The sequence below is a fragment of the Halorubrum laminariae genome (assembly GCF_024494655.1).
Taxonomy (GTDB): domain Archaea; phylum Halobacteriota; class Halobacteria; order Halobacteriales; family Haloferacaceae; genus Halorubrum; species Halorubrum laminariae.
On the sequence record NZ_JANHDL010000002.1, the window covers coordinates 281549 to 336111 of the forward strand.

The window sequence follows — 54563 nt, forward strand, 5'->3', positions numbered from 1 at the left end:
ATCCTGTTCGTCTCGCTCGTGACATCCGTCTTCATGCTGCTTCTCTGGGGTCGGCTCCACGAAGCGGGGCCGACTACGCTTGAGCAGGTAGGCCGGGTGGCGGTCGTCTGGGCGGCGGCAGCCTTCGGCGCTGGACTCGGCGACATCCTCCCGGGCGAATCGCAGGGCGAGGACATCTACGACATCGACATCGACTTCGATCGGAACGACGACAGGTGAGGGGACTGACCGACGCGATCGCGCCAACACTCAGCGTGACCGCGCTGTCGACGCAACGTGACCGCTAGCGCCGCGCAGCCGCACCGTCAATGCTGCGGGATCGATCCGACTTTTCCACACCTTTTTCGCCGCGGCGACCCTATAACGGTTCATGTCAGCGTTACGCGACGCGCTCCGGGACCTCCCGGACGCGGTGTTTGCGGACCTGCTCGAATCCGACGACGGGTACGTGCTCGTCGTGGATCTCCCGGGCGCGACCGCGGAGACGACTGAGGTCCTTGCGGAGGACGGACGACTCGTCATCGAAGGGCGGCGAGAGAAGGGCGTCCCGGACGGCTTCCAATACGTGCGCGAGGACCGCCCGCTGTTTCTCGACGCCGAACTCCCCTTACCCCCGGACGCCGACGAGAGCGGGGCAGACGCCGAGATGGACCGCGGCGTGCTCGAAGTCACCATTCCAAAGCGGACCGACGACGCCGCTCGCACCATCCCGATCGACGAGGGAGACGAAGACGGTGTCGACCGCGACGCCTGACGGGTGGTGACGCTGGTCAACCTCCGCTCCTACTGGCGATTCGTCGTGGTCGCGCGGCAATTCTCGCCGCTGATCATCGCCTACTGGCGGGACCGGAAGCGATACCTCCTGTTCGGCGGCGGCCGCGAGGTCGACGCGGAGACCCAGCGGGAACGCGCGGCGGTCCTCCTCGACACCCTACTCACCCTCGGTCCGACGTTCATCAAGCTCGGGCAACTGCTCTCGACGCGGCCGGACATCTTGCCGCCCGCGTACATCGAGGTGTTGGAGGGCCTCCAAGACGACGTGCCGCCCGCCCCGTGGGAAGAGTCACGAACCGTCCTCGAAGACGAACTCGGCCCGGTCGACGATGTCTTCGACGATTTCGACCGGGAGTCAATAAGCGGAGCGAGCCTTGGACAGGTGTATACGGCCCGGTACAACGGCGACCCCGTCGCAGTGAAGGTCCGTCGCCCCGGGATCGAGTCACTCGTCGAGGCGGACCTCCGGACCATCCGCTGGTCGATCCCGCTTATCAAGCAATTCATCGGAAGTGGACGGGCGTTCTCGCTCGAGAACCTCGCCGACGAGTTCTCGAAGACGATCCGCGAGGAGATGGACTACGAACGAGAGCGAGCCGTCCTCGAAGAGATCCGCGCCAACTTCGCGGACGAAGATCGGATCCGAATCCCGACCGCCTACGAGGCGGTCTCGGGGCCGCGCGTGCTCACCATGGAGTATGTTCCCGGGACGAAGATCAGCGATATCGACGCGCTCGACGAGTCGGGGTTCGACCGGAACGCTATCGCGGAGACGCTTCAGGAGGTGTACCTCCAGATGATCATCGAAGACGGGGTGTTCCACGCCGACCCCCACCCCGGAAACCTCGCGGTCGACGACGACGGCACGGTGATATTCTACGACTTCGGGATGGCGGGACGCGTCGACCCGTTCGTCCAAGAGAAGATCGTCGACTTCTACGTCGCGGTCGCCCGACAGGACATCGACGCGATCTTGGACACGCTGATCGCGATGGGGACGCTGTCGCCCGAGGCCGACCGCGAGGTGATGGGCAACGTGATGGAGCTCGCCATCGCGGACGCCAGCGGCGAGGACATCGAGCAGTACCAGGTGAATCAGATCATCGAGCAGGTGGAGTCGACCATCTACGAGTTCCCGCTGCGGCTCCCGCCGAACCTCGCGCTCGTGTTGCGGGTCGCGACGGTCGTCGAGGGGGTCTGTGTCACGCTCGACCCCGAGTTCGATTTCATCTCGACGGCGACGGAGTACCTCAGAGACGAGGGGTACTACGAGGAGACGGCTCGAAACCTCGCACAACAGGCCGGCCAACAGGCCCAGCGGACCGCCGAAGCGCTGTTCACCGTCCCGCCGAAGGCCGACAACTTCCTCGACCGGGCGAATCGCGGCGACCTCCACGTCGACGTCACGATCGAGGACGACTCGAACGTCCTCGACAAGCTTGCGATGCGGATCGCCTACTCCGTGCTGCTCGCGGTCGGCGTGCTCTCTGCGACGATCCTCTACTCGTTCGCAAACGAGTGGCGGCTCGCGGCGGTCGTCCTCGTGTTGGCCGCGCCGCTCGCCGTCGCGCTCTACCGCTCGTTCCGGAAGAAGCGCGGGATTCGCGCGCGGCCACAGTTCACTCGACAGGGCATGAAGAAGCGACGCGAGGAGTAGGCGAACGACCGTTTCTGCGTCCTGGTCCAGAGCCAGTCGACGAGGCCGTTCTCTCAGGCCGTCACGACCTGAATCGGGACAAGGAGGAAACAGAGTGACCCGAGTGCGAACGTCGCGATTCCGACGGCGAGCCGCGGCCATTCGAGCCGCGTTTCGTCCGCGGGATTCGCCGGACCGTTGTACGCGATCACGAGCGAGAACACGCCCCAGAACGCCCACAGCCCGACCGACTGATCGAGTCCCAAGCCGCGCCAGAAGAAGAGGTACGCGGCGACCGTGAACAGCGCGGCGGGCACGAGCGACGCGATCGTCTCCTGCCGCGGTCCGACCATCGCACGAACCATGTGGCCGCCGTCGAGCTGCCCGACTGGGAGGAGATTGAGCAGCGTGAAGAACATCCCGACCCAGCCGCCGATGACAACCGGATGCGCCGTCAGACCTGGGTCCTCGTACGACGTGGGCTGGCCGAGGAGATCCGCGATGATCGACAGCAGCGGTGGATTGTTGAACTGGATGACGGTGCCGGAAGCGTCGGCGACCGCCGCCGGAACCCGGATCGGGTCGAGCGAGAGGCCGATCGCGGTGACGACGACCGTGGCGACGAGCCCCGCGATGGGACCGGCGACACCGATGTCGAAAAGCGCCTTCCGCGAGGGCATCCGCCCCCGCATCCGGATGACCGCACCTAGCGTGCCGAACGGGAACATGAACGGGATAACGTACGGCAGCGAAACGTTGACCCCGTGGTAGCGGCCGGCGACGTAGTGGCCCAGTTCGTGGGTCAGCAGGACGCCGAGCACCGCGACGGTGAAGGGCCATCCCTGAAGGACGGCCACCGGATTCGCCGTTATCTCCTCCCAGCCGACGTAGAACCAGCCGTACGCACCGACGAACAGCGTCGAGAGGACGGTCGCGACGAACATAGCGAGGTTGATCCACGGGATTCCGTCGCTACCGTGGCTAAACGGGGTCGCGACGACGACGTGCCGACCGTTCACCACGTCGACTTCCACCTCGTATCCGGCCTCGCGAAACGACGGGACCAGCTTTCGCACCAGCGTCCGTTCCGGGACGTACGACTCGCCGACGTACCGAACGCGCCCGTCGTCCCGGTGGACCTCGTCGACTCGGAAGAACGTCCCCAGCGGCTCCGGACGCGGCGCGTCGGTGGTCGCCGACGTCCCCCCGTCCTCGTGTTCTGGCATCGTCCGTCGTAACTGGTCGTCCAGTATAAACCCCGCGTCGACAACAGTCTGCTGCGGACGCGAGAGCAATCGGAACGATACTCGGACGGGACGGCGGGAGGAAGAGATGCGGGGACGCGCGTGAGCGCGCTGTGATTGGGCGATCCGTCTATTCAGTCGTTGGTTGTCGCTCGCGCTCGAATCAGGCCGGTTCGATGCGCCACGTCGTCGCGCCCGTGTACGACCACTTCTCGACGGTGAGCTCCGTAGCCGAATCGCGGAGCTTCACCATCAGCGCGCCGATCTCCTTCGGGGAGAGGTCGACATCGTCGGCGATGAACTTCCCCTTGAAGTACATCTCGCCCTCTTCGGCGCGGTCGAGCAGGTACTGTTTCAGCCGCTCTTCTTTGCTACGGTCGTCTGTCGTTGCGTTCGCGGAGGGGTTTGCAGTCGCGCTCATAGTACATCTCACCCCTGTCGCCGAAGGGGGTTATAAAGGGGAGACCGTTAGACGGTGTTCAGTAGCTTTCATGGCGTTTTATCGAGAGTGAGAAATCTAAAACGTGTCTGACGAACCGTTCACAACGCGATTAAAACGCTGTAGAAATTTTATACAGTGATTAGAACGCTTTTTTGGACGTGTCTACACGACCAAATTCCGTCTGTTCGATAGCAACACAATTCCCAGTTGTCGGTGAATATCTCCGCAATCTGCCCGGGCAAGTTCTCGCTCGCGCTCGCCGACTGATTTTCTTGCAAACATTTTGGAAGAAGATAATTGGTGCCGATCGAGATCGGATCCCCGATCACTCGCGCTGATGGACCCAGAACTCCTCGGCTTCGGTGGTTTCTTTCTTGAATATCGGGACCTCGTCTTTGAGGCGGTCGATCCCGTCTTCGACGGCGCGGAACGCCTCCCGGCGGTGTCCCGCGAGCACGACGACGAACACGATGTCCTCGCCCGCCTCGATCACGCCCGTCCGATGGTGCATTCGAACATCGAAGACGCCGTCGCGCTCGGTTAGTTCCGCAGCGATGGCGTCCATGCGATCCGCCGCGACGCCCTCGTACTTCTCGAACGCGAGGTGGGTCGTGCGGTCGTCGTCTGCCGCGTCCCGCTGGCGTACCCGACCAGTGAACGTCGCGATCGCGCCGGAGCGGTCGGCGTCGGCGGACGCCTCCACCCTGCGAACCAGCGTCTCTCGGGTGATCCACGGCCCCGCGTCGGCGAGATCGGCGGCGAGTTTGTCGAGATCGACATCGTCCGCGGATCGGGCGGTCGCGAGGACCGGTCCCGGCACGTCGTCGGCGTCGAAGTGCTCGCTGAGCAGGACGACGGGCACGCGCAGCCGCGACTCGCCGAGCACGATGAGATAGTCGTGAGTCGGTGCGAGGTCGTCGAGTACGTCGTCGATGCCGTCGACGCGTCCGGATCCGGTCCACGACCCGTCCGCGTCGAGTGCGATCTCGGTGACGTAGGCGGAGTCGGCTCCCGTCACCGATGTGCGGCGAGCGTCGACGACTCCACCGTCGGCTCGCTCGCGGCGGTCGACGACGGCCACCTGGCCGTCGAGCCGATCGGGGAGGAGCGCGGCGAGGTCCGCGGCGTCGGAACCGAGGATCGATATCGGCTGCATACCCGATAGCCGGGTGCGAGCGGCTTAGGCGTTTCCCGACGGTCTCCCGCGTCCGGGCTTGATAATCCTTAAGACCGCGACAGGGATATTCGACGGTAATGAGAGTCGTCGTTTCTGTCGGCGGGAGCGTGCTCGCGCCCGATCTCGACCCCGACCGGGTGGCCGCGTACGCCGATGCGATCGAGCAACTGGTCGCCACCGGCCACGAGATCGGCGTCGTCGTCGGCGGCGGCGGCGTCGCGCGCGAGTACATTGAGACGGCACGCGATCTCGGCGCGAACGAGGTCGAACTCGACCAGCTCGGCATCGGGACCACCCGGCTCAACGCCCGGCTGTTGATCGCCGCACTCGGAGAGAGAGCGACCGTCTCGCCGGCAACCGAGTACGACGAGGCAGCGGCCGGCCTCCGCCGCGGCGAGGTGTCAGTGATGGGCGGAATGACGCCCGGCCAAACCACCGACGCCGTCGCCGCCGCGTTCGCCGAGTCCGTCGACGCCGACCTGCTCGTGTACGCCACGAGCGCCGACGGGGTGTACGACACCGACCCCAACGCCGACCCGGACGCGACGCAGTTCGCCGAGCTGTCACCGGCCGAGCTCGTCGAGGTCGTCCTCCCGATGAGCCGCGACGCCGGTGCTTCGGCCCCCGTCGATCTGCTCGCCGCGAAACTCATCGACCGGGCGGGGATGCGCGCGATCGTTCTCGACGGAACCGACCCGAGAGACGTCGTCGACGCCGTCGTGTCCGACGACCACTCCGGGACCGACGTGATCCCGGCCGACGCGGAGGAGCTGACCGATCGAGCGAACGCCACGGAGCAGTCATGACCGGCGAGGACGCCGTGGACCGGGGGGACTCCCCGCACATCCTCTCTGACCGCCCGACGAACGGCGGCGCAGAGACGGTCGAAGACGACGAGGGGGGAAAAAACGGCGGCTTCCACGCGTTCTGGGCCGACACTGTCGCCGACGAAATCGAGGCACGCGGCGTCGACGATCCGATCGTGATCAAAGGCGGCGTCTCCCCCTCGGGCGTGGCCCACCTCGGGAACTTCAACGAGATCATGCGCGGCTACTTCGTCGCCGCGGTGCTCCGCGACCGCGGCCACGAGGTCAGACAGGTGTTCACCTCCGACGACAAAGATCCCCTCCGGAAGATCCCGCGAAAGCTGGCGAACGCCGACGGCGAGATCGTCGGACTGGGCGACGTCGACGCCGGCGCGCTCGGGCGGAACCTCGGCAAGCCGTACACCGCGATCCCGGACCCGTTCGGCGAGCGCGAGTCGTACGCCGCACACTTCGCGGCCCTGCTCGAAGCCGACGCCGCCCGTCTCGACATCCCCGTTGAGATGGTGTCGAACACCGAGCTGTACGCCGACGGGACGTTCGACTCGGTCACCCGAACCGTCCTCTCCGATCTCGATCGAGTGCGCGACGTGCTCTCGGCGTATCAGGACAAGGTCGACGAGGAGTACGTCCCGTTCAACCCCGTCTGTGCGGAGTGCGGCACGATCACGGAGACGGTTATCGCGGTCGACGTGGAGAGCGAGACGGTCGAGTACGTCTGTACCGACATGGAGGTCGGCGACGAGACGATCGAGGGCTGCGGCCACGAGGGGACCGCGACCTTCCGCGAGGGGAAGCTCCCGTGGCGACTGGAGTGGCCCGGCCAGTGGGAGGTCCTCGATGTCGACTTCGAGCCGTTCGGGAAGGACCACGCCGAGGGCTCGTGGCCCTCGGGCGTCGACGTCGCCCGCAACGTCTTGGGGATAGAACCGCCGGTACCGATGGTGTACGAGTGGTTCACGCTCAACGGCGAGCCGCTCTCGTCGTCCGCGGGCAACATCGTCACCGTCCCCGAGCTGCTGGAACTGCTCGAATCCGACGTGTTGCGGTATTTCTTCGCGCTCCACCCGAAGAAGGCCCGCGACCTCGACATCGCGCGGCTCGATCAGCTCGTCGACCGGTTCGACCGGTTCGAGCGCGCGTACTTCGGCGAGGTCGACGACCCCGACCTGACCGCCTTCGCCGAGCGCGCGTACCCTTTCGTCGTCGGGCGGTTGGAGGATCCGCCGACCCAGAAGCCGATCCGGCTCCCCTACACGTTCGCGGCCGTCCTCGGGATGGTCGACGACCCGGCGTTTCGCGAACGGCTTGCCCGCGACGAGGGGCACATCCCCGACGACGCGAGCGACGAGGCGGTCGACGCCGCCCTCGCTCGCGTCGAGAAGGCGCGAAACTGGGCGGAGCGGACGGAAAACGAGTACGACTACCGGCTTCAGACGGACCTCCCTGACGTCGAGTTCGACGACGACGTGGCCGCCGCACTCGACGACCTCGCCGACTTCGTCGCCGCCGGACACGACGGGGAGGCGATACAAAGCGAGATGTACGAGACGGCCCGCGATCACGACATCGAGGTCAGCGACTTCTTTTCGGCCGGCTACCGGCTCTTCTTCGACGATACGCAGGGGCCGCGACTCGGTGAGTTCCTCGGCGAACTGGAGCGCGAGTACGTGGTTCGGCGGCTCCGCCGGGAGGCGTAGATGGGCGAAGACCGATCGCTCGACGACTTTGCTCAAAACGCCGACGCCGATCGGAACGACGCGGACGCGAGATCGGGAGGCGAGAATCCGAGGGACGATACGGGGAGCGAGGCGAGTGAGTCGGTGGCCGAGGCGAGTGAAACGGTCACCGCGACGGCGACGTGGACGACCGACGGTGCCGACTGCGAGCAGTGCGGGGAATCGGTCGCCCGTCGCTGGCGCGACGGCGACGCCCTCGTCTGTGCCGACTGCAAGGACTGGTCGGGATAGTCGAGCGAGATCGAGAAAGACGCGATAGCCGGTCGTCGACGCGACCGATTTGTCGCGGTTCGATTGTCGGCTCGATCGCCGCAGATCAGTCGTCGTCGACGATCACTTCGACGGGCCCGTCGTCCGATTCGGGCGGAGCGTCGTCGTCGCTGCCGCCGGCCGCGCTCTGCGTCTGCTGGTAGTAGAGGCCGCCGGCGACCGCGAGGACGATCCACGACCGCCAGTTCGCGAGGTTCAGCGTGTAGCCGATACCGAACGGCTTCTCGACCAGCATTCCCTTGCCGGGCTGCCAGTACGACGAGAGGAGGCGACCGAGGCTCGGTCGCTCGAAGTTGTACGGGATACCGAGGATCTCACCCGAAGACGGTTTGTCTGCCATACCGGCGAATCGGCCGCCGGCCATATAAATCGTGGCGCAAGCCGCCGATCGGTCACCGATATCGACCGCGCCCCTCGACCTCGCGAAGCCGGTCGAGAACCGTCCGGTCGCCGACGGCGGCGTACCCCGCCTCGAACGCGTCGATCAGCGCGTCCGGGTCGGTCGCCGTCGCCCGGACCGACCCCTCGAAGACGTGGAGGTCCATCGCGTGGTCCTCCACGTGACCGGTGTGATAGCCGAGCCCGAAGTCGATGAGCGCCGTCCGCGCGGCCGCCTCCGACAGACCAGTCCCGTCGCGTTCCGCCTCGGACCCGTCGCGGTCCGATCCGAACTCACCGCGTCCGGATCCAGTCTCGCCACTGCTCGCGTCGCCCGCGATCCGGACGTTCCGAGTCGTCGGGTCCCCGTGAACGATCCCGGCGTCGTGGAGGGTCGCGAGGTGGCGACCCGTCGAGCGGACCCACGCCTCGCCGCCGTCGATGGCGGTCGCGAGGTCGCGGTCGCCGACGTACTGGAGCGTGAGGGTCGAGTTCGCCACGTCGACGTCGTACACGAGCGGGGTCGGGACGCCGGCGCGGCGCGCCTCGCTCGCGAGTCGCGCCTCTGCGACGGTCCGGTCGCGCCGAATCGATCGGTCCAGTTTCGGGTGTCGGTACCGCTTCGGGATCCGCCGCTTGATCACCCGCGGCTCCTCGGCGTCCGGCTCGACGGCGACGACCGCCTCTGCGCCCCGGAGATCCGCCGCGGGGTCGCCGGGTTCAGGTCTCACTGCGCCCGACTCAGTGCCGGCGGATCGAGCCCCCACCGCGACCGATTCAGCGTCGTTTCGCCACGTCACGGGTACCTGATCCGGGCGGAAGTTCGGATCGACGGCCGACTCGGCGATTGCGACGGTGTCGCCCGCCCGCGCCATCTTCGCGCCGAGGACGGCGATCATCCCGGCGTTGTCGCGGAGAAATCGCGGTTCCGGCGCGTAGAAATCGGCACCCCGGTCGGCACACATCGTCGCGAGCATCTCTCGCAGCCGGTCGTTCTGGGCGACGCCGCCGCCGAGGACGAGTTCGGTCGCGCCGGTCAACGATAACGCCCGCTCTGCGACCTCGGCGAGCATCGCGAACACGTGCTCCTGAAGGGCGAAACAGATCTCCCCGACTGGAACCCCGTCGTTGTGGGCGTCGTTGGCCGCGGAGCTGATTCCGGAAAACGAGAAGTCCATTCCCTTGACGACGTAGGGGAGATCGAGGAGATCGTCGGGGGCGTCTCCCCCGTGATCCGCCGCGAACTCCGTGGCCGCGGCCTCGACCTTCGGCCCGCCGGGGTGGCTCCATCCGATGTGACGCGTGAACTTGTCGATCGCGTTGCCGACGCCGGCGTCCATCGTCTCGCCGAGGACGCGGTAGCGCCCGTCGTGGTAGCCGAGCAGGTGCGCGTTCGCCCCGGAGGCGTTCAGACATACCGGGCTGTCGAACCCCGAGCGGTGTCGCCCGATCTCCAAGTGCGCCACCATGTGGTTCACTCCGACGAGCGGCACGTCGAGCGCGCCGGCGAGCGCCCGCGCCGCGGTGCCGACCGTCCGGAGACAGGGGCCGAGACCGGGACCGCGGGAGAAGGCGACGGCGTCGATCGCGTCCGGGCCGTACCCGTCTTCAGCCGCAGTCAGTACCGCGTCGACGACGGCGGGGATCGCCTCGGACATGTGTTCGGCGGCCTCGCGCGGGTGAATGCCGCCGCTGTCCGGCTCGTAGGGGTTCGATTCGATGAGAACGGAGTCGGCCTCGGCGTCATACAGCGCGGCGCTGGCACACCACGCGGTTCCCTCGATGCCGAGAACGCGCATCCGGCGCGTTAGGCTTCCTCGGCTTCTGCGTCGCCCTTGTCGCCGATCTTGTTCCGTTCGAGCATGTACTCCTGTTCGACATCGAGCGCGTCTTCCGCGGAGTCGTACACCTTCGCGTAGCCGACCGTCTTGCGCATGCCGAATTTGGTGTCCAGTTCGTGGACGACGACCTCCTCGGAGTCTTTGTCCAACTTGGCTGCGAGCGAATCTCGGACCGAGAGGCGCGAGGGCGTCGCCTCCTCGTGGGTCGTCTCGAAGCGGATATCGGTGCGGTGCAACATGGGGTTCTCCTCTTCGGAGATAATGTCGACGTCCATGGTCAGTTACGCGTATATCCCCCCGAAAGCTGTAAAAGGATTTCGAAGCGGGGGTGTCGCGGCGGATCAGCGGCGGAGTGTCCGGTGGGTCGGCGAGATCTATCGATCGGACGGATCGACGCCGAGCGCGTCGTATGCCGCGCCGATATCGCCGTCGAGCGCCTCGAACAGCTCACGGGCCTCGGCCCGCGTCTCCGGCGTAACCGGAACACGAACCATCCCCTCGCCCGGCTGACCGTAGACCACGCTTGCGCCGTCGGGCGCGGCGAGGATCGCCGGCAGCGTCGCGAGGTCCTCCTCGCCCGTCACCTCGATCCACGTCGGCTCCTCGGCGGCCAACGCCGCCGCGAGCGCCGAGAGCAGATCGGCAGACATCGACGCCGCAGAATTCGTGGCCGAGATCCGTCGAACGTCGGCGGCCGAAAGTACCGTCTCGATCTCTTTGCGGACCGCCTCGCGCTCCGTCTGCCCGTCGATCACGGCCACGTCGGGGACGCGTCCCGCCTCCCGGAGGTGGTAGGTGACCACGTCGCCGACGGCGATAATCGGGGCGTCGTTCGCGACGATCGCATCGTTCACGTCAATCGCGTCCTCGACCGGGTCGGCGTGCGCCGCGGCCGTCTCAGCGGCGGCAGCGAGGAGCGCGTCGGCGTCGGTCGTTACCGACCCGAGGGGGTCTTTGAACGCGTCTCTGAGCGAGTCCGGGAGCGTGAGCATGTAATATTCTCGGTTCGTGTTACCGGGTGCTCGGTTCGCGTGCCTCGCCGATCGGTGCTAGCGGACCTTCAGGGCGTACGACCCCGCCTTCGTCACGTTCATCTCAGCGGCGATTTCGCTGTCCTCGGGCTGGGTGATGATGACGTAGCCCGCCCAGTCCTCCGTCAGCGACGACGACCCGCAGTGCTCGCAGGTCTGTGCGTCGGGGTCGTTGACGTGGTGACACTCCCGACACGCGAGGCGGTCCTCGGCCATCAGTCGGCCTCCTCACCAGTCTGTTCGCGGTGCTTCCGCTGTCCCTCTAGCCACTCGTGTTTCCCGAGCCCGGGCTGTTTCGCCGTGAGCCCGATCTTCGAGTCGCGGGGGTTGCGCTCGTCGATGCTCTTCGTCACGACGCGGACGCGCACGGCGTCGTCGACGCCGAGCGTCTTGTCGGAGTCCGAGGAGGCGAGCTGCTGGTTGACCCCGTCGAACGTGAGATACTCGTCCGTGATCTGCGAGACGTGGAGCAGTCCGTCCACCGGACCGATCCCGACGAACGCGCCGAACTCGACCGTCTCCACGACGGTCCCGTCTGCGACCTCCTGCATATCGGGGTCGTAGGTGAGCGCGTCGAACTCGGCCTCGTAGTAGACACCGGGGCGGTTGTGTAACACCGCTCCCTCGCCGATGTCGTGCACGCCGACGACGCTCACGACGCTACCGACATCTTCGTCCATCCGTCCTTCCAGCTTGTCCTGTAGCAGGGCTTTCACCCGCTCGTCGGTGACGTCCGCCAAGTGTTTCGGCGGTACCTCGACCGTATCCTTGAGTCGAACTCGTTTGTACATAGTGTTGGTTGTCCGCGTCCGCTAGGGTTCCGTTATCGCCAGTGTGTTCCGACCCCTTAAACCGATTACTGGTGCGTCCGCCTCCAGCACCCGATTCGCCAGCGGTCGATCGTTCGTGACGACGCCGTCGACCCGGCCCGTGGTGACCAGCTCGACGAGCGCGTCGTCCGCGTACGTCGCCGTCGTCTCTACCGTCTCCGCCCGCGCCGCGAGGTCCGCGCCCACGCTCGCCGCGGTCGCCTCCGCGCCGTTTCCGGCCTGAAGCCCGTCGAGTTCGTCAACGACGGCCGCGGGAACGACCGCCTCGTAGGCCCCGAGGAGCCGATCGAGCTCCTCGAACAGCCGGACGTTCGCCTCGACCGGAGCCATCAGCGCGCTCGCGTCGAGCGCGACGACCGGCGCGAGAGCGTCAGTCGCGCCATCTTCCGTGAGGGCGCTTCCGCGCGGGGGTTCGGTCACGTTACGAGAGCGTCCCGACGCCGATGAGCCGCCACCGCGCGCCGACGCGTCGGTTGATCGCGATCTGTGCGCCCTCCTCCGCGCAGACGGGGCGCTTGAGGCTCACTTCGCACTCCCCGTCGCGCGCGCTCGTCACCGCGCCGACCGTGGTGGCGGTGCCGACGGTGAGCATCAGGGGCTCACCCGTGCTGATCTCTTCGATGTCGCTCTCGCCGCTCTCGTCGTCTTCTTTGCCGACCACGCGGTCGAGCAGATCGACCTGCATCTCGAACTCGTTGCGAGTCGGGGGGAGCGTGCCGGGCTCGCCCGCGACTTGGCCCGCGAGCGCGTCGCCCTTCGTCAGGCTGGGGTCGAGTCCGGTACCGACACCGAGCAGGCCGCCCGGACGGGCGCTCTCGACGTCGTTGCTGCCGGCCTGCAGCGACCGGACCGTCGTTTCGAGCGGCCGCCACTCCGTCTGTCCCTCCTCGTCGACCTCGCGGCCCGGTCTGATTTCCAGCCCGTCGCCGACTGACAGCTCGCCCGCGACGAGCGAGCCGCCGACGACGCCGCCCTTCAGATCTGCCGCGGTCGCGCCCGGGCGGTTGATGTCGAACGAGCGCGCCGCGTACATCCGCGCGTGCTCGCTCGGGTCGCGGTCGGGCGTCGGGATCTCCGTCTCGATCGCGTCGATGAGGAGATCGAGGTTGACCTCCTGTTGCGCGGAGACGGGGACGATCGGCGCGTCCTCCGCGACGGTGCCCTCGACGAACTCTTGGATCTGTCGATAGTTGTCGACGGCGCGGTCGCGGTCGACCAAGTCGACCTTGTTCTGCGCGATCACGATGTTCTCGATCCCGATGAGATCGAGCGCCATCAGGTGCTCTTCGGTCTGTGCCTGCGGGACATCCTCCGTGGCGCTCACGACGAGTACGGCCCCGTCCATGATCGAGGCACCCGAGAGCATCGTCGCCATCAGCGTCTCGTGGCCGGGGGCGTCGACGAACGAGACGGTTCGAAGGGGCTCGCTCTCGGAGCCGTCCTCGCACTCTTCGTCGACGGTGTAACACTCGGGCGCGTCGACGCCGGGACAGCGCCGGAACGTCGCGTCCGCGTACCCCAGCCGGATCGAGATTCCGCGTTTCATTTCCTCGCTGTGCTGGTCGGTCCACGAGCCGGACAACGCCTGCACGAGCGTCGTCTTCCCGTGGTCGACGTGACCGACGAGACCGATGTTCACCTCCGGTTGTGTGTTGACTTCAGTCACTGTTGGACCTCCTAACGGAGTAGTCTTACCGGAAATTCGCCCCGTGCGAGTGATAAAGTTGCTGTTATCGATACAAGACGGCGACGACTCGATTTATAAATCATCTGCGGCGGCGCGTGCCTGCGAGCGGCCGCCAGTGGCGGCCGCGAGACAGCGCCGCGAGAGGGAGTCAGTCGGTCGAAGCGAAGCGGAGACCAACTGACGAGGCTGGGGAGGTGTGAGGTGCTGTGCGGAGCGGTGCAGGGTGGGACTGGACTTCGTCGGTATCGGTCACGGCTGTCGTCGTACCGGTGTCGACCACACTGCTCCGATCATCTAGCACATCACGTCCGTCCGAGGCCGACGCGACTTTACGGCTCACCGACGAACCCACGCCCGACATGGGATACGCGTGCCCCGTCTGTGAGACCCCGCAGCGCGACGGCGAGCACCTCGCACACCACCTCGCGTTCACCGCAATGCTCCACGGCGACGACCACGCCGACTGGCTCGACGAGCATGCCCCGGACTGGAGCGACCGCGAGCCGGCGGGTCTCGCGGCCGAAGTGACGCCGCACGCCGCCGACGCCGAGTACCACGAGGTGTTCGAGGACACCGTCGATCGCGGTCGACCGAACGTCGACGTGGGCGCGCACGCAGGTCACGATCACGGCGGCCACGCACACGACGATCGCACGAATCCGTCCCCACGAGGGGCCGTCGACGCGAGCGGTGCGACCGATCCCGAGACCGCGGAGGCACTCCGAGAGGCGAGAGAGATGACGCGAGAGATGCTCGACGCCGAGTCTGAAAGCGCCGGTGGCGGCGGAGGCGACGGCGGGGACGGAGACACCGACCGCGACACCACCGCCACTGACGGCGACCGCGACACCACCGCCGACGACGACCCGTCCGCGTAACGGAACGCCCTTTCCCGTCGACATCGAACCGGTGGTATGCACACGAAAGGGACGTTCGCGCCGGAGACGCGCGCCGACGCGCTCGAACGCTACGAGGAGATCGGGCCGGTCGCGCAGGTCGTCGTCCGCGAGGCGACGAAGGCTATGGAGTTCGACGCCGACGAGTACGACGAGCGCGTCACTCCGGAAGTGGTCAAGACCGCCCGCGACGCCACCTTCGCCGAGTTGCTCGCGGTCCACGTCGGCGAGCGATCGGAGTTCGACGCGTGGCTCGCGGACAGCGGGTTCGACGAGGATGACGTGGTACAGATCGGCTCCGAGAACGTCGACAACGTGGTGTGGCACCCGATACCGTTCGCCGAGACCGTGATCGCCGCGACGTACCAGGACGAACCCGACGCGGCCGCGAGCACCCTCCGCCGGAACGCGTTCGGGCGCGTGTACCGCGAGGAGTTCTACGCGTCCGGTCGGTAGCGCAGTATAGAGGAGTCCACGATCTGTCGATTCGGCGGTCGCGTGACTCCGATGTGTCGTGAGCGCGCAATCGAAAAATACTGTCGAGTGTGTCGAGACGACCGCTTACGCGAGTTCGTCGATCTTCTCGACGACGGCGTCGGCAAACTCGCTCGTCGCGAGCTTCTCGCCGCCGTCGATCTGGCGGTGGAGGTCGTAGGTGACCTTCCCGGAGGCGATGGTCTCTTCGACGGCGTCGCGCACGAGGTCGGCCGCGTCGGACCAGCCGAGGTAGTCGAGCATCTCGCGGCCGGAGAGGATCATCGCGGTGGGGTTCACCTTGTCCTCGCCCGCGTACTTGGGCGCGGAGCCGTGGACCGGCTCGGCGAGACAGCGGCCGTGGCCGAAGTTGGCACCGGGAGCGATTCCCAGTCCGCCGATCTGCGCGCCGGCGGCGTCGGACATGTAGTCGCCGTTGAGGTTCATCGTCGCGATGACGGAGTACTCGTCGGTCCGAGTCAGGAGCTGCTGGAGCATGTTGTCGGCGATGCGGTCGTTCACGACGACCGTGTCCTCGGGCTGTTCGCCGTCGTGTTCGTCCCACAGCTCGTCTTCGGTGATCACGTCGTCGCCGTACTCCTCTTCTGCGACCTCGTAGCCCCAGTCGCGGAACGCGCCCTCGGTGAACTTCATGATGTTCCCCTTGTGGACGAGGGTGACCGTGTCTCGGTCGTTTTCGACCGCGTAGTCGATCGCCTCGCGGATGAGGCGCTTCGATCCGAACTCCGAGATCGGTTTGACGCCGATCCCGACGGGGCCGTCGTGGATGACGTCCGCGACTTCCATGTCGTCCTCTAAGAACGAGCGTACCTCCTCTACCTCGTCGGTGCCGGCCTCCCACTCGACGCCGGCGTAGACGTCCTCCGTGTTCTCACGGAAGGTGATCATGTCCATCGCCTCGGGGTTTTTGACGGGCGACGGGACGCCCTCCAAGTGATAGGTCGGGCGGACGTTCGCGTACATGTCGAGCGTCTGCCGGAGCGCGACGTTCAGTGACCGGAAGCCCGCGCCGACAGGCGTCGTCAGCGGGCCCTTGATCGCGACGCGGTGGCTGCGGATGGCCGAAACCGTATCTTCGGGGAGATTCTCGTCGTACTTCTCGCGGGCACTCTCGCCAGCGTAGACGCGCATCCACGCGATGGAGCGGCCGGTCGCCTCCGCGGCGGCGTCGAGTACCTGCTGTGCTGCCGGTCCGACGTCGGTGCCGATCCCGTCGCCGTGGATGATCGGGATGATGGGATTCGACGGGACGTTCAGCTCGCCGGTCTCCTCGTCGGCGAGCGTGATCGCCTCGCCGTCTTCGGGGACGTCGACCTTATCGTAGCTCATGAACGTTCGTGGATTCTTGGGGCCTCCTAAAGTGCCTGCCGCTTTGCCGCTGGGCGTCGTATTCGTCGGCACCGAAAGCGCAGTCGGCAGCGATCACGCCGCCGGCGGTCACTGCTGACCGCGGCGGTCACCGCCGACCGCGACAGCGACTCCGACACGCTCGGAATCGCGACGGCGGTTTCGAATCGATCATCGGTTCCGAATCGATCACCGATCGCCACAGCGCCGCTCGCCGAGCGATCTGAGCTGCGGCTGATCGTCGCCGGCGACAGCTATCGAGGCGATAGAGACACTGACCCGATCTATCTCGGCATCCGTCTGTCCGCTCGCGCGGTCACAGAGGTGTCCGAGGAGGTGACCGGTTCGCGTCGGTTCCGGCGACTCGGCGAGCGAGGTGAGGAACTTCCGCCATCGCGCGGTCGGGTACGCCCGTGCGTCCGAGGGAGGTCTGTCGGCCGCGACCGGATCGCCGTACAGCGCGTCGATCCGATCGCCGTTCGCGGCCGCGGCCGTCGCGAGTACGCGCGTGTCGGTCGTGGGCGGATCGGGCGCGAACATGTCCCACCCACTCTCGGTCGGGTCGCTCACCGCAGCGACCGGCTCCGGCGTCGAGACGACGCCGACCGCCATCGCATTCCAGCAGAGGAGCCCCGCGATCAGGACCGCGGCGACGCTCGGTGCGAGCCGACGACCGGCCGCTACGACGCAGTCGGGGATCCAGCCGGACGGTTCTCGAGTCGTCCGCGGCGACCCGAGGGTCTGCCCGAACCGCGCCGCGACCGGTGCGACGCGCCGCTCCGCGCGGTCCCACACGGTGAGCGGAACGAACGGCAGAAGGCCGGCGACCGACACGAGCGGGAACACCCCGATCTGGAGCACGAGCGGCATCGCGAGGTGGCCGGCGGCGAAGATCACAGCGAGCGCCGCCCGGAGCCGCCCCGCGGCAAGGACGAGGAGCGGCGCGGCGACGAGGAGCGCGAGCCAGCCGTAGGTGGCCGCCGCGAACAGCCGCGGAACCTCCGGGACGAGTCCGCCGAGCGGTCCGTGGAGGTACGTGAGCCGGAACACTCGCCCGACGGCCTCGCCGCTGGTCCAAGCCCCGCCGCGAAGCTTCACGACCGCGTTTGACACGTAGACCACGATCGGAACGGCCAAAAGCAGCGCCGACGCGGGCCCGAAGAACCGGTCTCTGGCGGCGACATCGGCACCCGCGCCGCCGGCGCGGCCACCAACCGCTCTCGCGCGGACGGCGTCGACCGACCAGCGCGCGCCGAGCGGACACAGCACTCCGATGCCGAGCAGGTGCGAAAGGAGGAGGTCGCCACCGTTGAGCACGAAGGGGTTCCGCGCCTGCAACGATATTAGGAGCGCGAGCGACGCCGCGGCCGCGATCCGCGTTCGATAGCCGACGGCGAGCGCTGCGGCGGCGACGCCGGCCAGCACGAACAGGAGCGCGAGCGCCCATTCTTCGCCGGAGACCGCGTGCAACGAGACGCGAGCCGCGAGCGGGTACGCCTCGGCCAGCGCCGAGCGTGGGAGCACGCCCGCGTCGGTGTAAAACGCTGTCAGGTTCCGGGCCCGGAGCCCGAGATCGACGAGGAGAAGCGTTCCGAGCGCGAATCGGAACGCAGCGAGCGCGCGCCGGTCGACGCCGAGACGCTCGGCCGTCGCGGCGCGTAGGCGATCGATCGTCGAGGCGTCGCCACCATCGCTCACAGTGATGCCGTCTCTCCGAGGCGCGGAAATAGGTCTTGCGGGGAACAGCGAGGAGTTTCTGGAAACGGAGCCGAGGATACAAATCCGGTCGACGCGTGCGTCGGGTATGGTCACGTTCCTCGCCGGCGGCACGGGGACCCCGAAGCTGCTCGACGGGGCGACGCGCGTGTGGAGCCCCTCAGAGATCTCGGTCGTCGCCAACACGGGCGACGATATCGAACTGGGCGGCCACCTCGTCTGCCCGGACATCGACACCGTGCTGTTCGCCGGCGGCGGCATTCTCGACCGCGACCGGTGGTGGGGGATCGACGGCGACACGACGGCGACGCACGAGGAACTCCGGCAACTCGGGAGCGAGATGGGGATCGATCCGGAGCCGCGGTATCTCGACGCGGACGCGCAGACCGCGGGCCGCCCGATCGCCCGGTGGCGGCGGTTCTCGGCCGTCGGCGAGTTCATGGAGATCGGCGACCGCGACCGCGCGGTACACCTCACGCGCACGGGTCTGATCGACGAGGGCGACACGCTCACCGAGGCCACCCGGTCCCTCGCCGACGCGTTCGGACTCGATATCGACCTCCTCCCGATGTCGGACGATCCGGTCGCGACGCTCGTCCACACCGCGGACGGCGAGACGATCCACTTTCAGGAGTTCTGGGTCGCCCGGCGCGGCGATCCGACCGTCGCCGCCGTGGAGTTCCGCGGTGCCGACACCGCGAAACCGACAGATGCGGTCAGCGAGTCGCTCGCGGACCCGGTCGTCATCGGTCCCTCGAACCCCGTCACGAGCATCGGGCCGATGCTCGCGCTCCCCGGGTTCGAGCGCGCGCTCCGGGAGACGCCCGTCGTCGCCGTCTCGCCGTTCGTCGGCGACGAGGTCTTCTCGGGACCCGCCGCGGACCTGATGGCCGGGACCGGCAGGGATCCCTCGACCGCCGGCGTCGCCGAGGCGTACCCGTTCGCGGACGCGTTCGTGCTCGACGACGACGACCCGACCGACCTCGACCGACACGTCGAGCGCACCGACACCCGGATCGACGACGGCGACGACGCAGAGCGAGTCGCTCGCGCGTGCGAGCGTACATTGGCTGCGGTCGATCTCACTGCCGCCGACATCGCTGACGGCGGGGAGGGACCGCGATGACCGCGGCCCGGGTCCCCGACCCGCCGTTCCTCGTCGCCGCGAGCCTCAGCGGCGCGGCCGACGCCGACTGGGCTCGACTGGCGGCGCGCCACGTCGACGCGGCGGTGATGGGCGGGATCGCCCTCGACCCGCCGAGCCGAGCGGCGGCGCGAGCCCTCGTCGCCCGCGACCGCTCGGAATTCCTCCCCGACGACCCGATCGCGTGGATCGGCCGCCAGCTCGACGCGATCGCCGACGCCCCCGCCGTTCCCGGCGTCAACGTCAGGAGCGCGACCCCGGACCCGGTTCGGGAGGCGGCCGCGGTCTGTGCCGACCGCGACGCAATCTGCGAGATCAACGCGCACTGCCGCCAGCCCGAACTCCGCGAGGTCGGGTGCGGTGAGTCGCTGCTCCGCGACACCGAGCGGCTCTCCGAGTACGTCGCGACCGCCGCGAAGACGGGCGCGACGACGAGCGTGAAAGTGCGTGCCGAGGTTTCGGGCGTCGACCTCGTCGCCGTCGCTGACGCGGTCGCGAGCGCGGGCGCGGACTGGATTCACGTCGACGCGATGGACTCGGAGGCGGTCGTCTGCGACGTTGCCGACGCGGACGCGACGAGCCCTCGTGCCGACCTCACCGTGATCGCGAACAACGGCGTTCGGGGGGAACGGACGGTCGCCGAGTACGCCGCGTACGGTGCCGACGCCGTGAGCGTCGGCCGGCCGAGCGACCGCCCGACCGCGCTCGCCCGCGTCGCCGACGCGGTGAGGGCCTGGCGGGAGGGGTCGCTCCCGATATCTGACCCGGGCGAGCGGTCGGAGGCGTCGCCGTGACTTCAGACGACCACCGGGGGCCGGTACCGGACGACACGGTGTCTGCTGGCGATCGGTCGCCGGCCGACGACGCCGTCCTCGCGATGCTCCTCGAAGTCGCCGGGACGCCGAAGCCCGGAAACGTCGACCGGCGTCGCGACCTCGCGGATCTCCGGTTCGAGTCGTTTCTCGGCGGCGCGGTCGGGGCTCGATCGGGCCTCGAACTGGCCGCGAGCGGCGACGAAAGCGGCGAGACGCCCGTCGGAGCCGCCTTCGAGCGCGCCGTCGCGGGGATGGCCGACCGGGCGGGGACGAACACGCAGTTCGGCTGCCTGTTGCTCCTCATCCCGCTCGTGCGAGCGACCGCCGCCGGCGACCTCTCGCCCGTGGGTGTCGACTGGGTAACACGAAACACGACCGTCGACGACGCGGTCGCGTTCTACCGGTCGTTCGAGCGCGTCGACGTCGCGGTCGGCGATCCCCCAGCGGACGCGGACGCTCTCGACGTGCATCGCGGCGGCGACGCCGAGCCGGCGCTCAGAGAGCGCGGGGCGACGCTGCGCGACGTGATGGGACTGTCCGCCGGTGAGCATCGCGTCCCCGACCGCAACGCCCAAGAGTGGATCGAGGGGTTTCCGCGGACCTTTCGCGCGGCCGAGTGGATCCTGACCGACGACGGACCGCTCGCGGACCGCGCCGCTCGGGCGTTCCTCGGGCTGCTCGCGACGGAACCGGACACGCTCGTCGCGACGAGTCGCGACCCGGCCGCCGCACGGGACGCGACGGCGCGCGCGGCCGAACTCGTCGGGAGTGACCGCGAGGACGGACCGCTCGGCGGTCCCCCGGATCCCGACGCGGTCCACGCGATCGACCTCGACGCCGCCGAGACGCTGGCGGACGCGTTCGTCGACGAGGAGATTAATCCGGGAACGACCGCCGACCTCACCTGTGCGGCGCTGTACGTCGCGCTCAGGCGCGGCGCGGAGGTCGACCCGTGACCGACGAGACCGGCGGTGCGTCCGACAGCGGTGCGCCCGCCAACGGCGCTCACGACGGCGGCGAGTCTCACTGTGCCGCGCCTGACGGTGGAGACACCCACGGCGACGCGCCCGACGGCTGGCCCGTCCGACTCCGCGGCGTCACGGAGACCGTGGTGACGACGCTCGGCCCGAACGGCCGGTGGAACGCCGCGGCGCTCGGACTCCACGCTCCCGACGCGCCCGACGACCCCGTCACGGCACGGACGTACGGGAGAACGCGAACGTGGCGGAACTTCACCGAGCGCGGCCGGGGCATCGTGCAGTTCACGACCGATCCGCGGACGTTCGTCGACGCCGCGCTCGCGGTCTACGAAGTCGACGAACCGGTGCTCGCGACCGCTGACGCCTGGGTCGAGGTGCGCGCCGAACAGGTCCAAAGCGAGACCGAGGGGGAGACGGCGATCCGGACGTGGGAGCTCGATCCAGTCGAGAGCGCGGTGGTCGCCCAGCGCGTCCCGACGATAAACCGCGGCTTCGGCGCGGTCGTCGACGCGACGGTGGCCGCCTCGCGGCTCGACGTGCCCGAATTCGACGCGAGTGCGCTACTCGACCGGCTGGCGTACTTCGCCGACGTGGTCGAGCGCTGTGGCGGCCCGGCCGAGCGCGAGGCGTTCGCGCGGATCGACGAGATCACGGAGTGGCGCGACCGGCGACGCGGTCGCGAGTGAGTTCGAATCGGTTCGGGCCGTTCCTCGACGCCGCGGCGACCGACGATCGACACCCGCCTCGCGGCCGCTCGCGGCGGAACGAACCCTTTTAGTTCGCCCCGAGGGTACCGCTCGGTATGGCCATCAAACCCAAGTACATCAAACAGCTCGGGAACGTCCTGCTGGAGCAGTATCCCGACTCGTTCAACACGGACTTCGAGACGAACAAGGAGAGCGTCACCGCGCTGACGACCGTCGAATCGAAGGGCGTCCGCAACCGGATCGCCGGCTACGTCACCCGGAAGAAGGCGCAGGCGGCCCAGCCAGCCTAACGGCGTTTCGCATTCTCCAGCGACGACTCGAATCAAACCGCGAGCCGCGGCTCTGACAGCCGATCCGTTTATATTCGAAACCGCGGCCACCTCGCAGGGATGGACGCGATCGTTCGGCCCGTCGTCGACCCAACCTTCTCCGCGGCCGCGCTCGCGTTCCTGCTCGGCGGCGTCACCCTCGGAACGGCGAGCGGGCTCGTCCCGGGACTCCACGCCAACAACTTCGCGCTGCTTCTGGCCGGTCTCGCGCCGTCGGTTCCGGGAGACCCGCTCCTCGTCGGGATCGCGATGCTCGCGGCGGGCGTCGTGCACTCGTTTCTGGACATCGTCCCGGCGCTCGCGCTCGGCGTCCCCGACGCCGCGACGGCGATCGCGGCGCTTCCCGGTCACCGGCTCGTGATCGCGGGGCGGGGGCGCGAGGCGCTGCGGCTGTCGGCCGTCGGCTCCGCACTCGCGGTCGCGCTCGCGGTTCCGCTCGCGATCCCGATCACGTGGGTGATGGTCCGCAGCTATCCGTCGGTCCGCGCGCACCTCCCGATCCTCCTCGTTGGCGTCGTCGCCGCGCTCCTCTTCACGGAGTCCTCGAAACGAGCCGCCGCCGGCGGACTCGTCGCCTTCCTCGCGAGCGCCGTGCTTGGAGTCGCCACGCTCGATGTCGACCCCGCGGCACCGCTCGACGCGGGCGGTATCCTCGCGCCGCTTTTCGCTGGACTGTTCGGTGCCCCCGTGCTCGTCGACGCCCTCGGCGGTGAGGGCGTGCCGCCGCAGGCGGACGCGCGGATCACGATGACGCCGCGCGACCTCGGCGTGAGCGCAGGTGCGGGGTCGCTCGCGGGTGCGATCGTCGGGTACATCCCGGGTGTCTCGGCCGCTATCGCCTCCGTCGCGGCGCTCCCGGCGCTCCCGCGGTCCGAGGGCGACCGCGGATTCATCGTCGCCACGAGCGGCGCGAACACGGCGAACACCATTTTCGCGCTGTTCGCGCTCGCGGCGCTCGGCACGCCCCGGACCGGCGTCACGGTCGCCATCGACCGGGCGGCGGTTCCGCTTGCACTCCCGATCCTGCTCGTTACCGCGGCGACCGCCGCGGTCTGTGGGTTCGTCCTCGTAACGCTCATCGGCGACGGCTACCTCCGCACCGTCGGTACGGCCGACTACACGCGGCTGTCGATCGGCGTCTTGGTGCTCCTCGCGGTGATATCCTTCGCGTTCGCCGGATCCTTCGGCGTCGGCGTGTTCGTCGTCGCCGGCGGCCTCGGGCTGTTCCCGCCGCGGGTCGGCGCGCGGCGAGTCCACCTGATGGGGGTGTTGATCGGCCCGCTGATACTGGGCTGAGACCGCCGGCCGCGAGCGGTGACGGCGACAGAGCCACCCCAAACCATGGTACAGCGTGCCACTCGTTTCGACTCCGTCGACGGCAAAGAACAACGGTTAAAAGTCGTGCGGTGGTGGATAGGGTATGAGCGAGAGCGAAACGCAGGGCGCTCGACAGTGCGTCTCCTGTGGTATCCAAGTCGCCGGTATGAACGCCGCGCGCTTCTCCTGTCCGGACTGTGGCGCGACGATCCACCGGTGTGCGAAGTGCCGGAAGCAGAGCAACCTCTACGAGTGTCACGACTGCGGCTTCCGAGGGCCCTAACATGGGCGATGTCGCCGCCAAGATCAAGGTCATGCCGGACAGCCCCGACGTGGACCTCGACGACCTCCAAGACCGGCTGGAGGAGTCGCTCCCGCAGGGCGCGAAGATCCGCGGGTTCCAGCGCGACGACGTCGCGTTCGGACTGGTCGCGCTCCTTCCCACAGTCATCGTTCCGGACGGAGCGGGTGGGACCGAGGCCGTCGAAGAGGCGTTCACCGAGGTCGAGGGCGTCGAGTCCGTCGCCGTCGAGAACGTCGGCCGGCTCTAAGGCCTCTCTCACACTGGACGAGTAGACTCCGTTTCTGCGATCACGTCGCTGGCGTCGGTGACTGCGTGAACCGGTAGAAGCCGCCATATCACGCGACGTGTCCGTCGATCCACGCCGTCAGGTCGTCACCGGGGACGAACCCCTCGGCACGCCGCGCGACCGGTTCGCTGTCGACGAAGAGCACGAACAGCGGAACGCTTCGAACGTCGAACCGCTCGATGAGCGGCGGGTCGTCCCGAGGGTTCACGAGTGCCACGTCGACATCGACCGCGCGGGCGACGTTGCCGAGGACCGGTTCCATGGCGGCACAGAGACCGCAGCCGTCGGTGTAGAACTCGACGAGCGCCGCATCCGCGTCGGCGACAAACGCGTCGAGCGCATCTTCGTCGGCGAGAGAGACGGGGCGTCGAGTCCGCTCGTTGGCCGGCGACTCGTCGGCCGTAGTATTGGTTTTCATATGAAATATTGTATCTGAGAGGATATCAATCCCGTGGAATACGCGATCAGCGTTCCGGGACACGGTCGACACAGACGGCCGGTCGCTCGTTTGCTCTCGTGGGATCCGCGTGCTACGAGAGGGTCACCGGCCCCGTCGTCGCTGCGCTCTCGGCCAGCGCGTCGAGGACCCGCATGTTCGCGACCGCCTCCGCGCCGTCGGTACGCGGGCGCTCCCCGTCGGCGACGCGATCGGCGAAGTGCTCGACCTGCAAGCGATACTGGTCGACCGGATCGAACGTCTCGACGCCGCGGCGACCGTCAATCTCGTAGGTCAGCTCGACGCGTTCGTCGGCCGGTGCGTCGAACGCCCGCTCGACGACGATCCACCCGTTCGTCGCGTCGATCCGGTACCGCTGGACGAGTTGGGTATCGAAGCCGGCGGCGACCCGCGCCGAGCGGCCGTCGTCGTACTCAACCACGCCCGCGAGCTCCGTGTCGACGCCGGCGTCGCGGGTGTCGTTCGCGTGGGCGTACACTCGATCCGGCTCGCCGAGCACCGTCCTGACGAGCGAGACGGGATAACAGCCGACATCCATCAGTGACCCGCCGGCGAGTTCCGGATCCAGCCGCACGTCGTCCGGACGGTCGTACAGCGGGAACCGGAACGTCGCGGTCACCGTGCGCACGTCGTCGAGCGCGCGAGCGGCGAGCGCTAGGGAGCGCACGGTTCGCGGGTGGTATCGGTACATGAACGCCTCCGTCAGCGTGACATCTCGGTCCGCGCAGTGATCGACCACGGCCTGCGCCTCCGCGGCGTCGGCCGCGAGCGGCTTCTCACAGAGGACGGAAAGCCCCGCGTCGGCCGCGCGCTTCGTCCACTCGGCGTGGAGACCGTTCGGGAGCGGGACGTAGATGGCGTCGAGCAAGTCATCCGCGAGGAGCGCGTCGTACGACCCGTAGCTTCGCGGTATCGACTCCTCCGCGGCAAACCGCGCCGCGCGGTCTGCGTCGCGCGAGGCGACCGCGCCGACCGCGTGGTCGCTCGAAGCGATCGCCGGAACGACCGCCTTGCGCGCGATGTTCGCGGTTCCGAGCACGCCAAAGGTGAGTCCGTCGTCCGTAGACATACGCAGACGAGGACGCCGACCCGTCAAAAAGCACCGTGGATCCGCCGCGTGTGACCGTGCCACCGCCGGCGTCCGCCTACCACCGCCGGCGTCGCCCGTCACTCGAGTGCGGCGAGCGTTTCGGCGGCTTCGCGAGCCGTCTGCAGGTGTTCCCGCGCACGTCGCGGATCGTCAGTCGACTCGGCCTCGCGTGCGAACCGCACGAGCGTTTCAGTGAGCGACGCGCGGGCGTCAGCCACGGTTCCGGAGGCGTCAGGTCTTCGAGCGGCAGTTCTGGATCGAACGGCCGATGTGTCGGGTTCAGACGCCCGAGGATTCACACCGCCGTGTCCTCGGGAGTCGACCGGTTCGTTCGCACGCGTTTCGGCCTGTGGCTCGGGAGCCGTCAGATCGGAGGGGGCAGCTGTCGGCGACACAGATGTCGTTTCCGACGATGTCGATTCTGTAGCATCCGCGGCGTGTTCGCTCTCGACGCCCGCAGCGTCCGGTTGCGATGATCGTCCGTCCGCCTCCGCGGGCGTTCTCGCGGCGCTCTCGTCGTCCGCCTCGCTCGCCTGACACGTCGGACAGAACTCCTGTCCGTCGTGTCTGAATATCGGATCACCGCAGTCGTCGCAGTGGCGGTTCGTCATCGTTGCGCCCTGTAAGAGGAGTTCGGACATCCGCTGGGTGTGTTCGCGCTTCTCGTCGTCGTTCGCGAACTTCTCGCGGAGCTTCTCCCGTTCGGCCTCCTTGTCGAACCCGTCGCTCATGGCCGAACGAACGTGACTCACGAGGAAAAGTCTCGTGGGCTCGGGACGACGGACCGCCAGCCACCGGTCCGGCTACTCTTCGGTCTTCGTCCGCGTCCGGTCGGGATCGAGTTCCCCGCGGTGGATCTTCGCGCCGTCTTGGGCGACCTGCCGCCCGAGCACGGCGCACTTCACGCGCATCGGCGAGATATCGACTCCGAGCATCTCGGTGATATCGTCGGTGTCGAGCGCATCAAGCTCCGCGACGGACATCCCGTGGAGCCGCTCGGAGAGCATGCTCGCGGAGGCCATGGAGATGGCGCACCCATCGCCGGTGAACCGCACCGCCTCGATCTCCTCCTCCGCGTCGTCGAGGGCGATCTGCATCCGTATCGTGTCGCCACACGACGGATTCTCGCCGACGTGCGTGATGTCCGCATCCTCGAGTTCCCCGTAGTTGCGCGGGTTCTTGTAGTGGTCGAGGATCTGCTGTCGGTACATGTCCGAGCCCAGTCCCATATCAGACACAGGTACGCCAGTGCGAGTCAAAAGGGTTCCGTCGGTATATCGTCTCGGTCTCTGGTCCGAGGTGGTCTCGGTCTTCGCTCCGGCGTCTCAGTCCTCGGCCCGACGCGACACGACTGGATCCGTAGCGGGTGCCGCCGTCCGCTCGGATATCCGATCCTCTCTCACGAGCGATCGGACCCGGTCGAGGATAGCGTCGTACTGTCCGCGAGACGCTGTCTTCCGGACGTACGCGTCTGCACCGGCGGCGCTCGCCTCGGCTTCGACGGCCGCGCCGCGGCAGGTGGTGTGAAACACGATGGGACGGTCGCTCCCGCCGCGTCGAAGATCATCGAGGAGTTCGATCCCCGTCCCGTCCGGGAGTCGTTGTTCTGTCACGACACAGTCGGCTCCGTCGGCGGCCGCCAGCGCGGTCGCTACCCGATCAACCGAGCGAACGACGAACCGGTCCGAAGTCCGGTCCGCGAACGCCGCCAACAGCTCCGCCACGCGCGAACTCGGCTCGACGTGGAGGATTTCGATCGGAGCGGAGTCGTCGTGGCTGTGAGGTTTGAGCGTCGAGCAGTCGGTCGTTGAGTCGGTAGTCGACGAGTGCGAGTGGCCTGTCATGAGTAGTCTGGCGAAGCACAACGCGGAACGACACGATCGACGGGCGTTGTTCTCTTCTACAAGAGTATGTGTGTAGCGGCAGGATAACGATTGTGCGACTGGCGATGTCACGACTCATGGAGGGTGTTCACGGGGATGTATCTCCTCTCCAACGGCCGGCGCGTGCGGGCGGGCAGCCAGAGTCACGCGGAATGAAAAAAAAACGGAGGCCGGTCACGCGAACAGATCGCGCGCCTCGCTGACGGCCTCGACGAGCGCGTCGATCTCCGCGACGGTGTTGTAGATGTAGAAGGACGCGCGTGCCGACGCGGAGATGCCAAGTTCGTCGTGAAGGGGCTGCGTACAGTGATCTCCCGCCCGAATCGCGACGCCGTAGTCGTTGAGGATGCTTGAGAGGTCGTGCGCGTGGACGCCCTCGACGTTGAACGCGACGAGGCCGCCGCGGTCGTCGCCGGGGGGACCGTATATATCGACGCCGCCGAGCGCCGACAGTTCGTCGTGCGCGTACTCGGCAAGCAGGCTCTCATGTGCCTCGATCCGGTCCATGCCGATCTCGTTGAGGTACTCGATCGCGGCCGCGAAGCCGATCCCCTGTGCGATCGAAGGCGTCCCGGCCTCGAACTTCCACGGGAGGTCCTCCCACGTGGAGTCCTCAAAGGAGACGCGCCGGATCATGTCGCCGCCGTACAGGTACGGCTGCATGGAGTCGAGTAACTCCTCGCGGCCGTACAGGGCTCCGATGCCGGTCGGCCCGCACATCTTGTGGCTCGAAAACGCGAGGAAGTCGACGCCGAGATCGTCCACGTCGACCGGGCGGTTCGGCACCGACTGCGCCCCGTCGGCGAAGATAAGCGCGTGGTGGTCGTGCGCGAGGTCGGCCAATTCGCGAATCGGATTGATCGTCCCGAGCGCGTTCGAGACGTGGACGACCGAAACCATCTCGGTGTCGTCGTCGATACACTCCGCGGCGTGGTCGGTGTCGAGTCGCCCCTCGTCCGTGACCTCGATGAATCGAACGTCCGCGCCGGTCCGTTTGCCGATCTGTTGCCACGTCACCAGCGACGAGTGGTGTTCCATCTCGGAGAGGACGACGTTGTCGCCCGGTCCGAGTTCTTCGAGACCCCACGCGTACGCGACGAGGTTCATCGCCTCGGTTGCGTTCTTCGTGAAGACGATCTCCTCGCGGCCCGCGGCACCGACGAAGTCGGCGACGGTGTCGTGTGCTTGTTCGTAGGCGACGGACGCCTCCTGACTCAGCTGATGGATCCCGCGGTGGACGTTGGCGTTGTAGCCGCGGTAGTAGTCCGCGATCGTGTCGACGACGGGATCGGGCGTGTGTGAGGTCGCCGCGTTGTCGAGGTAGACGAGCGGCGTGTCGTCACTCGCACCCTGACCGGGCGTCTCCGGATCGCCGCCGACCAGCCGATCGAGGACCGGGAAGTCGTCCCGGACGGCTTCCACGTCGAACGGATACTGTTCTTGAACTCCCATTACCCGATGTGGGGGCCCGAGCACTAACACATCTTCGGTCCGGTACGTGTTGCCCGTATCGAGGACGGACGCCTGCGCGTCCGCGTTGCAACGGCCGAACTAGTGCCCTTTTGAACGCGGGGGACCTCCGTTCGGATATGCCCGAAACGCTCAGGCTCGCCACCCGCGGCTCGGACTTGGCCTTGGAACAGGCCGAGACCGTCCGCGACGCCCTGTCGAGTCGCCGACGCGACGTGGAGATCCGACACGTCGAGACGCGCGGCGACCAGATCTCGGACGAACTGATCCATCGGCTCGGCAGGACAGGCGCGTTCGTCCGCGCCCTCGACGAGGAGGTGCTGGCCGGCGACGCCGACCTCGCCGTCCACTCGCTGAAAGACGTGCCGACCGAGGGGATGGACGATATGGTCGTCGCGGGCGTTCCCGAACGCGCCCCGTCCGGCGATGTGCTCGTTCACCCCGACGGGCTCGGTATCGACGACCTTCCGCCGGGCTCCGTCGTCGGCACGGGGTCGCTCCGGCGAACCGCCCAGATCAAGGCGTCTCGACCGGATCTCGTCGTCGAGCCGCTCCGCGGGAACGTTGACACCCGGATCGAGAAGCTGCTCGCGCCCGGGCTGCAGGCGGAACACGAGCGCCGGCTGATCGCCTCGGGCGAGGCGAGCGCGATGACCGCCGACGCGGGGGGTGACGACGAGACCCCCGACGAGGCTCTCGACGCCGACGAGCCGAACTGGGACGCCCTCGACGACGGTTCGGAAGACGGCGACGCGGACGATAGTGGAGACGACGAGGAAGCCGAAGTGAAGTTCGAGCGCACCGTCGAGGAGTGGTTCGACTCTCTCTCCGATCTGGAACGCTCGGCGATGGAGCGCAAGGTGGAGACCGAGTACGACGCGATCGTCCTCGCCGAGGCCGGTCTCCGCCGCTCCGATCTGTTCTACGACGTCGAGACCACGCGGCTCCCCCGCGAAGAGTTCGTCCCTGCGGCCGGTCAGGGCGCGATCGCGGTCACCGCGACCGATCCCGACGTGATAGAGACGGTTCGGTCGGCGATCGACCACCCGCGCACCCGCGTGGCGGTCACGGTGGAACGGACGATCCTCGGTGAACTCAACGGCGGCTGCGTCGCCCCGATCGGCGTCTCCGCGCTCGTGCAGGGCGAGCACGTCCATACGCGGGTCCGCGTGCTCTCGACGGACGGCACCGAGGAGGTAGCGGACACCCGCGACCTGCCGATCCGGTCGCACGCGAAGGCGGCCGAGTCGTTCGCGGCGGATCTGGCGGACCGGGGCGCGGCCGATCTGATCGCGGCGGCGCGCGAGGAGGCCGAAGTCGACGAGGAGACGCGGGAGGCGGAGACCGATGAGTGACGAGTCGAGCCTCGGAACCGTCTACCTCGTCGGCTCCGGCCCGGGCGACCCGGACCTGCTGACGGTGAAGGCGGCGCGACTGATCGAGTCGGCCGACGTGGTGCTCCACGACAAGCTCCCCGGCCCGGAGATCTTGGGTGAGATCCCCGAAGCGAAGCGGGAGGACGTGGGCAAGCGCGCCGGCGGCGAGTGGACCCCGCAGGAGTACACCAACCGTCGGCTGGTCGAGTTGGCCCGCGAGGGGAACTCCGTCGTCCGGCTCAAGGGCGGGGACCCGTTCGTCTTCGGCCGCGGCGGCGAGGAAGCGGAGCACCTCGCAGCCGATGGAATTCCCTTCGAGGTCGTCCCGGGCGTTACCTCGGCGATCGCGGGCCCCGCCGTCGTCGGAATTCCGGTGACGCACCGCGACTACGCCTCCTCCGTCTCCTTCGTCACCGGCCACGAGGACCCGACGAAAGACGAGTCCGCGGTCGATTGGGACGCACTCGCCGCCACGGGCGGCACCATCGTCGTGCTGATGGGTGTCGGCAAGCTCCCGGGATACACCGCGGCGCTTCGCGACGCCGGGCTCGACGGCGACACTCCCGTCGCGCTGGTCGAACGCGCCACTTGGCCGGAGATGCGCGTGGCGACCGGGACGCTCGATTCGATCGTCGAGGTCCGCGACGAGGCCGGAATCGAGCCGCCTGCAATCACCGTGATCGGCGACGTGGCAGCGACTCGGTCGCGAGTCGCTGCGTTTCTCCAGAACGAACTCGGAGACGACCCCGAGCGGGGTGATGACACGTGAGCGACACAACCGTTGACCGTCGCCCCCGCGTCGCCGTGTTCCGACCGGCAGACGAGCGTATCGACGACGCCGTGGCGCTCCTCGAATCTCTCGGCGCGGACCCGGTTGCGGATCCGATGCTCGCAGTCGAGTCCACGGGCGCGGTCCCCCGAGACGCCCCGCTCGTCGTCCTCACGAGCAAGACGGGCGTCGAACTCGCGGCCGCGGCGGGCTGGAATCCCGGCGACGCGACGCTTACCGCGATCGGCCCCGCGACCGCCAGAGCGGCCCGCGAGGTGGGGTGGTCCGTCGATGTCGTCCCCGACGAATACACCTCGGCGGGGCTCGTCACGGCACTCGAATCGCGCGTCGCGGACGAGCGCGTCGAAGTGGCGCGCTCGGACCACGGCAGCGACGTGCTCTTGGACGGACTCCGTGAGGCGGGCGCGACCGTGACCGAGACGGTGCTGTACCGGCTGGCCCGCCCGTCGGGGACCGGCGAGTCAGCCGAGCTGGCCGCCGCCGGCGATCTCGACGCCGCGGCGTTCACCTCGTCGCTCACGGTCGAGCACTTCCTCGATGCGGCCGCCGAGCGGGGCGTCCGCGACGCGGCGATCGCGGGACTCGACGCAGCAGTCGTCGGCGCTATCGGCCCACCGACTGCGGAGACGGCAGCTGACCACGGGATCGATGTCGACATCGTTCCCGACGACGCTGAGTTCGAGGCGCTCGCGACCGCCGTCATCAACGCGACGACCGAGTGACCCGGGACGCGCTTGTGAGTGAAACCGCGCGAGACGAGGATCAGTTTTCGCGAGTGCTCATAGGGCTGCCGGCCCTCTCCAGTTCTCGTCACCGATACTGAGGATAAGTACGTCGCCACCGCGGATTCGCTGAATACGGCCGTTTGATCCCTCTTCGTGGCTTTTATCCACTCCAACCTCGTGGTTTTTCAAATATCATAATTGAAAATGAGCACATCGGGTTTATAACCCGGTAAGGGAGATACAATAGCATGGAACCGAGCGAGCGCTGGGAACTGCGAGTCGACGACGGGGTGATCGTCGTCGAGTTCCCGCACGGGACGGGGCTAAGCCCCGCCGATGGCGAGGCGCTGCTCGATCGGTGGCGGACCGTCGCGACCGGACGGTCGATCGCCGCCGTCGTGATCGTCGTGCGGACGAGCCGTCCGTGCTCGGATGCGGGCCGGCGCGCCCTTCGCGAATCCGCGCAGATCGCGGTCGCTCGCGGCGTCGACCGGTTCGCCGTCGTCGGCGAACGCTCGAAGCGCCGATACCTCAAACGTACGATCAACATCGACGGGGTCGACGTGGAGGCGTTCAACGACGCTGCCGCCGCGCAGAGCTGGGCAACGTGTCCGTCGACGGGCGTCCCGTCCGTCGAAACGTCGTCGTGAACCGTCCCGGGAGCGAGCCCCGAGATGTCTCGCAAATTCTCGTCCGTGATCGGTCCGAAGAGTGATCCACCGGGTCACTCCACGTGTCTGCCACGACGACTGTGTTGGACACGACTGATCCCGGATCGGTGATCCCGGCGAGCAACGTCTCCGTCTGTTCTGCGCTGTTGAATCCGCAGAATGCGTCGGGATCGGAGCACAATACGGTCGGTTTAGTATCGCTATCGAGGGAATAGATCGAGGCATCACAGCATGGCGAAGAGCAAATAAAACGAAATAAACGGCTACCGCGCAAACGAATGGGCGGATGCGAGAGAGCAGTCGTGAGTGGATTCTCGAAACGGTCCCCGGAGTACTCAGAGAGTCCCGTGACTTTGTTTCCGGGCTCGTTGTGAACCTTGCTCTCATTGTCGGAGTGATCGTGTTCGGGTGGAGTCTCGTTGAAATCGCGCTTATATATCTCATCGAGATAGCGATCATCAATCTCCTGTTCTTTTCCGTCGCGTTGTTCACGCCACAGCCGGTAGATGGCCTCGATGGGGACTGGGCCGGGGAGCCCACTCCACTTCACCCGGTTGCTCTGATCCCGCCGATATACTGGCGGAACATCAAGTACGTCGGGGGCAAGGCTCTCGTCGCTGGTATCCTTATTTTGGCGGTTACGAGACCCGTGGTTTCCAGTTACGGGTTACACTCGGGAGTCCCCCTCTCAGTCGGAGTTGCGGTCGCCGGCGTCGTTTTCTTTCAGCTGGCGCGTGTCTGGCGATACTTCATCGCCAACCAGTCATATCGAAACAAGTCACCGGCGGACGCGATGGAGTTCGCGTTCGCTCCAGTCGTTGAGCTGTATCTGATGTTGATCTATGTGATCGCTCCCGTCACCGTCGTACTCGCGGGTGTCACGTTCGCAATGGATACCAATCTCAATTCACGGGCCGTGTGGTTGGTCTATCTAGTTCCGATGGGGGTAATTAGAGCGTGGATAGGGAGTTTAGACCCTCAGACAGACGATCTTGAGATCAGTTTCAGTTGATGAGAATACGTTTCTGAATCCGATGACGGCGTGGTGATCACCGGTTGAGAGCCTGTTCGAAGTTGTAGACTACGGCGGTCACCACGAGCTCGCAGAACTCGCGGTACCACGCATGAGGGAGGACAGCGGGGTCGAACCGACGTATAGCTCGCTGTCCAACCGTTCGTTGTGTGCGTGGTCGTAGGCGGCGAACAGCCGGTGACCACGGAGTGTTCGATCGCGGCAGTTCGTCTCAGGCGCGTCCGTCGACATGTGGTCGCACCGCTCGCACGATCTCGTCGACGTCGTAGGCGTCCTCGGTGATGTCGAAGACGACCTCGCCGTCGGCTCGGACGACGAACACGCCGTCGTCGCCAGTCACCAACGCGACCTCGTCGATCGACTCACCGAACTGCCGGAGGACTGCCTCGGCGACATCTCGCGCTCGGTTCAACATGCCGCAGGGAACGCAGTACTCGATCTCGACGCGGGTCACGAGTCGCGTTGGCTCCGCGGCCGGTTAAACGCGCGGTGCGGTGTCCGAATATGCGTCCGGTCTACCACGAATTCAACGGGAGATTCGACAAGAGATTCGACGGGACCTCAGACCACCAGCGCGTCGAACACGACGGCGAACAGCAGGAGCCCAAGGTAGGCGTTCGACGCGTGGAACGCGCGGAACGCCGCGGTTTCCGTCTGCTCGTAATGCAGTCTGACGACGGTCCAGAGGAACACCGCACCGAGCGCGACACCCACGGCGGCGTACAGCACGCCGAGCGGGTCGGCGGCGGCCGCAAGCGCGACCGCCGAGACGAGCGTCGCGCCGAGGTACCAGACGATGTGCCGCCGCGTCGCCGTCTCGCCGCGGACGACGGGCATCATCGGGAAGCCGCCGCGCTCGTAGTCGTCTTTGTATGCCAGCGCGAGGTTGTAGAAGTGCGCAGGGGTCCACAGGAAGATCACGAGCGCGAGCAGGAGCCCGCCGCCGCCGACCGTGCCGGTCACCGCCGCCCAGCCGATGAGCGCGGGCAACGCGCCGGCGGCCCCGCCGATGACGGTGTTCTGGACGGTGTTCGGCTTGAGCACGAGCGTGTAGACGACGCTGTAAAACGCGATCGCGACCAGTCCGAGCGCGGCGGTGAGCGGGTTCACGCTCCAGAACAGCCCGAGCGAAACGACGGTCAGGAGACCGCCGAACGCGAGCGCGTTCGGCACGGGGACGAGGTCGGTCGCGAGCGGACGGTCGCTCGTCCGCTGCATTCGCTTGTCCACATCGCGTTCAAACACGTGGTTGAATGTCCCGGACGCGCCGATCGAGAGCGCGCCCCCCGCGAGCGTCGCACCGACAGCGTAGGGCGTGAATCCCGGGCCGCCGGCCAACGCCATCGCGGCGGCTGCGACCAGACAGAGCAGCCACATCAGCCGCGGCTTCATGAGCCGGAAGTAGGCGGCTGCGGTGGCCCGCAGCCGGGGCAGCGTCGCCGTCGGAATCTCGGGATCCGGCGCGTCTTCGACCGGCGGGAGGTCATCCGTTCCCAGATCGAAGTCGACGGGGGCGTCGTCGTCGCCCGTTTCCGCCTCCAACCACCACGCGAGTCCGGCGAGAACCGCACCGAAGATGATCACGCCGAGGAGCAGGTGGAGTGGACCGAGGGCGGCGGGCAGCGCGCCGGTGGCGACAAGCGCGCCGACGGCAGCCTGTACCGGATACAACAGCAGCGCACCGCCGAGGGCGAGTCGAATTCGTCGGCTCACATCGGTGCGCCACGCCAGCACGACAGACAGCACGACAAGGAATCCGACGAGGACCGCGATCAGGCGGTGCCCAAGCGCGATCCAGCCGCTGGCCGACACGGGGAGTTCGGTCCCGCCGCCGCACGCGGGCCAGCCCCCGCAGGCCGCCGCGGCCTCGGTGAGCGACGTGGTCGCGCCCACGACGAGCAGGAGGTAGACGCCCATCGCCGTCGCGGCGAGGACCGCGGGGAACCGATCGGGTATCGTCACGTACCGGAGTTAGAAACCGACCCATATATGTCCCGCGCTTCGGCGGGTCACGGTCTGTCGTCGGTCGCATCGCCGTCGCGGTCCGCGGTCCGTCGTCGCAGGATTCGGTCGACGATGTCGCCGCTCGACAACACCTCGCCGTCGTATCGCGGCTCGCGGCTCGTGGCCCGCTCGACTCGGCAATCGATGCCGCGCTCGTCGAGCGCACCGGCGATGCCCGCCTCGTCGTGGTGCTGGTCGTACCCCAACACGATCACGTCCGGATCGAGCCGTTCGACGGGGACGAACACGTCCTCCGGATGGCCGAGGTGCGCCTCGTCGACCGCGTCGAGCGCGGCGACCATGTCGCGCCGCTGTCGCGCGCGCAAGATCGGCTTCGGCTTGTGGGTGACGTTCGTCTGTCGCGCGACGATGACGTGCAGTTCGTCGCCGTACGCCGCCGCGTCTTCGAGATAGTGGACGTGGCCCGGGTGCAACAGGTCGAACGTCCCCTGTGCGACGACCCGAGTCATCGAAACCACGAGAGAAACCCGCGGTCGGTTCGCCGTTCGTCGTCGAGTTCGCGGTCGATGTCTTCTTGGGTAAAATCGAAGAAGTGCTCGTCGGGCACCTCGACGTCGAGAACGTCGAGCGTCGTCTGTTTCCCCTCGTTGTCGAACGCCTTCCAGTCTCCCCAGCCGTAGGGCGCGCCGACGATGATGTGGACCTTCCCCTGCCCGAACGTGGCGAGATCGGCGTCGCTCGGGCGAAGCACGCCGTTCGGATGCGAGTGAACCGAGCCGACCGCGCGCATGTCGTTCGGCTTCATGTGCGTGCGGACGCTGGCGCTCGTCGGATTCGACTCCGTTCCCGGAATGACGAGCACGTCGGTGATCACCTGTCCGTCTCGGTCGATATCGAGCTTCCGAGCGTCGTCTGCGCGGAGGAACCCCATGTACTCATTGGGGTGGCTCTCCTCGCTCGCTTCGAGGATAAACTCCATGGCCTCTCGGGCGATCCCGAGGAGATCGTCCGAGCGGAACAGTCGCATACCCGAACGCAGTCGCCGTCGCCTCATAGGGATTCCGGACCGGCAGTCGGTCGTGCTCACGCCGAGCGGGTCGCGGCCGCGTCGGCTCCGATCCCACGGCCGGAGATGCAAGAGAACAGGCTTAACCACGGGCGTTCCCGATGAATGCGCATGAGCGAGAACACCGCCGGGGATTCCGGCACGCGAGGCGATTCGAGCCTCGAACCCGACGCCGAAAGGGCAGAAGGGGCGGCCGACGACCGGCCGATCGTCTACGACTTGGCACCCGACTGCACCCTCGAAGACGCCGAGGTCGACGCGCTGTACCACGCGGAAGTCAACGGCGTCGTCGACTACGGCATGTTCGTTGACATCTCCGACGCCGTGAGCGGCCTCGTCCACGAGTCGAACCTCGACGACGACTACGCCGTCGGCGACCGGCTCGTCGTCCGACTGACCGAAGTGAAACCGAACGGGGACGTGGCGTTCGACGACGAGGATCCGGACGACTACCGGACCGAGACGGTCGCCCACGAGCCCACGGTCTCCCGCGTCCGCGGACTCTCGCCCGGCGACGAGGTCACCGTCGAGGGCGAGATCGCGCAGGCCAAACAGACCGGTGGCCCGACGATATTCGCCGTCGCGGACGCCACCGGCGTCCTCTCCTGTGCCGCGTTCAAGGAGGCGGGCGTCCGGGCGTACCCCGACGTGAGCGTCGGCGACATGGTCCACGTCTCCGGGACAGTCGAGACTCGCGAGAACGCGCTCCAACTGGAGGTAGACTCACTGACGCGGCTGACGGACGATCGCGCCGCGGCGGCCCGCGAGCGGTTCGAAGACGCGCTCGACGATCGCGCGGAGCCAGCCGACGTGGATCCGCTCGTCGAGTGGGAGGCGTTCGAGCCGATACACGACGACCTCCGCGAACTGGCTCGGCTTCTTCGACGAACCGTACTCGCCGGACGCCCGATCCGTGTCCGTCACCACGCCGACGGCGACGGGATGTGCGCGGCGATCCCGGTTCAGCTCGCGCTCGAAAACTTCGTCTGCGACGTTCACGAGGACCCAGACGCGGCGCGACATCTGTTCAAGCGGCTCCCGAGCAAGGCCCCGTACTACGAGATGGAGGACGTCACGCGCGACCTTAACTTCGCGCTTGAGGGACGCGCACGCCACGGGCAGAAGCTCCCGTTCCTCCTCATGCTCGACAACGGGTCGACGGAGGAGGACGTTCCCGCCTACGAGAATCTCGCCCACTACGACATCCCGATCGCGGTTGTCGACCACCACCATCCCGATCCAGAAGCGGTCGAGCCGCTGCTCGACGCGCACGTGAACCCGTATCTCCACGACGAGGACTACCGGGTCACGACGGGGATGATGTGCGTCGAACTCGCCCGGCTGATCGATCCCTCGATCACCGGCGAACTGGAGCACGTCCCCGCGGTCGCCGGGCTCTCCGATCGCTCGAAGGCGGAGGCGATGGACGACTACGTCGACCTCGCCGCGGAGGCCGGCTACGAGGAGTCGGACCTCCTCGACATCGGCGAAGCGCTGGATTACGCCGCCCACTGGCTGCGCTACTCCGAGGGGAAGACCCTCGTCAACGACGCACTGAACGTCGGCTGCGACGACGAGGAACGCCACGAGGAACTGGTCGAGTTCCTCGCGGAGCGCGCCGAGCGCGACGTGGACCGGCAACTCGCCGCGCTTGACGACCACGTCGAACACGAACGGCTGGCCTCGGGCGCACACCTGTACCGGATCGACCTCGACGAGTACGCCCACCGGTTCACCTACCCCGCTCCCGGGAAGACGACCGGCGAACTTCACGACACCCGCGTCAAAGAGACGGGCGACCCCGTCATCACTATCGGCTACGGGCCGGACTTCTGTGTCCTCCGTTCCGACGGCGTGCGGCTCGACATCCCAAACATGGTGACTGAACTGAACGAGGAGCTTCCCGAGGCCGGCGTCTCCGGCGGCGGGCACCTCGTCGTCGGCTCGATCAAGTTCGTGAAGGGTCGTCGCGGTGCGGTGATCGAGACGCTCGTTGAGAAGATGGCCGACGCGGAGATCGACGAGGCGCTCTCCTCGACGGTCGCTCTCGACGACTGACAGCGGCGACCCGGTCCGAGTTCTCCGACGGCAATTCTCCAACTCGCACTCACGCGAATCGAATCTCCCGACGTGCCGCGATCCACGCGCCGGCGACCGCGACGCCGAGTCCGCCGAGGAACTCGACCGGGAGGTGAACCCCACCGCCGCGCCAGTCGGCGGCGTACGCCCGGGCGTAGAAGTCGGCGACCGCCGCGTCGTCGACGGCCAACAGCACCTCTCGATTCTCCGTCGCCGCCCCCTCGTTCCAGTTGAGGCTTCCGACGATCGCCGCGTCGTCGACGACGAGACCCTTGGCGTGGATCTTCCCGTACCGGCCCCGTGGCTCCGAGACCGCGACCGCGATCGGCTCCGAGTCGAGCGTCGTGGCCAGATCGCGGTTGTCGTCGCGGTCGTACCACGCTCCAGACAAGAGCAGATGCACGTCGACGCCGCGGTCGGCCGCCCGCCGGAGCGCACGGACGATCCGGTCGTTCGGCCCGCCGGTTCGCGGCACCACGGCGAGCACGCGGTCGTCCGCGGCGTCGATTCGGGCGACGATCCGATCGGCCGCGTTGCCCGGCGCGGTGAGGAGCGTCACGTCGGCGCGAGCGGGCGCGGGCGGCTCAAACCGGGTTGGATACGTGTCGTTCGCGCGTCCGGAGTCGTGGAACTCGGTGTCCGCCTCGAATTCCCGCCACGGACGGGCGTCGGTGGCCGCGGCGTCCGCGCGGAATAGGGCGGCGAGCGCGTCGGCGGGGGACGGATTTCTCGGGACGGATTCGGATCCCGGCGTCGGCTCCGCGACGACGCCCCACCCGCGGTTGGTCCGACCGCCCGTACCGGACGGCTTCCAGTTCTCCGTGAGTACGACGGCTCGGTCGTCGGCGACGGCGTACTTCGCGTGATGGAATCGAAACCGCTCCGCGTCGCCGTCGAGGATTCGGACCTCGACGCCGGCGGCCACGAGCCGGTCCACGAGGCGGGCGCTTCGCGCCGAGAAGCCGCCCACTGGTGACCCCTCCAGAAGGACCCGCACGTCGACGCCACGGTCGACGGCGTCGACGAGCACGTTGGCGGTCCGGTCCGATTCGAGGGTGTAGCCGGCGAGCAGCAGCCGATCTTCCGTCCCGCGGAGGGTTTCCACGGGGACGTCCGGACTGTCGGGGAGAACGAACGGCGTGACCGACGCGTCTTCGATCCGAGCCGGCTCTCTGGGATCGTACCCGCGCGGTCGCCACTCACCCCAGTCGGCTCGCCAGCGGTGTCCGTCGCTGACGCGGCCGTACTCGACGATGTCGACGGGAACGCCGTCGTGCCGGAGTTCGATCCGGTCGCCGGACGCCGACAGGGGGAAGTACCCGTCGAGTCGGCGGAGTTCAGCCGGTCCGCGGTCGGCGGCCGCCGGGGCGTCGGCCAAGAACTCGGCGCTCCGTTCGGGGTCCGTCGACAGCGCGACGAGCCCGCTCGCGTTCGACGGAATCGACGCGTCGTGGTAGCCGTCAGAGAGGGACCAGTTCCCCCTCCTCGGGAGGGCGACGACGAGGTACTCGCCGCGATTTCTCTCCGTGGTCGGATTCGGGTATAGTTCGACGATCCGCGGATCCGTGGGAGCCGTAGTGGCGTTTGCGGCGGTGGCATCGAGCGTGCCGCCTCCGGCGGTTCCGTCCGGTGCGGCCGCGACAGTTGTCGAAGCGGCAGCTGTCACGGCGATTCCGGCGGTGAAGACAGCGACTCCGGCGAGGAGGACGGCGAACGCGATGACGATGAGGGGCGGGCCGGCAGCTGTTCGGTCTATCGGAGAGCGATCGACCAGCGATTGGAGGGTTCCCACGCGGGTGAGTCCCGCGGTATCTGTTAAAAGAGTCAGGACGCGAAACGAACGGGAAGTCGAAGCGAGAGAGGTGAACGGTTCGAACTTTACGCCACTGCGGCCGACGCGTCGAGCGACCGTTTCGCCTTCTCGCCCTCGGTGGAGACGACGAACGAGTGCTCGTCCGCGTGGTCGGCGACCACTTCGAGGGCCTCGCGGGTGCCGATCTGTCGAAGCGCCCAGCCGGCGGCGGCGCGGAGGTCGTCGTCGCGCTCAGCGTCAGCGAGGATATTGGCGAGGGGGTCGACCGCGCGGGCGTCGCCGATGAGTCCGAGCGCCCGTGCGGCGAGGGGCTGGACGAGTTCGTCCGTGTCGCCCTCGGACGCAAGTTGGTTCGCGAGCGGCTGGACGGCTTCCGTCGCGCCGATCTCGCCGAGAGCCTTGAACGTCGCCTTCTGGAGCTGCGGGTTCGAGTTCTCGGGGACGAACTCGACGAGCGTCTCCGTCGCATCCGTCGCGGCCATCTTCCCGAGGATACGGATGGCGAACTGGTCGCGCTTCTCGGCGCGACCGAGCAGTTCTTCGAGCGAGGCTTCGGTCTTGCCGCGTTTGCCCATCCGTTCGAGCGCTTCGAGGCAGTGTCGCTCCATGAAATCGGAGGTGAGCGAGTCGAGCGCGAGCAAGATCTGGTCAATGTTGCCGCGCGACTCGTGTTCCTTCAGCGCGGCCCACTCCACCGGGTAATCTTTGTAGTGACCGAGTACGTCGTAGTACCCCTGCGCGCGGAGTTGCTCGTGAGTCTCTAGGTCGTCCCACTCCTCGGCGGCGTCGAGACCGTCCGCAAGGTCGTCGGTCGCAGCCAGCAGCGCAGAGATGGTGTCAGCGTCGTGGTCGACGTCGAGCTCCGCGTCGGCGACGGCGTCGGCCACGGTGTCGAGCGCCGTCACGAGCGTCTCGATCGGGACTGCGTCGGCCGGTTCGACGGGAGTTTCCGCGGCGTCAGCTGCCTCGTCGGTATCGGCCGGATATTCGCTCTCGGCCGCGTCAAGGACTTCCTCGGCGTCGTCGCCGTCCTCGACATCGATCGCGTCGGCCGCGGCGTCGACAAAGGTTCGGACCGCGTCGGCGGCATCGGCGTGACCCGCGGCAGTCCACTCGGTGTCTTCGAGCGTGGCCGCCGCCGTCTCGACCGCTTCGATGATATCCGAACCGTAGGGGCCACGGGCCTCCTCCACGCCTTCGCGCAGCTCCGCGATCCGCGACTCAAGGTCGCCGCGCGGGTCGTCGGCGTCCTCGTCGTCCTCGTCGGGCTCGGGGAGGTCGGCCTTTTCAACGCCCGCCTCCGCGTCGTCGAGGAGCGCGTCGACATCGTCGAGGTCTGCCTCCGTCTCGGCGTCGTCGAGGTGCGCCGCGATCTCGTCGAGGTACTCGTTCAGGGACTCCTCGGTCGCTTCGTCGGGACGCGTCGGCGCGGCGGCCTCCGTCGACTCGCCGGCGTCAGCCGCGTCCTCCGCGTCGCCCGCGGCGTCGGCCTCTCCGGAGGCGTCGGCCGGGTCGTCGTCGCCGTTGCTCATACCACAGACTGCGCGCGTAGTCCATTAAGACGTTTCCCTTCGCGGGCGAGTCGACGAGCCACTTGCTGATCACCCACACGTAGCCGTCGTCAACACCGATGACTGCGACCGGACCGCGAGATAGACCCCGAATGGGTCCACACCGCCGATATCGGCCTGCAGGGATCTGCTCTGTGCAAATATATTCTACTCCTACAAATTCTATTTTCTATATCAAAAATATCTATTTTATATATGGGAACTATTAAGTGCCTAACGCGCGTATGTGTATATACGATGAGTACGCAAAAGCAGGCCCGTCAACGGTACGGAGAGGTTCACGAGAGCGAGGCGCTTCGCGTTCCCGAAGAGAAAGCCGAACAGCTCGTCGACGCGCTCAACACCGATCTCGCGGCGACGTACGTGCTCTACCACCAAGTCAAAAAGCATCACTGGCTTGTCGAGGGTGCCGAGTTCCTCGGCATCCACGAGTACCTCGGCGAGGTCGCGGCCGACCTCGAAGAGAGCGCGGACGTGCTCGCGGAACGCGCGCAGGCGCTCGGCGGCGTGCCGCTCTCAGGGGGCGCGAACTACGAAGAACACGCGCCGGTGACGGCCGAAGACGCCGACGCGTACGACATCCGTACGTCGCTGGAGAACGACCTCGAGCTGTTCGGCGACATCACAGAACAGCTTCGCGAACACATTCAACTCGCGAACAGCCTCGGCGACTACACCACCGAAGAGCAGCTCCGCGAAATCCTGGAAGGCGTCGAGGAACACGGGCACCACATCGAACACTATCTCGAAGACGACACGCTCGTCACCGACGCTTCGATGGAGTAACGAGACAGTTCAGCTCGACTGCTTTTTCAATTTCCACGGGCCGGTCAGCGACCACGACAGTTGCAGCCGTGATGTGCACGCTGCAGAGCTGGGTCCGATCTCCGAACCGGGCTCACCGACGGCGAAGCGCGTACGCCGCGTAGCCGACGGCGACGAGGAGCCCCGCCGAGAGGAGGCTGCCGAACACCGCTGGCGAGGTGGTGACGTACTCGCCGAACGGATCGGTCAGCGCGAGCACGCCGACGGTGAGCGCGACGGCGATCAGGATCCCAACCGCGCCGAACACCTTGAACGCCGCGTCAAGTCTGGGCTGTGCCGCAGTGGTCGAGTGGCTCATACCCACGCGTACGACGGCTGTATATAAATCACCACCACGGGATTCCCACGGGGAGAAAACGAGAGCGGCCGTCGCGCCGGCGGTCACGCGGGATAGCCGTCGACGATGGCGACACCGGAGGACGCACCGATCCGGACCGCGCCGGCATCGAGCATGGCTGTCGCCTCCGCGTAGGAGCCGACGCCGCCCGAGGCTTTCACCGGAAGGTACTCGCTCAGCAGGTCCACGTCGGGCACCGTCGCGCCGCCGTCGGCGAACCCGGTCGACGTCTTCACCATGTCGGCGTCGGCGGCGACGGCGGCCTCGCAGGCGAGACGCTTCTCGGCGTCGGTCAGAAGCGCCGTTTCGACGATCACCTTCACCGGGATCGGTACCGCGGCGACGACGCCGGATATCTCGGCCGCGACCGCGTCGTCCTCGCCCGCCTTGAGTCGACCGACGTTGATCACGAGGTCGATCTCGTCCGCGCCGTCGTTCCAGGCGGCGACCGCCTCGTCGCGTTTCACTCCCGGTGCGTGTTGTCCGTGGGGGAACCCGATCACCGTCGCGATCGTCACCGATCCGTGTCCGTAGTCGGTCGCCTCGGAGAGGTAACAGGGCGGAATACAGACGTTCATCCCGTAGTCTGCGGCCTCGTCGAGAACCGTCTCGACATCGCCCCACGTCGTCTCCGGGCCGAGCACGGTGTGGTCGATGCTGGCGGCGAACTCGTCGCGATCCATGCACCGATGGTGGGTGCGATGCTTCAAAGTCATATGAGGTCGGCGAGGGAACGCCTCCGCGTCGCCGAACGGTTGGATTCAAGTCCGCCGCAGGGGAACCGGGTGGTATGCAACCGGGAGATCGCGTCCGCGTCGACCGCGGGGACGTCACGAACGAGGGCGTACTGCTCCCCTCGACGACTCGCGACCACCTCGTCGTCAAGCTCGACGGCGGCTACAACGTCGGTATCGACCGCGAGGGGGCCGATGTGGAAGTGCTCGAATCCGGTGCCCGCGACATCGACGAGGGGGCAGACGCGGGCGGCGACGAGGCCTCCGAGATCACCTTCGACTCGGACCTCCCCACGATCTCACTCATCTCGACAGGCGGCACCATCGCGTCCACCGTCGACTACCGGACCGGAGCGGTCACCGCGCAGTTCGACGCCGAGGACGTGCTCCGGGCGGTTCCAGACCTCGCGGGGCGAGCGAACTACCGCGGGCGGGTCGTCGCGAATATCCTCTCCGAGAACATGGACCCGTCGATCTGGCGGGAGCTCGCGGCCGCCGTCCGCGACGAGATCGAGGCGGGCGCAGACGGCGTCGTCGTGATGCACGGCACCGACACGATGCAGTTCTCCGCGTCCGCGCTCTCCTTCGTCCTCGATTCGCCCGTCCCTGTCGTGTTCACCGGGAGCCAGCGCTCCGCGGACCGGCCCTCCTCGGACAACGTGATGAACGCGGTGTGCGCCGTGGAGGCCGCGAAGGCCGACCACGCCGAGACGCTGGTGTGCATGCACGCGACGCAGTCCGACGACGCCTGCGCGCTCCACCGCGGTACCCGCGTGCGGAAGAACCACACCTCGCGCCGAGACGCCTTCGAAACCGTCGGTGCCGCGCCGCTCGGGCTGATCGACTATGAAGCGGCCGCCGAGGCGGGAGCCGACGGCGACGCGGCCGACGGCGCGATCGAGTGGAACCGCGAGCATCTCCCGCGCGGCGAAGGCGCGGCCGGTGAAGATGGCAGAGACGGCGCGGGCGACGGAGACGACGCGGACGATGGAGATGGCGCGGGCGACGGAGACGACGAAGTCGCCGTCGGCTTCCGTCCCGACCTCGCCGCCGACGTGGAACTCGTCAAGTTCACGCCGGGAATGGACCCGGCGGCGTGGGATTACCTCGACGGGAAACGCGGCATCGTGATCGAGGGGACCGGCCTCGGCCACGTCCACACCGACCTGATCTCGCGGATCGAGGCGCTCGTCGAGGGCGGCGCGGTCGTCGCGATGACGAGCCAGTGCCTCGACGGGCGGGTCTGTGATCGGGTGTACGACACCGGTCGCGACCTGCTCGACGCGGGCGTCGTCGAGGCGGGAGACACGCTCCCGGGCACCGCGAAGGTGAAGCTAATGTGGGCGCTCGCGAACCTCGACGACCCCGCCGACGCGATGGGGCGCGATCTTGCCGGGGAACTGACGGAGGAGTCGCAGCCCTGGCGATGAGCGACTTGGAAGCGGGTCCCGATCCCGTCATCCGCGAGGCCCACCCCGGCGACGCGGACGCGGCTCGCGTGCTTATCGCCGAGACGGTCGAACACATGAGCGATACCGCCGCGAACCGGATCCCGGTCGCGACCGAACCAGACTTGGTGATGGCCGCGGATCTCACGCGGGGAGCGTCATGAGCCTCTTCGGCGTCGCGCTCCCGTGGTCGCTCCCGCTCACGCTCGTGATCTACGGCGTCGTCGTCGCCGCCACCGTGTGGATCTATCGCGACGCGAGAGCGCGAGGGAGCCGATACGCGCTCGTCTGGGCCCTCTCGACGCTCGTGTTCACGATCGTTCCGGTGCTCGCGTACCTGTACCTTCACCGCGACGCGGGACCGGCGCGGTGACCCGCACCGACCACTTATGAATCCGGACGCGGATCGCTCGGACGGATGCCCGCTACAGACCGCGCTCCACGCCTGAGATCCCTCTCTCGGAGTCGTCGTCCGCGGACGATCGCGCTGCTCGTCTCCAACGGCCTCCCGCTCGTCGGCGTCGTCGCGCTCGGGTGGAACGCGGCCGCACTGATGACGCTCTACTGGTTCGAACTCGGGATCGCCTCCTTTTGGGCCGTCGTTCGCGCGCTGTTCGCCGGTCGGCCCGCGGAACTCGATTCCGACGGGCTGATCGTCGGCGCGCTCGCGGCGAGGCGCGCCGCGATACGGGTCCCGAGAACCGACCTCCGGATCCGGCTCTCGACGCTCCTCGTGCTCCCGATTTTCGTCCCGGTCCTCGCAGGCGTGTGGTTCGTCGCCGGGGTCGTCACCGTCGGCGTCGCCGTCGACGGGGGACTCGCACCCGGCGCGCTCGACTCGGTGACGCTCGCGGTGCTCGCGATCTTCGCGACCGAGGGCGCGACGACGCTCGTCGACTATCTTTATAAGGGCGAGTACCGCGAGCACAGCGCGCAGACCGCGATCCGGGGCGTCTTCTTCAGGGCCGGCTCGGTGGCGGTCGGCGGGATCGTCGCCGTCACGCTGATCGGTGCGGCGACGGTGGGGACCGACGCCGAGCTGTCCGCGGTCGATCCGGGTGCCGTCGGTCTCCCGCTTCTCGTCGGGATCGTCGCCGTCAAGGCCGCCTTCGACCTCGCCGGGCTGTACCGCGACCGACTCACCGCCGTCGACGAGTCGTCGACGCTGGAGATCGGGTGGGCCTACGACCCGCCCGACGACGACGCGATCGAGGATCCGCTCCCGGACGCGACCCGGCGGGTGCGTCCGACCCTCCGCAGCCGACTGTTCGGGGGAGTCGCGAGCGCTCCGCGACACCCGGGCGTCGCGTACTTCAGCGCGCTGTGTCTGGTCGGCGGCCTCCTGTTCGCGACCGGCAGGGTCTGGGATATCGCCGCACTCCTTTTCGCGGCCGGTGTCGCGCTCCCCGTGCTGCTTTTGAGTATCGACTACTGGCTTCGGTACGGCCTCGTCGAGTACCGCGTCGGCGACGACGCGCTCGTCGCCTACGACCGGCTGTTCGGGACGGCTCTGTGGCGCGTCGAGCCGTGGAACGAGACCGATCTGCGGGTGAAACGCGGGCGGCTCGACCGCCGGCTCGACACCGAGACCGTCGTGATCGAACTCCGCGACGACAAACACCGAATTCCGGGAATTCCCGACACCGAACCCATCCTCGAAGTCTTCGACAGGCGGGCGGAGCGATCGGAGTGATCGAAGCGCTCGAACCGACCGAACACTGCGGTTAGCGTTCCTCGACCCGGTAGAATGGGTGTGCGTCGCCCACGATCCGCTTGAAAACCAGAATCACGCCGGCGTGAAAGCTCACGAGCACGGTCACGCTCGCGACGATGACCGCCACCTCGACGGGGGTCGAGAGAAGGCCGAGCGACACGATGAGCGTCGTCGCACAGGCGGGCGCGTGGACCGCGTCGGTCGCGATCATCGCCCAGCTCGTCGCTACGAGCGAGAGAGTGGCGCTCGCGACGAGCCGGAACCCCGCCGGCGAGAAGGCCGGTGGAGTCGCGGTCAGGGCCGCGCCGGCGGCGATCAGTTGCCACGCCGCGAAGCCAGCGACGCCGCCGAGGAGGTGACTGCCGACGATCCGAGCGGCTCGCCCCCGCTCGGCTCGGCGGTCGAATGCGAGCGCGAACGCCGACGGGCCGAGGCTCGGGAAGACGAACGGCTGGCCCGTCGCCCACGCGATCGCGGCGAGGACCGTGAAGAGCAGTCCGGCGTAGAGGCTAGTCCCGACACGACGGCGCATTGCGACCGAGTCGGCGATCGACTCACAAAGCCCCGTCGGATCTCGGCCGAAATATCGTTCGCGATACCCGAACCCGAACGCCTAATTACGCCCGCGACGCCCGTCGTGACATGTTCGCGACGCTGCCGGACGCGCTCCGACTGCTCGTCGTCCCCGTCTTCGCGTGGGCGGCGCTCCGAGACGTCCGGACCCGCCGCCTCCCGAACCGACTGTGGCCGCCGCTGTACCTCTTCGGCGCGCTGCTTCTGGTCTGGGAGGTGGTCGCGCTGTGGCCGCTCGCGGGGGTTGAGGGGCGACTATTCTTTGTCCGCGTGGCGATCAGCCTGCTGTTCGTCGCGCCGCTCGGCTACGCGTTCTGGTACCTCGGCGCGTTCGGGGGGGCGGACGCGAAGGCGCTCATCGCGCTCGCTATCGTCTTTCCGACGTTCCCGGCGTACGAGGTCGCTGGGGCGACTCTCCCGATCGTCGACACCCAACTCGGCGTCTTCTCGCTCACGATACTGACGAACACGGTCCTGATCGGGCTGGCGTACCCCCTCGGACTGGCCGTCGTCAATCTCGTTCGCGGCCACGTCGCGCCGACGATGTTCCTCGCGCGGTCCGTGAGCGTTGACTCGCTCCCCGACCGGCACGGGCGGCTCTTCGAGAACGACGAGGGCACGACGCGGAACGGGCTCGACCTCGACGCCCTCCGGATGTACCTCCGCTGGCGGGGGCTCACGCTTTCCGATCTGCGCGCCGATCCCGACCACCTGCGCGACCCCGACAGCGTCGACGAGACGTTCGATCCCACCGACGGCGGCACGCACGTCGGCCCGCGAACCGACGGCGGCGTCACCGGATCGGCGGACGGCGCGGCAGTTCACGACGATCCATGGGCGGCCGAGCGGTTCCTCGACGAGATCGATCACGGCGCGTACGGCACCGACGCCGACACGCTCCGCGGCGGACTGGCGGCCGTCGCGCGCGAGGACCGGGTGCTGGTCTCGCCGGGGATGCCGTTCGTCGTCCCCATGGCCGTCGGACTGGGGGTCTCGCTGACGTACGGCGACGCGCTGTTCGCGGCGCTCGGCGCGCTCGGCGCGGTCTAGTCTCAGCTCCCGGCGCGGAGATCGCCCACCGTCAGCACGCGCGTGCCGACCGGTCGCTTCACGAACTCGCCGGTCTCGCGGCCGAGCAGTTCTCCGACTCCTCGCTGGGCCGCCACGTCGAGGAGGCGCTGGTCGATCCGTCCGTCGATGACGACCGCATTCGGAGCGGTGTCAGCGCGCTCGATCGCGTCGAACGCGTCGGCTGCGGCGACCTCCGCGAGCACGCTGCGGTCGTCATCGAGAAGACGGGCCCGGCCGCTCCCCGCGTCGACGATTTCCTGTACGTGCTCTTCGAGCGACCTCGGCTCGTCGTCGGCGGTGGCCGTCGCGACGTCGTCGGTTGCTGACTCGGCGTCGGAAGCGGATTTCGCGTCGTCGTCAGGGGACTCGTCGTCGACATCGTCTGTCTTGTCGCCTGCGTCGCGGTCGGGAGCCTCGCGTTCCCCGTTGCCGATCGCGTCGGCGTCCGTGTCCACGTTCGCGTCGGGGTCCGACTTGCCGTCGTCTCCGGCGCGCTTGTCGCTCTCGGCCGCGCTTTCGGACGCGGCGGTCGACGGAGCGGGACCGTCGGAATCGGACGGTTCGGATGGTTCAGACAGTTCGGTCGGTTCGGTCGCGGCCGACCCGTCAGCGCTGACGGACTCGACCGCGCCGGCCCCGTCGGTGGCACCGGGCGCGTCCGCGACTGACCCCGCGTGCGGCTCCGCCTCGGCGGCCTCGCGGAGGTTCGGTTCGTCGGCGAGACTGCTGTACGGGACCTTTCCGCGCAGCGCGTCGAACACGGCGCTGCGGTCGAGGTCCTCGACGGACTCGCCCGGCGGTGCGAACGCGACGTAGTCGACGTCACCGACCTGCGCCAGCTCGCGTAAGATGAGCTCGCCGCCGCGGTCGCCGTCGAGGAAGGCGGTGACGGTGCGGTCTGCGGTGAGATCCGCGACCGCCTCGGGGACGTTCGTCCCCTCGACGGCGACCGCGTTCTTGATCCCGCAGTCGAGAAGCGTCAGCACGTCCGCGCGCCCCTCGACGACGATGACGGCGTCTGAGTCGCCGACGCGCGGCCCGGCCGGGAGCCCTCGATAGTCGATGATCCCCTCGACGCGGGCGGCCTCTCGGACCTCTTCGAGGATGTCGTCGCTCGCGAGACTCGTCTCGTCGAAGCCGCCGGCGATCAGTTCCTTGGCGCGCTCGACGACCTCGCGTCGCTTCGCCGCTCGCACGTCTTCGATGCTCGTCACCTCGACTGACGCGCGACACGGGCCGATGCGGTCTATCGTCTCCAACGCGGCCGCGAGGATCGCGGTCTCTACTTTGTCGAGACTCGATGCGACGGTGACCTCGCCGAACGACTGGCCGTTCTCGGACTCGACGGCGACATCGATCCGACCGACGCGAGAGGACTCCTGAAGGTCTCTGAGGTCGAGTTCCTCACCGAGGAGCCCCTCGGTCTGGCCGAACACCGCACCGACGACGTCGCTCCGCTCGACGACGCCGTCGGCCGCGATGGTGGCGTGAATCAGATATTTTTCTGTGTCTTTCATGATGGGTGAATGGTGATGATCGGGCGGCGCTGACCGCCCGTGCGTCGTTGTGGCCGTCGCGGAAAATAGTTATCGCACTGTCTCCGTTGTCACTGATTGAAGAGAATAATTCTACAAAGCTCTAAATCGAATCTGATTAGTAGGTTTTATGCACTTAGAAATGATTTTCGTCGATATGGGCCGAAGTCGGAAAGATATCGTGTGGATACCGGTGTTCGCTGTACTCGTCGCCTTCGCCGTGCCGTGGCCGCTGTGGGGCGTCGACCTGATCGTGGCGGGGCTTCCGGTGTGGATATGGTGGCACATCGCGTGGTTGGGACTCTGTGCGCTGCTGTTCGCGCGATTCGTCCGGAGCGGGGCGTGGGAGCGTGGAATGGGACGCCACCCGGCACCGAACGCGGCCACCGGACAGACGAGCGAATCGGTCGCTCGGGGTGACGAGCCGTGACCCTCGGCCTCTCGCTCGGAGTGATCGTCGGCTACCTCGTGATCGCGCTGGCCGTCGGCCTCGTTGCGTATCGGGTCTCGGAGACGACGGCGGAGGACTACTACCTCGCGAACCGGTCGATAGGGACCGCCGTGTTGCTTTTCACCACGTTCGCGACCCTGTTGTCGGCGTTCACCTTCTTCGGCGGACCGAACCTCGCGTTCGCGGCCGGACCGGAGTGGCTGATAGTGATGGGAACCCTCGACGGCGTGTTGTTCGCGGTGCTTTGGTACGCGATCGGCTACAAGCAGTGGCTGATCGGTGACCGACACGGCTACGTCACGCTCGGCGAGATGCTCGGTGACCGATTCGGCTCGACGGGGCTCAGGGCCCTCGTCGCGAGCGTGAGCCTGCTGTGGCTGTTCCCGTACGTCATGCTCCAGCAGATGGGCGCGGGGGAGGCGCTCGTCGGACTGACCGGCGGTGCGGTCCCGTACTGGGGCGGCGCAGCGCTCGTCACCGCCTTCATGATCCTCTACGTCGTCCTCGCCGGGATGCGCGGCGTCGCGTGGACGGACACGATCCAGGGCCTGTTCATGCTCTCGATCGTGTGGATCGCGGCCGTCTGGGTCGTGTCGGCTGTTGGCGGCGTCGGCGCGGCGACGGGCGCGATGCTCGACGCCCGGCCCGAATTCGGGAGCTTCGGCGGCGGGACGTACTCGCCGGGATTCATCGTCTCCTCTGTCGTCACCATCGCGTTCGGCGTGACGATGTTCCCGCAGATCAACCAGCGGTTCTTCGTCGCTGACTCGGGCGAGACGCTGAAGCGGTCGTTCGTCCTGTGGCCGGTGCTCGTCCTCCTGCTCTTCCTCCCCGCGTTCATGCTCGGAGCGTGGGCCGCCGGGATGCCGATCGACGTACCCGATGGGGCGAACGTGCTCCCCGTCGTGCTGAACGAATACACGCCCGCGTGGTTCGCGGCGCTCGTGATCGCCGGCGCGATGGCCGCGATGATGTCTTCGTCCGACTCGATGCTACTGTCGGGGTCGTCGTACTTCACCCGCGACCTGTACCGCCCGTTGATCAACGCCAACGCATCCGAACGCCGCGAGGCATGGCTCGCGCGGATCGGCGTCGCCGTCTTCGCGCTGCTCGCGTTCGTCGCGAGTCTGTTCCGGCCCGGCACGCTGATCGAGGTCGGCGACACGGCGTTCTCCGGCTTCGCGCTGCTCGCACTCCCCGTGATCTGCGCGCTCTACTGGCCCCGAACCACCCGGACCGGGATGATCGTCGGGGTCGCCGTCCCCCAACTGGCGTACCTCGCGGTGGTGCTGTCGTCGGTCGTCTCGGCTGTCCCGACGCTGCCGCGAACGGTCGCGGGTGGCTGGGACGTGGCGCTGGGTCTGATGGTGCTGTCCGCGCTGCTCACCGTCGGCGTCTCGCTCGTGACCGCCCCGACCGCGGAAAGCGACGCCTCACGGTTCGCCGTCGCGGGCGACTGAGTCACGCCGGGGTTGGCGACCGACCGTCGAGCGGCCGACCGACCGGCAGCCAGCGACCGACGGCTATTCCTCTCCGCCGGTCACATCGAGGGTCGTGCTCAGATACGTCACGACGAACCCGGGAAAGGTGCGCGAGGCGGAGCAGTACCTGACGGACGGCTCCGTCAGCCAGCTCGACTTTGATTACACGGAGATACAGGCCGACGATCTCGGACCCATCGCCGCGCGCGGCGCGCGAGAGGCGCACCGCCACGCTGACGAGCCTGTGCTCGTCGATGACGCGGGACTGTTTATCGAGGGGCTCGACGGCTTCCCCGGGCCCTACTCCGCGTACGTCGAGGAGACGCTGGGGATCGAGCGCGTCCACGAGATCGCCGCCAGTCTCGACGACCGGCGAGCCGCGTTCCGGTGCACGCTCGGCTACTGCGACGGAGACGGGTTCGCCGCGAGCCCCGATCCGGTCGACCGAGGCGAACGCGACGCTGCCGCAGCCGCCGGACCGGAGACGGGCGACGGAGAGTCGGGTGACGATGGAGGGGAAGGCGACGAGGAGACGAAGCCCGCAGACGCGCTGCCGGTCAAACTGTTCGAGGGCTACGTCCCCGGACGGATCGTCTCACCGCGTGGCGACGGCGGATTCGGCTATGACCCGATCTTCGAACACGACGGAGAGACGTTCGCAGAAATGGACACGGACCGGAAGAACGCTGTCTCACACCGCGGGCGAGCGCTCTCGAAGTTCGCGGAGTGGTACGCGGACCGGGGACACGTGGATCGGTAGCTCACGGCTTCGACTAGTCGTCTCGACAAGAGCGATACCGTGGCGGTGCGGTCTCAGCGACCTAGTGTTCGATGTACTGCGTTTCCCACTCGGTCCGGGCGTCGATCTCGCGCTGACCGCGTCGCGTCAGGGTATAGTAGTTCGTTCGCCGGTCGCGCTGGCCCTTCTCGACGAGCCCCTTCTCGACGAGGGTGTCGAGGTTCGGATAGAGTCGCCCGTGATGGATCTCTTTTTCGTAGTAATCCTCCAGTTCGTCTTTGATCGCGAGTCCGTGCGGTTCGTCGAGCCCGGCAATCACGTATAGCAGGTCACGCTGAAAACCTGTGAGGTCGTACATACAACTGCGTACACGTTCAGTTTGTTAACAGATAAATATATCGTTATGAATAGACGCTATTGGCCCTATCGACCCAATTAGGCCGTGAATTCCCCACCTCAGACCTATCAGAATTACAACTGACGTTCGCGATCCGACCGCGATGTCGCCCCGACAGTCGTTTCTATACGTTGATATAATGGCCCGAATCGACGACTCTCGACGCGCTCAGGTCGGTGAGTCATCGGCAGAAAGAGACACGCCCGACGCGGAAAAAAGCCGCGTCGGGCGTGTCGTTGGTCCCCGCTGACGCTTCGGCCCTCCAGACGAAGCGTCACCCGACGATAACGGGCACGGAGTGATAAACCTGACGAGCGTGCGCCACAGGTGTTCGATTATTCACACGTGCGAGATCTCAAACGTGTATCAGTTCCGAGCACACAGAACAGAGCCGTACACCGAAACTCACAGACTGACGATCGGCCGCCGCGAACGGCAACGTCTATACGTCGACCGCGGGTATATCGCGAGAGCATGGACGATCGGACGCGCGAGTATCTGAAGGGGCGGTTCGGCGACTACTACCGCCGCGCCTCGCCCGCGCTTCCCCCGGACGCGAACCTCCGCGAGTGGGGGCACATCCCGTGGACCCCTGGGTCGGGCACGACGATGGTTCGCCACCAATCGTTGTTCGACCTCGGCGACGTCGACACCTTCTTCGCGGACAACGCGCCGCGACACGCGTACTTCTCGGCCGCGCGCTACGACGACCCGGGCGCGTCGACGATGTCGAAGAAGGGGTGGCGCTCTGCGGATTTGGTCTTCGATCTCGACGCCGACCACCTCCCCGGCGTCGATCCGGAGACCACCTCGTACCCCGAGATGCTGGCCGAGTGTAAGGACGCCCTCTGGCGGCTGCTCGATTTCTTGGAGAACGACTTCGCGTTCGACGATCTCACCGTCGTCTTCTCCGGGGGACGGGGGTACCACGTCCACGTCCGCGACGAGAGCGTCCGCGGTCTCGACAGCGAGGCGCGCCGCGAAATCGTCGACTACGTCCGCGCGATCGACCTCGACGCCGAGGGGCTGATCCGGACGGTCTCCGAGCGGGGCACGACGA

At 67.6% G+C, this 54563-nt stretch carries 62 protein-coding genes (2 of these 62 running past the window's edge); 32 read left to right on the forward strand and 30 right to left on the reverse strand.

What is annotated here, in order from left to right; genetic code table 11:
* The 3 genes from NO887_RS04420 to NO887_RS04430 all read left to right on the forward strand — a co-directional run.
* Positions 1-219, forward strand: the final stretch of a protein-coding gene (locus NO887_RS04420) for a DUF2391 family protein (protein ID WP_256417257.1). 510 nt of this gene lie to the left of the window's left edge; only the last 219 of its 729 coding nucleotides appear in the window; its start codon lies beyond the left edge, outside the window; it ends in the stop codon at positions 217-219.
* A gap of 151 nt (positions 220-370) precedes the next feature.
* Positions 371-754, forward strand: a complete 384-nt coding sequence (locus tag NO887_RS04425) for an Hsp20/alpha crystallin family protein (protein ID WP_256417258.1) — start codon at positions 371-373, stop codon at positions 752-754.
* 3 nt (positions 755-757) lie between these two features.
* Positions 758-2431, forward strand: a complete 1674-nt coding sequence (locus NO887_RS04430; protein ID WP_256417259.1) for an ABC1 kinase family protein — start codon at positions 758-760, stop codon at positions 2429-2431.
* Between the two features lie 53 nt (positions 2432-2484).
* On the opposite strand, the gene NO887_RS04435 is transcribed toward NO887_RS04430, so the two are convergent.
* The 3 genes from NO887_RS04435 to NO887_RS04445 all read right to left on the reverse strand — a co-directional run bounded on the left by NO887_RS04435 (position 2485) and on the right by NO887_RS04445 (position 5252).
* Complete coding sequence (locus tag NO887_RS04435) at positions 2485-3636, reverse strand: site-2 protease family protein (RefSeq protein WP_256417260.1); 1152 nt, start codon at positions 3634-3636, stop codon at positions 2485-2487.
* Positions 3637-3817: 181 nt separating this feature from the next.
* Positions 3818-4075: a DUF7123 family protein gene (locus NO887_RS04440; RefSeq protein ID WP_256417261.1), complete on the reverse strand. Its 258-nt coding sequence runs from the start codon at positions 4073-4075 to the stop codon at positions 3818-3820.
* A 346-nt stretch (positions 4076-4421) separates the two neighbouring features.
* Positions 4422-5252 carry a molybdopterin synthase gene (locus tag NO887_RS04445; RefSeq protein ID WP_256417262.1) on the reverse strand — a complete coding sequence of 277 codons (831 nt, stop codon included), beginning with the start codon at positions 5250-5252 and terminating at the stop codon, positions 4422-4424.
* Positions 5253-5350: 98 nt separating this feature from the next.
* Between NO887_RS04445 and pyrH the strand changes: the two genes are divergently transcribed.
* From pyrH to NO887_RS04460, 3 genes are read left to right on the forward strand one after another with little or no spacing between them, the layout of a single operon-like run.
* Entirely contained in the window at positions 5351-6079 is a 729-nt protein-coding gene (gene pyrH / locus NO887_RS04450; protein ID WP_256417263.1) for a UMP kinase, read from the forward strand.
* Positions 6076-7797, forward strand: coding sequence for a lysine--tRNA ligase (gene lysS, locus NO887_RS04455; RefSeq protein ID WP_256417264.1), 1722 nt, complete (start codon positions 6076-6078; stop codon positions 7795-7797). The genes pyrH and lysS overlap by 4 nt, the downstream gene beginning before the upstream one ends.
* Complete coding sequence (locus NO887_RS04460) at positions 7798-8067, forward strand: DUF7573 domain-containing protein (protein ID WP_256417265.1); 270 nt, start codon at positions 7798-7800, stop codon at positions 8065-8067.
* A gap of 85 nt (positions 8068-8152) precedes the next feature.
* On the opposite strand, the gene NO887_RS04465 is transcribed toward NO887_RS04460, so the two are convergent.
* The 8 genes from NO887_RS04465 to NO887_RS04500 all read right to left on the reverse strand — a co-directional run bounded on the left by NO887_RS04465 (position 8153) and on the right by NO887_RS04500 (position 13852).
* The gene (locus NO887_RS04465; protein ID WP_256417266.1) at positions 8153-8446 is read right to left on the reverse strand and encodes a DUF5808 domain-containing protein; all 294 of its coding nucleotides are present in this window, start codon (positions 8444-8446) and stop codon (positions 8153-8155) included.
* Between the two features lie 52 nt (positions 8447-8498).
* Positions 8499-10283 (reverse strand): bifunctional N(6)-L-threonylcarbamoyladenine synthase/serine/threonine protein kinase, encoded by a 1785-nt coding sequence (locus NO887_RS04470; RefSeq protein WP_256417267.1) that lies wholly within the window; start codon positions 10281-10283, stop codon positions 8499-8501.
* A gap of 8 nt (positions 10284-10291) precedes the next feature.
* Positions 10292-10600: a 30S ribosomal protein S24e gene (locus NO887_RS04475; RefSeq protein ID WP_256417268.1), complete on the reverse strand. Its 309-nt coding sequence runs from the start codon at positions 10598-10600 to the stop codon at positions 10292-10294.
* Between the two features lie 99 nt (positions 10601-10699).
* Positions 10700-11317, reverse strand: coding sequence for a GTP-dependent dephospho-CoA kinase family protein (locus NO887_RS04480; protein ID WP_256417269.1), 618 nt, complete (start codon positions 11315-11317; stop codon positions 10700-10702).
* A gap of 57 nt (positions 11318-11374) precedes the next feature.
* Positions 11375-11572: a transcription elongation factor subunit Spt4 gene (gene spt4, locus NO887_RS04485; protein WP_256417270.1), complete on the reverse strand. Its 198-nt coding sequence runs from the start codon at positions 11570-11572 to the stop codon at positions 11375-11377.
* A complete protein-coding gene (locus tag NO887_RS04490; RefSeq protein WP_256417271.1) occupies positions 11572-12147 on the reverse strand; it encodes a DNA-directed RNA polymerase in 576 nt (191 codons plus the stop codon). The genes spt4 and NO887_RS04490 overlap by 1 nt, the downstream gene beginning before the upstream one ends.
* A gap of 21 nt (positions 12148-12168) precedes the next feature.
* Complete coding sequence (locus NO887_RS04495; RefSeq protein WP_256417272.1) at positions 12169-12606, reverse strand: type II toxin-antitoxin system VapC family toxin; 438 nt, start codon at positions 12604-12606, stop codon at positions 12169-12171.
* 1 nt (position 12607) lies between these two features.
* On the reverse strand, positions 12608-13852 hold the full coding sequence (locus NO887_RS04500; RefSeq protein ID WP_256417273.1) for a translation initiation factor IF-2 subunit gamma: 1245 nt from the start codon (positions 13850-13852) through the stop codon (positions 12608-12610).
* Between the two features lie 380 nt (positions 13853-14232).
* On the opposite strand from NO887_RS04500, the gene NO887_RS04505 reads away from it, so the two are divergent.
* Both NO887_RS04505 and NO887_RS04510 read left to right on the forward strand, forming a co-directional pair.
* Positions 14233-14751 (forward strand): DUF5810 domain-containing protein, encoded by a 519-nt coding sequence (locus NO887_RS04505; RefSeq protein ID WP_256417274.1) that lies wholly within the window; start codon positions 14233-14235, stop codon positions 14749-14751.
* Between the two features lie 36 nt (positions 14752-14787).
* The gene (locus NO887_RS04510; protein ID WP_256417275.1) at positions 14788-15225 is read left to right on the forward strand and encodes a DUF5809 family protein; all 438 of its coding nucleotides are present in this window, start codon (positions 14788-14790) and stop codon (positions 15223-15225) included.
* A 105-nt stretch (positions 15226-15330) separates the two neighbouring features.
* Here the strand turns inward: NO887_RS04510 and icd are convergent, their stop codons facing one another.
* Both icd and NO887_RS04520 read right to left on the reverse strand, forming a co-directional pair.
* Positions 15331-16593: an isocitrate dehydrogenase (NADP(+)) gene (gene icd / locus NO887_RS04515; RefSeq protein WP_256417276.1), complete on the reverse strand. Its 1263-nt coding sequence runs from the start codon at positions 16591-16593 to the stop codon at positions 15331-15333.
* Between the two features lie 207 nt (positions 16594-16800).
* On the reverse strand, positions 16801-18309 hold the full coding sequence (locus tag NO887_RS04520) for an HTTM domain-containing protein (RefSeq protein WP_256417277.1): 1509 nt from the start codon (positions 18307-18309) through the stop codon (positions 16801-16803).
* Between the two features lie 106 nt (positions 18310-18415).
* Here NO887_RS04520 and cofD point away from each other — a divergent pair, with 106 nt between their 5' ends.
* The 8 genes from cofD to NO887_RS04560 all read left to right on the forward strand — a co-directional run bounded on the left by cofD (position 18416) and on the right by NO887_RS04560 (position 24170).
* Entirely contained in the window at positions 18416-19453 is a 1038-nt protein-coding gene (cofD, locus tag NO887_RS04525) for a 2-phospho-L-lactate transferase (protein WP_256417278.1), read from the forward strand.
* Complete coding sequence (locus NO887_RS04530) at positions 19450-20265, forward strand: tRNA-dihydrouridine synthase (protein ID WP_256417279.1); 816 nt, start codon at positions 19450-19452, stop codon at positions 20263-20265. The genes cofD and NO887_RS04530 overlap by 4 nt, the downstream gene beginning before the upstream one ends.
* Entirely contained in the window at positions 20262-21242 is a 981-nt protein-coding gene (locus NO887_RS04535; RefSeq protein WP_379811616.1) for a triphosphoribosyl-dephospho-CoA synthase, read from the forward strand. The genes NO887_RS04530 and NO887_RS04535 overlap by 4 nt, the downstream gene beginning before the upstream one ends.
* Positions 21239-21952 carry a DUF447 domain-containing protein gene (locus NO887_RS04540; RefSeq protein WP_256417280.1) on the forward strand — a complete coding sequence of 238 codons (714 nt, stop codon included), beginning with the start codon at positions 21239-21241 and terminating at the stop codon, positions 21950-21952. Before NO887_RS04535 ends, NO887_RS04540 begins: the two co-directional genes overlap by 4 nt.
* 116 nt (positions 21953-22068) lie before the next feature.
* A complete protein-coding gene (locus tag NO887_RS04545; RefSeq protein WP_049983147.1) occupies positions 22069-22263 on the forward strand; it encodes a 30S ribosomal protein S17e in 195 nt (64 codons plus the stop codon).
* A gap of 99 nt (positions 22264-22362) precedes the next feature.
* Complete coding sequence (locus tag NO887_RS04550) at positions 22363-23598, forward strand: tripartite tricarboxylate transporter permease (RefSeq protein ID WP_256417281.1); 1236 nt, start codon at positions 22363-22365, stop codon at positions 23596-23598.
* A 124-nt stretch (positions 23599-23722) separates the two neighbouring features.
* Positions 23723-23902, forward strand: coding sequence for an HVO_2753 family zinc finger protein (locus NO887_RS04555; RefSeq protein WP_049983145.1), 180 nt, complete (start codon positions 23723-23725; stop codon positions 23900-23902).
* 1 nt (position 23903) lies between these two features.
* Positions 23904-24170 (forward strand): elongation factor 1-beta, encoded by a 267-nt coding sequence (locus tag NO887_RS04560; protein ID WP_256417282.1) that lies wholly within the window; start codon positions 23904-23906, stop codon positions 24168-24170.
* Between the two features lie 88 nt (positions 24171-24258).
* Here the strand turns inward: NO887_RS04560 and NO887_RS04565 are convergent, their stop codons facing one another.
* From NO887_RS04565 to NO887_RS04590, 6 genes are all read right to left on the reverse strand, one after another.
* Positions 24259-24627, reverse strand: a complete 369-nt coding sequence (locus NO887_RS04565; protein ID WP_256417283.1) for a thioredoxin family protein — start codon at positions 24625-24627, stop codon at positions 24259-24261.
* 112 nt (positions 24628-24739) lie between these two features.
* On the reverse strand, positions 24740-25735 hold the full coding sequence (locus NO887_RS04570; RefSeq protein WP_256417284.1) for a Gfo/Idh/MocA family protein: 996 nt from the start codon (positions 25733-25735) through the stop codon (positions 24740-24742).
* Positions 25736-25833: 98 nt separating this feature from the next.
* The gene (locus NO887_RS04575; RefSeq protein WP_256417285.1) at positions 25834-26487 is read right to left on the reverse strand and encodes an Sjogren's syndrome/scleroderma autoantigen 1 family protein; all 654 of its coding nucleotides are present in this window, start codon (positions 26485-26487) and stop codon (positions 25834-25836) included.
* 72 nt (positions 26488-26559) lie between these two features.
* Positions 26560-26985: a Fe-S cluster assembly sulfur transfer protein SufU gene (gene sufU / locus NO887_RS04580; RefSeq protein ID WP_256417286.1), complete on the reverse strand. Its 426-nt coding sequence runs from the start codon at positions 26983-26985 to the stop codon at positions 26560-26562.
* Positions 26986-27081: 96 nt separating this feature from the next.
* Positions 27082-27600 (reverse strand): response regulator, encoded by a 519-nt coding sequence (locus tag NO887_RS04585; RefSeq protein WP_256417287.1) that lies wholly within the window; start codon positions 27598-27600, stop codon positions 27082-27084.
* 213 nt (positions 27601-27813) lie between these two features.
* Positions 27814-29091, reverse strand: a complete 1278-nt coding sequence (locus NO887_RS04590; protein WP_256417288.1) for an aminotransferase class V-fold PLP-dependent enzyme — start codon at positions 29089-29091, stop codon at positions 27814-27816.
* Between the two features lie 137 nt (positions 29092-29228).
* Here NO887_RS04590 and hemC point away from each other — a divergent pair, with 137 nt between their 5' ends.
* The 5 genes from hemC (at position 29229) to NO887_RS04615 (ending at position 33683) form a co-directional block, all read left to right on the forward strand.
* Positions 29229-30464 (forward strand): hydroxymethylbilane synthase, encoded by a 1236-nt coding sequence (hemC, locus tag NO887_RS04595; protein ID WP_256417289.1) that lies wholly within the window; start codon positions 29229-29231, stop codon positions 30462-30464.
* On the forward strand, positions 30457-31254 hold the full coding sequence (cobA, locus tag NO887_RS04600) for a uroporphyrinogen-III C-methyltransferase (RefSeq protein ID WP_256417290.1): 798 nt from the start codon (positions 30457-30459) through the stop codon (positions 31252-31254). The genes hemC and cobA overlap by 8 nt, the downstream gene beginning before the upstream one ends.
* Complete coding sequence (locus tag NO887_RS04605; RefSeq protein WP_256417291.1) at positions 31251-31997, forward strand: uroporphyrinogen-III synthase; 747 nt, start codon at positions 31251-31253, stop codon at positions 31995-31997. Before cobA ends, NO887_RS04605 begins: the two co-directional genes overlap by 4 nt.
* A gap of 251 nt (positions 31998-32248) precedes the next feature.
* Positions 32249-32650 (forward strand): hypothetical protein, encoded by a 402-nt coding sequence (locus NO887_RS04610; RefSeq protein ID WP_256417292.1) that lies wholly within the window; start codon positions 32249-32251, stop codon positions 32648-32650.
* Positions 32651-32957: 307 nt separating this feature from the next.
* A complete protein-coding gene (locus NO887_RS04615) occupies positions 32958-33683 on the forward strand; it encodes a DUF6498-containing protein (RefSeq protein WP_256417293.1) in 726 nt (241 codons plus the stop codon).
* Positions 33684-33915: 232 nt separating this feature from the next.
* On the opposite strand, the gene NO887_RS04620 is transcribed toward NO887_RS04615, so the two are convergent.
* From NO887_RS04620 to NO887_RS04635, 4 genes are all read right to left on the reverse strand, one after another.
* The gene (locus NO887_RS04620) at positions 33916-34158 is read right to left on the reverse strand and encodes an Rdx family protein (protein WP_256417294.1); all 243 of its coding nucleotides are present in this window, start codon (positions 34156-34158) and stop codon (positions 33916-33918) included.
* 107 nt (positions 34159-34265) lie between these two features.
* Positions 34266-35666: a heme o synthase gene (locus NO887_RS04625; RefSeq protein WP_256417295.1), complete on the reverse strand. Its 1401-nt coding sequence runs from the start codon at positions 35664-35666 to the stop codon at positions 34266-34268.
* Positions 35667-35713: 47 nt separating this feature from the next.
* Positions 35714-36178: an FAD synthase family protein gene (locus NO887_RS04630; RefSeq protein ID WP_256417296.1), complete on the reverse strand. Its 465-nt coding sequence runs from the start codon at positions 36176-36178 to the stop codon at positions 35714-35716.
* Positions 36175-36696: a Mov34/MPN/PAD-1 family protein gene (locus NO887_RS04635; RefSeq protein ID WP_256417297.1), complete on the reverse strand. Its 522-nt coding sequence runs from the start codon at positions 36694-36696 to the stop codon at positions 36175-36177. The genes NO887_RS04630 and NO887_RS04635 overlap by 4 nt, the downstream gene beginning before the upstream one ends.
* Before the next feature lie 150 nt (positions 36697-36846).
* Here NO887_RS04635 and han point away from each other — a divergent pair, with 150 nt between their 5' ends.
* The gene (han, locus tag NO887_RS04640; protein WP_256417298.1) at positions 36847-38793 is read left to right on the forward strand and encodes a Hef-associated nuclease; all 1947 of its coding nucleotides are present in this window, start codon (positions 36847-36849) and stop codon (positions 38791-38793) included.
* A gap of 49 nt (positions 38794-38842) precedes the next feature.
* Here the strand turns inward: han and NO887_RS04645 are convergent, their stop codons facing one another.
* Positions 38843-40540, reverse strand: a complete 1698-nt coding sequence (locus NO887_RS04645; RefSeq protein ID WP_379811839.1) for a phospholipase D-like domain-containing protein — start codon at positions 40538-40540, stop codon at positions 38843-38845.
* 152 nt (positions 40541-40692) lie between these two features.
* On the reverse strand, positions 40693-42159 hold the full coding sequence (locus NO887_RS04650; protein ID WP_256417300.1) for a HEAT repeat domain-containing protein: 1467 nt from the start codon (positions 42157-42159) through the stop codon (positions 40693-40695).
* 276 nt (positions 42160-42435) lie between these two features.
* On the opposite strand from NO887_RS04650, the gene dpsA reads away from it, so the two are divergent.
* Entirely contained in the window at positions 42436-42984 is a 549-nt protein-coding gene (gene dpsA, locus NO887_RS04655) for a DNA starvation/stationary phase protection protein DpsA (RefSeq protein WP_256417301.1), read from the forward strand.
* Between the two features lie 112 nt (positions 42985-43096).
* On the opposite strand, the gene NO887_RS04660 is transcribed toward dpsA, so the two are convergent.
* Complete coding sequence (locus tag NO887_RS04660; RefSeq protein ID WP_256417302.1) at positions 43097-43321, reverse strand: hypothetical protein; 225 nt, start codon at positions 43319-43321, stop codon at positions 43097-43099.
* A gap of 83 nt (positions 43322-43404) precedes the next feature.
* Positions 43405-44043, reverse strand: a complete 639-nt coding sequence (gene deoC / locus NO887_RS04665) for a deoxyribose-phosphate aldolase (RefSeq protein WP_256417303.1) — start codon at positions 44041-44043, stop codon at positions 43405-43407.
* A 107-nt stretch (positions 44044-44150) separates the two neighbouring features.
* On the opposite strand from deoC, the gene gatD reads away from it, so the two are divergent.
* From gatD to NO887_RS04685, 4 genes are read left to right on the forward strand one after another with little or no spacing between them, the layout of a single operon-like run.
* Positions 44151-45524, forward strand: coding sequence for a Glu-tRNA(Gln) amidotransferase subunit GatD (gatD, locus tag NO887_RS04670; RefSeq protein WP_256417304.1), 1374 nt, complete (start codon positions 44151-44153; stop codon positions 45522-45524).
* Entirely contained in the window at positions 45521-45706 is a 186-nt protein-coding gene (locus NO887_RS04675) for a hypothetical protein (protein ID WP_379811627.1), read from the forward strand. The genes gatD and NO887_RS04675 overlap by 4 nt, the downstream gene beginning before the upstream one ends.
* Positions 45703-45915 (forward strand): hypothetical protein, encoded by a 213-nt coding sequence (locus NO887_RS04680; protein WP_256417305.1) that lies wholly within the window; start codon positions 45703-45705, stop codon positions 45913-45915. The genes NO887_RS04675 and NO887_RS04680 overlap by 4 nt, the downstream gene beginning before the upstream one ends.
* A gap of 45 nt (positions 45916-45960) precedes the next feature.
* Positions 45961-47235: a DUF6498-containing protein gene (locus tag NO887_RS04685; RefSeq protein WP_256417306.1), complete on the forward strand. Its 1275-nt coding sequence runs from the start codon at positions 45961-45963 to the stop codon at positions 47233-47235.
* Between the two features lie 31 nt (positions 47236-47266).
* Here NO887_RS04685 and NO887_RS04690 read toward each other — a convergent pair whose 3' ends face one another.
* Positions 47267-47788 (reverse strand): HPP family protein, encoded by a 522-nt coding sequence (locus tag NO887_RS04690; RefSeq protein ID WP_256417307.1) that lies wholly within the window; start codon positions 47786-47788, stop codon positions 47267-47269.
* A 110-nt stretch (positions 47789-47898) separates the two neighbouring features.
* On the opposite strand from NO887_RS04690, the gene NO887_RS04695 reads away from it, so the two are divergent.
* A complete protein-coding gene (locus NO887_RS04695) occupies positions 47899-48879 on the forward strand; it encodes a prepilin peptidase (RefSeq protein ID WP_256417308.1) in 981 nt (326 codons plus the stop codon).
* A gap of 2 nt (positions 48880-48881) precedes the next feature.
* Here the strand turns inward: NO887_RS04695 and dnaG are convergent, their stop codons facing one another.
* Positions 48882-50417: a DNA primase DnaG gene (gene dnaG / locus NO887_RS04700; RefSeq protein WP_256417309.1), complete on the reverse strand. Its 1536-nt coding sequence runs from the start codon at positions 50415-50417 to the stop codon at positions 48882-48884.
* A 175-nt stretch (positions 50418-50592) separates the two neighbouring features.
* Here dnaG and NO887_RS04705 point away from each other — a divergent pair, with 175 nt between their 5' ends.
* The 3 genes from NO887_RS04705 (at position 50593) to NO887_RS04715 (ending at position 53127) form a co-directional block, all read left to right on the forward strand.
* The gene (locus NO887_RS04705) at positions 50593-50865 is read left to right on the forward strand and encodes a hypothetical protein (protein ID WP_256417310.1); all 273 of its coding nucleotides are present in this window, start codon (positions 50593-50595) and stop codon (positions 50863-50865) included.
* A complete protein-coding gene (locus NO887_RS04710; protein WP_256417311.1) occupies positions 50862-52346 on the forward strand; it encodes a sodium:solute symporter family protein in 1485 nt (494 codons plus the stop codon). The genes NO887_RS04705 and NO887_RS04710 overlap by 4 nt, the downstream gene beginning before the upstream one ends.
* A gap of 94 nt (positions 52347-52440) precedes the next feature.
* Positions 52441-53127: a non-canonical purine NTP pyrophosphatase gene (locus tag NO887_RS04715; protein ID WP_256417312.1), complete on the forward strand. Its 687-nt coding sequence runs from the start codon at positions 52441-52443 to the stop codon at positions 53125-53127.
* Positions 53128-53188: 61 nt separating this feature from the next.
* Here NO887_RS04715 and NO887_RS04720 read toward each other — a convergent pair whose 3' ends face one another.
* A complete protein-coding gene (locus NO887_RS04720; RefSeq protein ID WP_256417313.1) occupies positions 53189-53464 on the reverse strand; it encodes a PadR family transcriptional regulator in 276 nt (91 codons plus the stop codon).
* Positions 53465-53977: 513 nt separating this feature from the next.
* Between NO887_RS04720 and priS the strand changes: the two genes are divergently transcribed.
* Positions 53978-54563 carry the 5' portion of a DNA primase small subunit PriS gene (priS, locus tag NO887_RS04725; RefSeq protein ID WP_256417314.1) on the forward strand. Its footprint extends 578 nt past the window's final position, so the window shows 586 of its 1164 coding nt (coding positions 1-586); it begins with the start codon at positions 53978-53980; the stop codon falls past the right edge of the window.

Excerpts from the sequence above, each read along its gene's own strand:
- NO887_RS04425 (WP_256417258.1), top strand. The coding sequence starts at position 371 with ATGTCAGCGTTACGCGACGCGCTCCGGGACCTCCCGGACGCGGTGTTT.
- NO887_RS04435 (WP_256417260.1), bottom strand. The coding sequence starts at position 3,636 with ATGCCAGAACACGAGGACGGGGGGACGTCGGCGACCACCGACGCGCCG.
- NO887_RS04440 (WP_256417261.1), bottom strand. The coding sequence starts at position 4,075 with ATGAGCGCGACTGCAAACCCCTCCGCGAACGCAACGACAGACGACCGT.
- NO887_RS04445 (WP_256417262.1), bottom strand. The coding sequence starts at position 5,252 with ATGCAGCCGATATCGATCCTCGGTTCCGACGCCGCGGACCTCGCCGCG.
- pyrH (WP_256417263.1), top strand. The coding sequence starts at position 5,351 with ATGAGAGTCGTCGTTTCTGTCGGCGGGAGCGTGCTCGCGCCCGATCTC.
- lysS (WP_256417264.1), top strand. The coding sequence starts at position 6,076 with ATGACCGGCGAGGACGCCGTGGACCGGGGGGACTCCCCGCACATCCTC.
- NO887_RS04460 (WP_256417265.1), top strand. The coding sequence starts at position 7,798 with ATGGGCGAAGACCGATCGCTCGACGACTTTGCTCAAAACGCCGACGCC.
- NO887_RS04465 (WP_256417266.1), bottom strand. The coding sequence starts at position 8,446 with ATGGCAGACAAACCGTCTTCGGGTGAGATCCTCGGTATCCCGTACAAC.
- NO887_RS04470 (WP_256417267.1), bottom strand. The coding sequence starts at position 10,283 with ATGCGCGTTCTCGGCATCGAGGGAACCGCGTGGTGTGCCAGCGCCGCG.
- NO887_RS04475 (WP_256417268.1), bottom strand. The coding sequence starts at position 10,600 with ATGGACGTCGACATTATCTCCGAAGAGGAGAACCCCATGTTGCACCGC.
- NO887_RS04480 (WP_256417269.1), bottom strand. The coding sequence starts at position 11,317 with ATGCTCACGCTCCCGGACTCGCTCAGAGACGCGTTCAAAGACCCCCTC.
- spt4 (WP_256417270.1), bottom strand. The coding sequence starts at position 11,572 with ATGGCCGAGGACCGCCTCGCGTGTCGGGAGTGTCACCACGTCAACGAC.
- NO887_RS04490 (WP_256417271.1), bottom strand. The coding sequence starts at position 12,147 with ATGTACAAACGAGTTCGACTCAAGGATACGGTCGAGGTACCGCCGAAA.
- NO887_RS04505 (WP_256417274.1), top strand. The coding sequence starts at position 14,233 with ATGGGATACGCGTGCCCCGTCTGTGAGACCCCGCAGCGCGACGGCGAG.
- NO887_RS04510 (WP_256417275.1), top strand. The coding sequence starts at position 14,788 with ATGCACACGAAAGGGACGTTCGCGCCGGAGACGCGCGCCGACGCGCTC.
- icd (WP_256417276.1), bottom strand. The coding sequence starts at position 16,593 with ATGAGCTACGATAAGGTCGACGTCCCCGAAGACGGCGAGGCGATCACG.
- cofD (WP_256417278.1), top strand. The coding sequence starts at position 18,416 with ATGGTCACGTTCCTCGCCGGCGGCACGGGGACCCCGAAGCTGCTCGAC.
- NO887_RS04530 (WP_256417279.1), top strand. The coding sequence starts at position 19,450 with ATGACCGCGGCCCGGGTCCCCGACCCGCCGTTCCTCGTCGCCGCGAGC.
- NO887_RS04545 (WP_049983147.1), top strand. The coding sequence starts at position 22,069 with ATGGCCATCAAACCCAAGTACATCAAACAGCTCGGGAACGTCCTGCTG.
- NO887_RS04550 (WP_256417281.1), top strand. The coding sequence starts at position 22,363 with ATGGACGCGATCGTTCGGCCCGTCGTCGACCCAACCTTCTCCGCGGCC.
- NO887_RS04555 (WP_049983145.1), top strand. The coding sequence starts at position 23,723 with ATGAGCGAGAGCGAAACGCAGGGCGCTCGACAGTGCGTCTCCTGTGGT.
- NO887_RS04560 (WP_256417282.1), top strand. The coding sequence starts at position 23,904 with ATGGGCGATGTCGCCGCCAAGATCAAGGTCATGCCGGACAGCCCCGAC.
- NO887_RS04565 (WP_256417283.1), bottom strand. The coding sequence starts at position 24,627 with ATGAAAACCAATACTACGGCCGACGAGTCGCCGGCCAACGAGCGGACT.
- NO887_RS04570 (WP_256417284.1), bottom strand. The coding sequence starts at position 25,735 with ATGTCTACGGACGACGGACTCACCTTTGGCGTGCTCGGAACCGCGAAC.
- NO887_RS04575 (WP_256417285.1), bottom strand. The coding sequence starts at position 26,487 with ATGAGCGACGGGTTCGACAAGGAGGCCGAACGGGAGAAGCTCCGCGAG.
- sufU (WP_256417286.1), bottom strand. The coding sequence starts at position 26,985 with ATGGGACTGGGCTCGGACATGTACCGACAGCAGATCCTCGACCACTAC.
- NO887_RS04585 (WP_256417287.1), bottom strand. The coding sequence starts at position 27,600 with ATGACAGGCCACTCGCACTCGTCGACTACCGACTCAACGACCGACTGC.
- NO887_RS04590 (WP_256417288.1), bottom strand. The coding sequence starts at position 29,091 with ATGGGAGTTCAAGAACAGTATCCGTTCGACGTGGAAGCCGTCCGGGAC.
- hemC (WP_256417289.1), top strand. The coding sequence starts at position 29,229 with ATGCCCGAAACGCTCAGGCTCGCCACCCGCGGCTCGGACTTGGCCTTG.
- cobA (WP_256417290.1), top strand. The coding sequence starts at position 30,457 with ATGAGTGACGAGTCGAGCCTCGGAACCGTCTACCTCGTCGGCTCCGGC.
- NO887_RS04610 (WP_256417292.1), top strand. The coding sequence starts at position 32,249 with ATGGAACCGAGCGAGCGCTGGGAACTGCGAGTCGACGACGGGGTGATC.
- NO887_RS04615 (WP_256417293.1), top strand. The coding sequence starts at position 32,958 with ATGCGAGAGAGCAGTCGTGAGTGGATTCTCGAAACGGTCCCCGGAGTA.
- NO887_RS04630 (WP_256417296.1), bottom strand. The coding sequence starts at position 36,178 with ATGACTCGGGTCGTCGCACAGGGGACGTTCGACCTGTTGCACCCGGGC.
- NO887_RS04635 (WP_256417297.1), bottom strand. The coding sequence starts at position 36,696 with ATGCGACTGTTCCGCTCGGACGATCTCCTCGGGATCGCCCGAGAGGCC.
- han (WP_256417298.1), top strand. The coding sequence starts at position 36,847 with ATGAGCGAGAACACCGCCGGGGATTCCGGCACGCGAGGCGATTCGAGC.
- NO887_RS04650 (WP_256417300.1), bottom strand. The coding sequence starts at position 42,159 with ATGAGCAACGGCGACGACGACCCGGCCGACGCCTCCGGAGAGGCCGAC.
- dpsA (WP_256417301.1), top strand. The coding sequence starts at position 42,436 with ATGAGTACGCAAAAGCAGGCCCGTCAACGGTACGGAGAGGTTCACGAG.
- NO887_RS04660 (WP_256417302.1), bottom strand. The coding sequence starts at position 43,321 with ATGAGCCACTCGACCACTGCGGCACAGCCCAGACTTGACGCGGCGTTC.
- deoC (WP_256417303.1), bottom strand. The coding sequence starts at position 44,043 with ATGGATCGCGACGAGTTCGCCGCCAGCATCGACCACACCGTGCTCGGC.
- gatD (WP_256417304.1), top strand. The coding sequence starts at position 44,151 with ATGCAACCGGGAGATCGCGTCCGCGTCGACCGCGGGGACGTCACGAAC.
- NO887_RS04675 (WP_379811627.1), top strand. The coding sequence starts at position 45,521 with ATGAGCGACTTGGAAGCGGGTCCCGATCCCGTCATCCGCGAGGCCCAC.
- NO887_RS04680 (WP_256417305.1), top strand. The coding sequence starts at position 45,703 with ATGAGCCTCTTCGGCGTCGCGCTCCCGTGGTCGCTCCCGCTCACGCTC.
- NO887_RS04685 (WP_256417306.1), top strand. The coding sequence starts at position 45,961 with ATGCCCGCTACAGACCGCGCTCCACGCCTGAGATCCCTCTCTCGGAGT.
- NO887_RS04690 (WP_256417307.1), bottom strand. The coding sequence starts at position 47,788 with ATGCGCCGTCGTGTCGGGACTAGCCTCTACGCCGGACTGCTCTTCACG.
- NO887_RS04695 (WP_256417308.1), top strand. The coding sequence starts at position 47,899 with ATGTTCGCGACGCTGCCGGACGCGCTCCGACTGCTCGTCGTCCCCGTC.
- dnaG (WP_256417309.1), bottom strand. The coding sequence starts at position 50,417 with ATGAAAGACACAGAAAAATATCTGATTCACGCCACCATCGCGGCCGAC.
- NO887_RS04705 (WP_256417310.1), top strand. The coding sequence starts at position 50,593 with ATGGGCCGAAGTCGGAAAGATATCGTGTGGATACCGGTGTTCGCTGTA.
- NO887_RS04720 (WP_256417313.1), bottom strand. The coding sequence starts at position 53,464 with ATGTACGACCTCACAGGTTTTCAGCGTGACCTGCTATACGTGATTGCC.